This is a genomic window from Corynebacterium sp. HMSC056F09, assembly GCF_001815785.1.
GTDB lineage: Bacteria > Actinomycetota > Actinomycetes > Mycobacteriales > Mycobacteriaceae > Corynebacterium > Corynebacterium hiratae.
Window position 1 is genome coordinate 1 of the sequence record NZ_KV821940.1, and the last position, 57,671, is coordinate 57,671.

At 57.6% G+C, this 57,671-nt stretch carries 50 protein-coding genes and 1 tRNA gene (1 of these 51 running past the window's edge); 13 read left to right on the forward strand and 38 right to left on the reverse strand.

Annotated features, from left to right (window positions below):
- The first annotated feature begins 140 nt into the window (after nucleotides 1–140).
- A complete protein-coding gene (locus HMPREF3056_RS07175; protein WP_070754420.1) occupies nucleotides 141–719 on the forward strand; it encodes a hypothetical protein in 579 nt (192 codons plus the stop codon).
- Nucleotides 720–728: 9 nt separating this feature from the next.
- Here the strand turns inward: HMPREF3056_RS07175 and HMPREF3056_RS07180 are convergent, their stop codons facing one another.
- Nucleotides 729–2,126: an APC family permease gene (locus tag HMPREF3056_RS07180; RefSeq protein WP_246822479.1), complete on the reverse strand. Its 1,398-nt coding sequence runs from the start codon at nucleotides 2,124–2,126 to the stop codon at nucleotides 729–731.
- Nucleotides 2,127–2,474: 348 nt separating this feature from the next.
- On the opposite strand from HMPREF3056_RS07180, the gene HMPREF3056_RS07185 reads away from it, so the two are divergent.
- A complete protein-coding gene (locus HMPREF3056_RS07185) occupies nucleotides 2,475–3,845 on the forward strand; it encodes a hypothetical protein (RefSeq protein WP_070754422.1) in 1,371 nt (456 codons plus the stop codon).
- On the opposite strand, the gene HMPREF3056_RS07190 is transcribed toward HMPREF3056_RS07185, so the two are convergent.
- The 17 genes from HMPREF3056_RS07190 to wecC all read right to left on the reverse strand — a co-directional run bounded on the left by HMPREF3056_RS07190 (nucleotide 3,832) and on the right by wecC (nucleotide 28,449).
- Entirely contained in the window at nucleotides 3,832–5,505 is a 1,674-nt protein-coding gene (locus HMPREF3056_RS07190; RefSeq protein ID WP_141759853.1) for a heparinase II/III domain-containing protein, read from the reverse strand. The genes HMPREF3056_RS07185 and HMPREF3056_RS07190 overlap by 14 nt on opposite strands.
- A gap of 174 nt (nucleotides 5,506–5,679) precedes the next feature.
- Nucleotides 5,680–7,518, reverse strand: a complete 1,839-nt coding sequence (locus HMPREF3056_RS07195) for an asparagine synthetase B family protein (RefSeq protein WP_070754424.1) — start codon at nucleotides 7,516–7,518, stop codon at nucleotides 5,680–5,682.
- A 64-nt stretch (nucleotides 7,519–7,582) separates the two neighbouring features.
- Complete coding sequence (locus HMPREF3056_RS07200) at nucleotides 7,583–10,084, reverse strand: glycosyltransferase family 4 protein (protein WP_168167374.1); 2,502 nt, start codon at nucleotides 10,082–10,084, stop codon at nucleotides 7,583–7,585.
- 70 nt (nucleotides 10,085–10,154) lie between these two features.
- Entirely contained in the window at nucleotides 10,155–12,272 is a 2,118-nt protein-coding gene (locus HMPREF3056_RS07205) for a glycosyltransferase family 4 protein (protein WP_141759854.1), read from the reverse strand.
- A complete protein-coding gene (locus HMPREF3056_RS07210; RefSeq protein WP_070754427.1) occupies nucleotides 12,273–13,658 on the reverse strand; it encodes a glycosyltransferase family 4 protein in 1,386 nt (461 codons plus the stop codon).
- 39 nt (nucleotides 13,659–13,697) lie between these two features.
- Nucleotides 13,698–14,984, reverse strand: coding sequence for a nucleotide sugar dehydrogenase (locus tag HMPREF3056_RS07215; protein ID WP_070754428.1), 1,287 nt, complete (start codon nucleotides 14,982–14,984; stop codon nucleotides 13,698–13,700).
- A 9-nt stretch (nucleotides 14,985–14,993) separates the two neighbouring features.
- On the reverse strand, nucleotides 14,994–15,989 hold the full coding sequence (locus HMPREF3056_RS07220; protein ID WP_070754429.1) for a Gfo/Idh/MocA family protein: 996 nt from the start codon (nucleotides 15,987–15,989) through the stop codon (nucleotides 14,994–14,996).
- A complete protein-coding gene (locus tag HMPREF3056_RS07225) occupies nucleotides 15,989–17,089 on the reverse strand; it encodes a DegT/DnrJ/EryC1/StrS family aminotransferase (protein ID WP_070754430.1) in 1,101 nt (366 codons plus the stop codon). The genes HMPREF3056_RS07220 and HMPREF3056_RS07225 overlap by 1 nt, the downstream gene beginning before the upstream one ends.
- Nucleotides 17,082–17,684 (reverse strand): acyltransferase, encoded by a 603-nt coding sequence (locus HMPREF3056_RS07230; protein WP_070754431.1) that lies wholly within the window; start codon nucleotides 17,682–17,684, stop codon nucleotides 17,082–17,084. Before HMPREF3056_RS07230 ends, HMPREF3056_RS07225 begins: the two co-directional genes overlap by 8 nt.
- 128 nt (nucleotides 17,685–17,812) lie before the next feature.
- Entirely contained in the window at nucleotides 17,813–20,032 is a 2,220-nt protein-coding gene (locus tag HMPREF3056_RS07235; protein ID WP_070754432.1) for a glycosyltransferase, read from the reverse strand.
- Complete coding sequence (locus tag HMPREF3056_RS07240) at nucleotides 20,033–20,974, reverse strand: hypothetical protein (RefSeq protein ID WP_070754433.1); 942 nt, start codon at nucleotides 20,972–20,974, stop codon at nucleotides 20,033–20,035.
- A 96-nt stretch (nucleotides 20,975–21,070) separates the two neighbouring features.
- A complete protein-coding gene (locus tag HMPREF3056_RS07245; protein ID WP_070754434.1) occupies nucleotides 21,071–22,063 on the reverse strand; it encodes an ABC transporter ATP-binding protein in 993 nt (330 codons plus the stop codon).
- Nucleotides 22,047–23,027: an ABC transporter permease gene (locus tag HMPREF3056_RS07250; protein ID WP_141759855.1), complete on the reverse strand. Its 981-nt coding sequence runs from the start codon at nucleotides 23,025–23,027 to the stop codon at nucleotides 22,047–22,049. The genes HMPREF3056_RS07245 and HMPREF3056_RS07250 overlap by 17 nt, the downstream gene beginning before the upstream one ends.
- A gap of 71 nt (nucleotides 23,028–23,098) precedes the next feature.
- Nucleotides 23,099–25,216, reverse strand: coding sequence for a glycosyltransferase (locus tag HMPREF3056_RS07255; RefSeq protein ID WP_070754435.1), 2,118 nt, complete (start codon nucleotides 25,214–25,216; stop codon nucleotides 23,099–23,101).
- A complete protein-coding gene (locus tag HMPREF3056_RS07260) occupies nucleotides 25,213–25,791 on the reverse strand; it encodes a hypothetical protein (protein WP_070679401.1) in 579 nt (192 codons plus the stop codon). Before HMPREF3056_RS07260 ends, HMPREF3056_RS07255 begins: the two co-directional genes overlap by 4 nt.
- A gap of 20 nt (nucleotides 25,792–25,811) precedes the next feature.
- Nucleotides 25,812–27,125: a glycosyltransferase family 4 protein gene (locus tag HMPREF3056_RS07265; RefSeq protein WP_070754436.1), complete on the reverse strand. Its 1,314-nt coding sequence runs from the start codon at nucleotides 27,123–27,125 to the stop codon at nucleotides 25,812–25,814.
- A 58-nt stretch (nucleotides 27,126–27,183) separates the two neighbouring features.
- A complete protein-coding gene (gene wecC, locus HMPREF3056_RS07270) occupies nucleotides 27,184–28,449 on the reverse strand; it encodes a UDP-N-acetyl-D-mannosamine dehydrogenase (protein ID WP_070754437.1) in 1,266 nt (421 codons plus the stop codon).
- 167 nt (nucleotides 28,450–28,616) lie between these two features.
- On the opposite strand from wecC, the gene HMPREF3056_RS07275 reads away from it, so the two are divergent.
- Nucleotides 28,617–29,504, forward strand: coding sequence for a hypothetical protein (locus tag HMPREF3056_RS07275; RefSeq protein WP_070754438.1), 888 nt, complete (start codon nucleotides 28,617–28,619; stop codon nucleotides 29,502–29,504).
- A gap of 8 nt (nucleotides 29,505–29,512) precedes the next feature.
- On the opposite strand, the gene HMPREF3056_RS07280 is transcribed toward HMPREF3056_RS07275, so the two are convergent.
- Nucleotides 29,513–30,913 (reverse strand): glycosyltransferase, encoded by a 1,401-nt coding sequence (locus HMPREF3056_RS07280; RefSeq protein ID WP_070754439.1) that lies wholly within the window; start codon nucleotides 30,911–30,913, stop codon nucleotides 29,513–29,515.
- 197 nt (nucleotides 30,914–31,110) lie between these two features.
- On the opposite strand from HMPREF3056_RS07280, the gene HMPREF3056_RS07285 reads away from it, so the two are divergent.
- The 3 genes from HMPREF3056_RS07285 (at nucleotide 31,111) to HMPREF3056_RS07295 (ending at nucleotide 33,026) form a co-directional block, all read left to right on the forward strand.
- Nucleotides 31,111–31,183 (forward strand) — tRNA-Asn (locus tag HMPREF3056_RS07285).
- Between the two features lie 198 nt (nucleotides 31,184–31,381).
- Nucleotides 31,382–32,536 (forward strand): ImmA/IrrE family metallo-endopeptidase, encoded by a 1,155-nt coding sequence (locus HMPREF3056_RS07290; RefSeq protein ID WP_070754440.1) that lies wholly within the window; start codon nucleotides 31,382–31,384, stop codon nucleotides 32,534–32,536.
- Nucleotide 32,537: 1 nt separating this feature from the next.
- A complete protein-coding gene (locus HMPREF3056_RS07295; RefSeq protein ID WP_070754441.1) occupies nucleotides 32,538–33,026 on the forward strand; it encodes a DUF4411 family protein in 489 nt (162 codons plus the stop codon).
- Between the two features lie 7 nt (nucleotides 33,027–33,033).
- Here the strand turns inward: HMPREF3056_RS07295 and HMPREF3056_RS07300 are convergent, their stop codons facing one another.
- The 3 genes from HMPREF3056_RS07300 to HMPREF3056_RS13480 all read right to left on the reverse strand — a co-directional run bounded on the left by HMPREF3056_RS07300 (nucleotide 33,034) and on the right by HMPREF3056_RS13480 (nucleotide 35,305).
- Nucleotides 33,034–33,696, reverse strand: coding sequence for a DUF1707 SHOCT-like domain-containing protein (locus HMPREF3056_RS07300; RefSeq protein WP_070754442.1), 663 nt, complete (start codon nucleotides 33,694–33,696; stop codon nucleotides 33,034–33,036).
- Nucleotides 33,697–33,785: 89 nt separating this feature from the next.
- Complete coding sequence (wecB, locus tag HMPREF3056_RS07305; protein ID WP_070754443.1) at nucleotides 33,786–34,943, reverse strand: non-hydrolyzing UDP-N-acetylglucosamine 2-epimerase; 1,158 nt, start codon at nucleotides 34,941–34,943, stop codon at nucleotides 33,786–33,788.
- Between the two features lie 224 nt (nucleotides 34,944–35,167).
- A complete protein-coding gene (locus HMPREF3056_RS13480) occupies nucleotides 35,168–35,305 on the reverse strand; it encodes a hypothetical protein (protein WP_168167375.1) in 138 nt (45 codons plus the stop codon).
- 194 nt (nucleotides 35,306–35,499) lie between these two features.
- Between HMPREF3056_RS13480 and HMPREF3056_RS07310 the strand changes: the two genes are divergently transcribed.
- Entirely contained in the window at nucleotides 35,500–35,784 is a 285-nt protein-coding gene (locus HMPREF3056_RS07310; protein ID WP_070754444.1) for a hypothetical protein, read from the forward strand.
- Nucleotides 35,785–35,860: 76 nt separating this feature from the next.
- On the opposite strand, the gene dnaG is transcribed toward HMPREF3056_RS07310, so the two are convergent.
- A complete protein-coding gene (gene dnaG, locus HMPREF3056_RS07315; RefSeq protein WP_070754445.1) occupies nucleotides 35,861–37,789 on the reverse strand; it encodes a DNA primase in 1,929 nt (642 codons plus the stop codon).
- A 157-nt stretch (nucleotides 37,790–37,946) separates the two neighbouring features.
- On the opposite strand from dnaG, the gene HMPREF3056_RS07320 reads away from it, so the two are divergent.
- Both HMPREF3056_RS07320 and HMPREF3056_RS07325 read left to right on the forward strand, forming a co-directional pair.
- A complete protein-coding gene (locus tag HMPREF3056_RS07320) occupies nucleotides 37,947–38,447 on the forward strand; it encodes a guanyl-specific ribonuclease (RefSeq protein ID WP_070754446.1) in 501 nt (166 codons plus the stop codon).
- A 3-nt stretch (nucleotides 38,448–38,450) separates the two neighbouring features.
- On the forward strand, nucleotides 38,451–38,684 hold the full coding sequence (locus HMPREF3056_RS07325) for a barstar family protein (RefSeq protein WP_046649054.1): 234 nt from the start codon (nucleotides 38,451–38,453) through the stop codon (nucleotides 38,682–38,684).
- Here HMPREF3056_RS07325 and HMPREF3056_RS07330 read toward each other — a convergent pair.
- Both HMPREF3056_RS07330 and HMPREF3056_RS07335 read right to left on the reverse strand, forming a co-directional pair.
- Nucleotides 38,681–39,955 carry a deoxyguanosinetriphosphate triphosphohydrolase gene (locus HMPREF3056_RS07330; RefSeq protein ID WP_070754447.1) on the reverse strand — a complete coding sequence of 425 codons (1,275 nt, stop codon included), beginning with the start codon at nucleotides 39,953–39,955 and terminating at the stop codon, nucleotides 38,681–38,683. The two genes, HMPREF3056_RS07325 and HMPREF3056_RS07330, sit on opposite strands and share 4 nt — an antisense overlap.
- An 11-nt stretch (nucleotides 39,956–39,966) precedes the next feature.
- Nucleotides 39,967–40,551 carry a YdcF family protein gene (locus HMPREF3056_RS07335; protein ID WP_070754448.1) on the reverse strand — a complete coding sequence of 195 codons (585 nt, stop codon included), beginning with the start codon at nucleotides 40,549–40,551 and terminating at the stop codon, nucleotides 39,967–39,969.
- Nucleotides 40,552–40,594: 43 nt separating this feature from the next.
- Between HMPREF3056_RS07335 and HMPREF3056_RS07340 the strand changes: the two genes are divergently transcribed.
- The gene (locus HMPREF3056_RS07340; protein ID WP_070754449.1) at nucleotides 40,595–42,640 is read left to right on the forward strand and encodes a TPM domain-containing protein; all 2,046 of its coding nucleotides are present in this window, start codon (nucleotides 40,595–40,597) and stop codon (nucleotides 42,638–42,640) included.
- Nucleotides 42,641–43,609: 969 nt separating this feature from the next.
- Here the strand turns inward: HMPREF3056_RS07340 and HMPREF3056_RS07345 are convergent.
- The 3 genes from HMPREF3056_RS07345 to HMPREF3056_RS07355 are packed head-to-tail and all read right to left on the reverse strand — an operon-like array spanning nucleotide 43,610 to nucleotide 45,929.
- Complete coding sequence (locus HMPREF3056_RS07345; RefSeq protein WP_049157286.1) at nucleotides 43,610–44,032, reverse strand: hypothetical protein; 423 nt, start codon at nucleotides 44,030–44,032, stop codon at nucleotides 43,610–43,612.
- Nucleotides 44,032–44,550: a hypothetical protein gene (locus HMPREF3056_RS07350; protein ID WP_070754450.1), complete on the reverse strand. Its 519-nt coding sequence runs from the start codon at nucleotides 44,548–44,550 to the stop codon at nucleotides 44,032–44,034. The genes HMPREF3056_RS07345 and HMPREF3056_RS07350 overlap by 1 nt, the downstream gene beginning before the upstream one ends.
- Nucleotides 44,550–45,929 (reverse strand): glycine--tRNA ligase, encoded by a 1,380-nt coding sequence (locus HMPREF3056_RS07355; RefSeq protein WP_070754451.1) that lies wholly within the window; start codon nucleotides 45,927–45,929, stop codon nucleotides 44,550–44,552. The genes HMPREF3056_RS07350 and HMPREF3056_RS07355 overlap by 1 nt, the downstream gene beginning before the upstream one ends.
- Nucleotides 45,930–46,119: 190 nt before the next feature.
- On the opposite strand from HMPREF3056_RS07355, the gene HMPREF3056_RS07360 reads away from it, so the two are divergent.
- Together HMPREF3056_RS07360 and HMPREF3056_RS07365 are read left to right on the forward strand one after the other, a co-directional pair.
- Entirely contained in the window at nucleotides 46,120–46,419 is a 300-nt protein-coding gene (locus HMPREF3056_RS07360; RefSeq protein WP_070519606.1) for an ArsR/SmtB family transcription factor, read from the forward strand.
- A 27-nt stretch (nucleotides 46,420–46,446) separates the two neighbouring features.
- On the forward strand, nucleotides 46,447–46,866 hold the full coding sequence (locus HMPREF3056_RS07365) for a Fur family transcriptional regulator (protein WP_070754452.1): 420 nt from the start codon (nucleotides 46,447–46,449) through the stop codon (nucleotides 46,864–46,866).
- Nucleotides 46,867–46,906: 40 nt separating this feature from the next.
- Here HMPREF3056_RS07365 and HMPREF3056_RS07370 read toward each other — a convergent pair whose 3' ends face one another.
- The 10 genes from HMPREF3056_RS07370 to hemW all read right to left on the reverse strand — a co-directional run bounded on the left by HMPREF3056_RS07370 (nucleotide 46,907) and on the right by hemW (nucleotide 57,099).
- The gene (locus HMPREF3056_RS07370; RefSeq protein WP_070754453.1) at nucleotides 46,907–47,659 is read right to left on the reverse strand and encodes an isoprenyl transferase; all 753 of its coding nucleotides are present in this window, start codon (nucleotides 47,657–47,659) and stop codon (nucleotides 46,907–46,909) included.
- A gap of 10 nt (nucleotides 47,660–47,669) precedes the next feature.
- Nucleotides 47,670–48,386: a DNA repair protein RecO gene (gene recO / locus HMPREF3056_RS07375; RefSeq protein WP_046649039.1), complete on the reverse strand. Its 717-nt coding sequence runs from the start codon at nucleotides 48,384–48,386 to the stop codon at nucleotides 47,670–47,672.
- A gap of 18 nt (nucleotides 48,387–48,404) precedes the next feature.
- Complete coding sequence (gene era, locus HMPREF3056_RS07380; protein WP_046649038.1) at nucleotides 48,405–49,400, reverse strand: GTPase Era; 996 nt, start codon at nucleotides 49,398–49,400, stop codon at nucleotides 48,405–48,407.
- A gap of 786 nt (nucleotides 49,401–50,186) precedes the next feature.
- Nucleotides 50,187–51,035 (reverse strand): pyridoxal kinase PdxY, encoded by an 849-nt coding sequence (gene pdxY / locus HMPREF3056_RS07390; protein ID WP_070679350.1) that lies wholly within the window; start codon nucleotides 51,033–51,035, stop codon nucleotides 50,187–50,189.
- Nucleotides 51,036–51,151: 116 nt separating this feature from the next.
- A complete protein-coding gene (gene ybeY / locus HMPREF3056_RS07395; protein ID WP_070679347.1) occupies nucleotides 51,152–51,727 on the reverse strand; it encodes an rRNA maturation RNase YbeY in 576 nt (191 codons plus the stop codon).
- On the reverse strand, nucleotides 51,724–52,689 hold the full coding sequence (locus tag HMPREF3056_RS07400) for a PhoH family protein (RefSeq protein WP_046649036.1): 966 nt from the start codon (nucleotides 52,687–52,689) through the stop codon (nucleotides 51,724–51,726). Before HMPREF3056_RS07400 ends, ybeY begins: the two co-directional genes overlap by 4 nt.
- Nucleotides 52,690–52,699: 10 nt before the next feature.
- Nucleotides 52,700–53,440 carry a 16S rRNA (uracil(1498)-N(3))-methyltransferase gene (locus HMPREF3056_RS07405; protein ID WP_070679345.1) on the reverse strand — a complete coding sequence of 247 codons (741 nt, stop codon included), beginning with the start codon at nucleotides 53,438–53,440 and terminating at the stop codon, nucleotides 52,700–52,702.
- Complete coding sequence (dnaJ, locus tag HMPREF3056_RS07410; protein ID WP_070545439.1) at nucleotides 53,440–54,582, reverse strand: molecular chaperone DnaJ; 1,143 nt, start codon at nucleotides 54,580–54,582, stop codon at nucleotides 53,440–53,442. The genes HMPREF3056_RS07405 and dnaJ overlap by 1 nt, the downstream gene beginning before the upstream one ends.
- A gap of 54 nt (nucleotides 54,583–54,636) precedes the next feature.
- Nucleotides 54,637–55,671: a heat-inducible transcriptional repressor HrcA gene (hrcA, locus tag HMPREF3056_RS07415; protein ID WP_046649033.1), complete on the reverse strand. Its 1,035-nt coding sequence runs from the start codon at nucleotides 55,669–55,671 to the stop codon at nucleotides 54,637–54,639.
- Between the two features lie 291 nt (nucleotides 55,672–55,962).
- On the reverse strand, nucleotides 55,963–57,099 hold the full coding sequence (hemW, locus tag HMPREF3056_RS07420; RefSeq protein ID WP_070754454.1) for a radical SAM family heme chaperone HemW: 1,137 nt from the start codon (nucleotides 57,097–57,099) through the stop codon (nucleotides 55,963–55,965).
- A gap of 140 nt (nucleotides 57,100–57,239) precedes the next feature.
- Between hemW and HMPREF3056_RS07425 the strand changes: the two genes are divergently transcribed.
- Nucleotides 57,240–57,671, forward strand: partial view of a hemolysin family protein gene (locus tag HMPREF3056_RS07425; protein WP_070754455.1) — the start only. Its footprint extends 942 nt past the window's final position; the window shows 432 of its 1,374 coding nt (coding positions 1–432); the start codon lies at nucleotides 57,240–57,242; its stop codon lies off the right edge, out of view.

A 57,671-nucleotide genomic window follows, 5' to 3' on the forward strand; every position in this document is an offset into this window, starting at 1 on the left:
CCGTGTCCAAAAAGTCGCTAGACATCACAAGTCTAGTGCTAAAGCGTGCGGTCAGCGCCGTGCTTGCCGACGCTTCTTCCCACCAATCTGACCACATCAAACCCAGGACACAGCGTTTTTCTAGGACTACAGTTTCCGCTATGCACAAACTCTCTTCTCTCACCCTCGCCGTCGCAACGGCATTCGCTCTCTCCGCATGCAGCGACAATGACCCGATGACGTCCGAGACCCCAGACACCACCACCGAAGAAACAACAACGGCTGAAGAATCCACGACGCCAGAAAGCCCAGACAGCTCTTCAAGCACCAGCGAGGAAGACGAAGGCCCCTCCCCCACCCGAGCTGACGAGCAGCAGGAAGAAGAATCCGACGAGCAGACCATCAATGCCAGCCAAGTCGGCGGCGACTGCGGCGTGACATCAGAGGGCGACACAATCTTCGCCGGCAGCGCTACCTCTTGTGAGTTTGCCGCAGCCATGTTTGGACCTGCCAAGAATGCCAGCTACGCCCTCTACCAAGCAGACCCCACGGTCAATCCCCTCTACACCGCGAACATCACGGCAAAGAGCCCCGTTACCGGTGAGAGCTACCAGCTCACCTGTCAGATCGGTAGCGATCTAGCCGGCCTGAGTTGCCGCAAACCTGGTGATAACAGCGTGCTCGCCATCTTCACCTCGGATGCCCGCGACTGGCTGCAGCGACTCAACGCTACCGACTAACCACCCCAGCTATTCCAGAATCAACGACGCCGTCTCCTCCGGCGGCACATCTTTCAGCTGACGGCTCTTGATGGTCCACGATGCCAACCCCAATACAATCCAGACCACCAGCGCGATGAGCGGAGCCGTTCCCAGCATGCCAGGCGAGCCCGGAACGAAGAGCAGTGCCAAGAACCCGATGGAGAGGATGCAACCAGCCAGCGCGAAGTACTCGTAGAACTTGTTCGGCGCAATCGGCTTGGACATTCCGGAGACCTGCCCGGTGCGCGCAATCTTCCAGGCACAGAAGCAGGTATAGAAATACGCCACCGTAATGCCGGCACTGGACATGTCGACGACCCACGTCAACGCTGCGCGCCCGAACCACGGGGTCACCAAGCACACCGCACACACCAAGAGAATCGCATTGCGCGGGGCGTGCTGCTTGCCCTTGAGCTCACCCAGGCGGCGCGGGACCAAGTTCGCCCGCCCCAGCGTAAACAGCACACGACTTGCCGCCGTGTAGAAACCATTAAGGCCTGTCAGCACACCCGCGCTCACCGCGACGACCATGAGCACCAAACCTGCCGGCCCCATTACCTCACTGATGGCGGCTGCCGGTGGCCATGCCTCCCCTTCGAAAGCATCGTGACGGGTTCCCACAGCGATGGAGGTTGACAGCATCATCGCCATATAGATAACCGTCGCGACAGCAATCCCCCATAGCAGAAGACCCAGCGCCTTCCGCGGAGAGAAGTTAAACTCGCCCGCCAGCTGAGGAATGGAATCAAAGCCCACATAAGCCCACGGGGCAAAAGCGATGATGGTCGCCACCGCCGCAGCCGGCGGCACATCTACAGGAAAAGCGGGAGCAAGCTCCGGGCGCTCGGCGACGTAATAGATCACCATCGACGCCACGATAACCACCACCGCGAGGATCATGAGTACCACGGCAAAGAACTGGAACCGGCCCGAAAGCGCAGCACCCTTGGAGTTCAGCCACGCGAACCCAATGATAAACAGTGAGCAGATGGCTACTTCGGGCAGATAGATGGTCCACCCGGCGACGTCGTAAAGCGCGCCCCGCATGACCAATTCAGGGAAGGTGACGCGGAAGACGAGCGTGACCGCCGACGCATTCAACGCAACAACACACGAGTACCCTAGCGTCAGCGCCCACCCTGCGATAAACGCATGAGTCCGGCCGAGTGCGGCCATGGCAAACGCCACGCCACCACCGGTCAGCGGCAGCGCGCGAATGGTAAAGCCATAGCTCAAACCAATAATGGCAATCATCAGACCACCGATGACAAAGCCGATGACCGTTCCACCAAGCCCCGCCTTTTGCATCCAGTCGAACGGCAAGATATAAGCGCCCCAGCCAATCGCCGCACCCAACGCCATGGCAAAGACCCACGAGGGCTTCATCGTTTTCCGCAGTGTCGCATTCTCCGACATGTAGTTTCACTCCAGACAATTCACCTTGAGCGCCAGGACCTTGCGGACGATCCCAGCGCGCGTTTCTGGCAAGTTTAGAGATTCTTGATTAGGGGTGCTGCAGATCTAACTAAATTTCTAATCGAACGTGCTCCACTACTTGGCCCTCTGGTAGTACAGATCACCCAGACGCTGAACAGGACACGAGACTTTCACCTAGCCACGCAGAGCTTGCTTTACGACGCCTCCCCCTTCAGGTTTCCGGGTATTCGCCCCCTCCCAGCGTCAACACGCACTAGACTTCAAAGTCGTCTCATTCATATGCATTAAGGATCTCTCATGCGCCGACCATCCCGCACCGGCAAAGCCCTCGTGGCTCTTGTCCTCACTGCTTCGCTTACCACCGCGCAGGTTTCTGCACCCGCACCTGCACAAGCTCAACAGTTGCCTGCCTTCCAGCTGCCTACCCTGCCTCAGTTCAACGAGGAACAGGTGCGCCAAGCTATCACCGCTCTAGTGGCGCTTGCCGCAGGTATTGGTGGTTTGGCGCTCCTCGCAGGCATCCTTCCAGGAATCGGTTCTTCCCAAAGCCCTACGTCTGCTCCCACCCCGACGGCAAAGCCAACCCCTTCCTCGCAGCCGAGCACAACAGCCGCGCCAACGACCAGCGCGGAGCCCACCACCCCAGCTAAGTCGACCACGAGCGCTCCCGCGGCCCCGACAACGTCCGTGGAACCTTCCTCCGGCTATGCGCAACACGTTGCCGACATCAAGAATCGACTCGCTAACAGCGAGGATAAGGCACCACTCTGGGCTTGGGCAGCACCGCGCGGCCCGCAACTCAACCTCCCCACCCATGAAGGTAGCGGCCAAGCTACTCACCCCTCAGTCCTCTACTTTGAGGACGGGTGGAATGGCTGGAAGTACTGGATGGCTATGACACCGTATCCGGACAGCAATGAATCCGCCGAGGACCCCAACATCATCGTGTCCAACGATGGCTGGACCTGGCAGTCCCCCGAGGGCTTGCCCAAACCCATTGATGACCAGTTGGGCAAGCCCAACCCACACAACTCCGATACTCAGCTCGTCATGGCTCCCAGCGGCGAGATGTACCTGACATGGCGCATGGTGGACCGTCCTAACGGCAAAACCAACAGAATCTTCCTAGTCAAATCGACCGATGGCGTGCACTGGTCAGAAAAGGAAGAAATCTGGTCCGGTGAACCACAGTTCATGTCTCAAGCCCTCATCTGGACTGGCGAAAACTGGCGGCTGTACGGCGTCGACAACCGAATGGGAATCCCGAACAGAATCATCTACTTTGAAAGCGACGATTTGAAGACGTGGTCTGTTCCTCGGTACCCCAATATCGATCCCTACGTGTCCAATGGTGACCGTTGGTGGCACATTGATGTACAGAGGTACAACGGCGAGTACATTGGCCTTGTCCACATCATCCCGAGTGAGACTATCCAAAAGGGCAACCTGTACCTTCTACGCTCCCAAGATGGAATGAACTGGAAGCGCTCAGACACGCCGCTTATCTCTCACGAGGAGTCCGGCTACCCTAACCTTTACAAGTCCGCCCTCGTCCCGCACGGCAGTGGTGACGATCTCACCCTCGAGCTCTTCTACTCTGGATACCGCGAGCACCGCGCTAACTGGCGTATCAACCGCACCACAGCGGAACGCATCAGCGTGGAGTAAGCCCTCGATCTGCGTATCCCCTCTCTATGGGAGCGGATAACGCCCGCACTTTGTGAGATTGGATGTCGAAGTCGAAGAGAAACGTCTGGCTGCCGCGGACGATACGCAGGACACGTTTGCCGGGCCCGTTGTCCTTAAAAGTGTATTCCACCTTATCTTCCGGCTTAGCAACCACCACTGCGGTAAGAACGCAAAAATCTCTGCTGGCACGGCCAAACCCTAGAGTCCACGTATCGGTAGGTTGTTCGTTACGGAAGACGACTCCGCGCCGGCTTTCCCGGTCACCACGGGCCAAATTCACGTCCGTCGGTTCAAAGAAGCGAGAGTCTTCGATTCCGTAGCGGATGAATACCAGCTGTGTTCCATCAACAACGGAGCGGAATCGAACCACCTCATATAGCGAGCCTTCATACTCGAACTCCGGTGCCACGTTCCAACGCTGCTCCGCATAATTTGCAGCGCGTGTGTGCCCGAGACTGTCAGAGACCACGAAAGGGCCGCAGTCTGCGAAACACGTACTTCGTTTCCAGAGAAGGCCTTCCCAAGCGGTGTCCTCTAGGTCAAACGCAGACCACGTATCCTCAACTTGCTTATCCAGCAATCGTGAGGCTGCCTCAGCATTGTGCTCCTTCCCACGCACAGTAAGCACATTATGAGCTAGACGACTCTGGCCATAAAAACGCTGTGGCCCCTTGGTGTAGCCTGGGTGACCAGCGTCAACGATGATGTTTCGTCCGAAGTCCCAATAAGTCAGCGACAAGTGATCGAAATGCCCGTGAATCTGCCGCGGCGGCCCGAAGCGCAGGGTGTAATAGCTCTCCAATTCCTTGGGTCTGAGCTGACCAAACCCGGAGCGTCCAAAGACGTAGCCAGCATCATAAACCTTGACGCGCGGAATCTCAGTCCCAGTTGCACCATTCGAATGTACATATTCCAAGGCTCCACCACGGACAAAACTAGGACGCCGCGGCATCGAGTCGCCTACCTCCACAAAGGTTCCCGCCGGGGTCAAAGAGTGTGCGATGAATTCTTCCAGCGGCCTCTGCTTTGCTTTAAGTTTTTCCACTCCCGGCGCATCAAACATCTCGAGTGCATCCACAGCAGTGCTGCGCAGGCGCTCAATGTAATTCGAGTACTCGGGCGCTTGTTCGTTGATAGCGCCTTCCTCGTCAATCATGACCTCGAGGCAAGCAACGGCGCGCTTGGCGCCAGTCTCCAACATCTCCTCGTTGCTCAGCCTGCTCCCTACGATCATTAGCGCCAGCGCCTGGGACAGCCCATGGTTCCAATAACCATCAAAATGCTTCAACAACCACTGACCGTGGTACGTGATGGCTTCATAAAGCCATTCGTCCTCAGGGTAAAGCTCACTCAGCACGCTTAACGACGCCGCTCTAATCGCAACAGCATGCCCGCCCCAGACGTGTTCATCGTTTTTCCATTCGGGAGTTACGTTATTCGTCTCCCACCAGTGCCAAGCTACAGTGCAAGCAAATTCAACTCCCGAAGCAATAGCGTCGTTCCACTCCGCTTTGGGGCGGTCAACTGCACGATCCACTATGAAATCAATCCAGTTCAACGAGTGCACATAAAACCGTACAGTGGGGTGCAACTCCTGCGACTCAATTTGCGGCCAAAAAGGTTCTTCAGGATCAAACACCACTGCATCGTAAGTGTGAATCACTAGGACCCCACTCAGCAGCTGAGGAATCGAATTTAGACGACCTAGACCACCAGAAATTACAAGAGGACGGCCACGATTTGGTGCACTATAGAGCGACACGGGGCTCCTTTCGGCATGGACAAATGAAATGAAAGACTAGCGGCGCAAAATTCAGCTGACCAACCACTCTTTCGACAGCCAACGCTCCACAAGTAGAGTTCTCAACAAACGAATAGTTAGAATTTTTCGAGGTGCACGGGCCGGATGCATTGCCACCGCTTCCTCCTCACTACACGCGCTCAGCTTTACGATTTTGTCCACAAATTCCGAGTCCAGAATGGACGCGAGGACAGCCCAGCGGTCACTCGAAACCAAGAACTTTGCAGCTGAAGTGATAGGAGTCAAGAAGAAATTAATGAAATCAGGACCATCGTTGCTTAACTTGTGCACTTCATTGTGGAACGGCTTAGGGGCCTGCTTACGCAGCTCGTAGAATTGACCGGAGACACCCTCAAGAGGGGCAGAGGCCTCAAATTTAAAGGCCCCACCTCGCGCAGTGGGGACTTTGAGAGCGTCTTCCCAAATATTCGATACCGCAAGGAAAGCAGATACATTCTGCATCCGATTCAGCGCAGGAAGAACATCGGCGACCGCCACCACTTCTGAATCGCAAAACGGATACATTACCTGGGATTCTGCATCGGCTTGTACCACATGGGGCTGCAAGTAACGAGAAGAGCGGAGATCCCTTCCATGCATATAAAGCAGTTCTAGATTTGTAGTAGCCGATACCGATGCCAACCAGTTGTCGAACACTTCAAAGCTATATTGGTTCAACTCAGGGTTGAGAAGCTTGGCGTTCGTCTTACCAAAACGCCGGTACACGTATTCCAGGGAATTGGCATTAGTCTTGTCCAAGACACCTTTAAACAATGGCCACTGCCCCGCAACCAAGTTCTCACCGATTTCAATAGGTGAAGCATTTTCATACGGCGCAACCAATGCTTCAGAAGGTATGAAACCTTGGGAATCCGCAATCGACTTAAGCATTGAATCAACAAAACTACTAGGCACATTGGCCCCGGGGATTACTGCACGGTGCTTGACTCCAGCAACCTCTGCGAGTTGAGCAGCAACCATTACTTCTTCTGACGTAGCCTCACCCTGTGTTACCGCGGTGACTTCTACTTCTGGCCGATCCCTAAAAAGACCTAGGATTATACGGCTATCAAGTCCTCCCGAAAGACGCAGCTGAACATGATCAGTCCCTCGTCTATCTAATGCACGCTCAGTGGCGTTCAAGAAGGCTTGCGAAAGCTCATCAGCTCCGGTAAACCAGCGATTATCCTTCTCTTCCAAACAGATCTCCGCCTGTTGCGGAGCTGCTCCGATTCGAATCGCACCCCCCACAACACGGAGGGAAGACCTCGGTGCGAGAGTTTTAACACCGCGAAAGGGCGTAACCCCCGATACTGAGTAGCCAAAATTCAAATATTCATAGGCGTAGTTCTCATCAAGCTGTACACGAGAAGAATCTCCATCACTCATCGCCAACGCGATGAATAATGGGCGATTGGAAATATACGTGAAATGTGCATCTTGACCATAGTGGATGGCTTCTAATGCTGGGACCGTATTCCAAGCGAATACACGGTTGGTATTTTTGTCTCCCATAATCGCCGCGTAGCTTCCCCACACAGGCTGCGCAAAGCGAAGGTCACCGGCACGCGTAGAAACTGCTTCAATGAGAGATGCCGAATGCAGAGGGCTTGTCGCAAATGCCCAGCGCCCCTTTTTTAAGGCAAAACACGGTTTTTTAGCCTGCGATTGCGATTGCCAAATTACGGAGGTCGTCCCGCCCATGCCCAAATTGCGTACAGCCTGTGCCTTCGCCAAGTATCTCTTTCCGAGATATTTCGATATCTCAGGCAGCACTGTATCGAGTTTGTGCTCGATCTCTTCGGAGTTGTCGTTCTGCCAGTTTCGAGGGATAATCGTTAGATTTAACATGAGCGAGCACCTTTGAGGACGTATTTTTCCAATCGCTTAATTCAATAAGAGTCAGTTTCAGACTTTAATTGTGGGAAGCAAATGGTTTTTCAAGCTTAGCGAGATATTCGAGGTATTCCGAAAGTTGTTCTTGGCTGGTCCCACAAGCATCACCGGCGTCGTTGCCGTTCTGTGAAACAAGCGCGCTTGCCACGCTACGAATCTGAGCATCGATTGAGGCTGGAGATATCGGTAAGTACGGCGGCAAGGATTCTAGCTGACCGAGAATACCAGGATCATACGATGCCAAAACGGGAATCCCCTTCTGCATGGCAAGCAGGGCCGCCGACGTATGGAATCCGCTACCAATCCGATCAATCAGAATTGAGATGCTCTGACTGCATCCTCCATTTTCATTGACCTCAACAAATTCGAAAAAGCTGTTATTCTCGCGTAGCTGTTTGAGAGCCGACATCACCGGTTCCGGCCTCTTATCAGATAAGATTCCGATACGAATTGGTTCAACCGACTGAAGATCCTGCCGCACCATCGAGGTTTGGTCGAGATTGAAATTCGGAAGCCAGACTGATGGAAGTCCGAGCTTCAAAACTCCCGGCGAGGTAGAAATCAGCTTTGCATCGCGGTCTCTAAGAATTTTACGCGCGGTTTCGCGGTTAGCTGCGAGACGAACCAGAATCGATTTGTCGAGGGACTCCCAGTGGCTCCCAGGGATTAGCGCCATTTCTTCATATGGATCAGCTAGCTGATCGTCCGACACGAAAGCATAAAGGCCGATTCCTGAACGCCCCAATTGGTGTCTTAGGTTGGTGCCAGTCCCCAATGTTTCTTCGAAGAGCGGTTCATAGTCTAGGGTCACCAGGTAATCCGCTGTTTTTAGGAGGAGATTCCATGTACGCAATTGTTCCTCGACAGCGCCATAAGCTTTACCCAAAAGATGCCATTCGAGCGGACTCTGTTGTAAGTAAATCTTTCCTTTCCAAGCTAACGCAACGTTTTCATCAATAGTGGTCAGTAGACGGCGTAAGGGGTACGTCTGGTTAAGCATTCCTCGTCGGAAAGGAGGGACCTCAACTGACAAGTCCAAGTTTGTCCCGTCCTTGTCCGGCGTTGAAGCAAACTGCTGCCATATTTTCCCGAGGACAACCTCCTGGGACTCCCAAGAATGGTCCTTCCGAATCAGCTCAACTCGCTCTTTAAAACGTGGGAGATCGTGGAGGACTTCTCCAACAGCCTTAGCAAAGGAGTACGGGTTTCGCTCCTCATGAACCCAGCCAACGTTCGTTTCCCGGATAAAGGAGCCTTGGGCCTGCAGATCCGTGCCTACTATAGGCAGACCAGCCTGAATATATTCACGAATTTTTGTCGCCAACGCCTGATGATGCGCCTTAGTTCCGTACAAGGGACTCAGGCCAATATCTGCGCTGGAAACGTAGCTCGTAACGTGCTTGGAAGGAACATAATCCACAATATGGACCCTGTCAGAGACTTTATGTTTCTTTGCTAGCTTCTCAATTTCCGCGCGCGGCGCCTTGTCCTTTGACCCTACGAAAGCAAGATGCACGTTAGGCAGCAAAGGCATCGCCTCTACAGCCGTAAAAATACCGCGACGCTCGGCCAGTTTGCCTACGTAAACCAGCAAGGGTTCATCTCCGAGACCGAGTTCCTCACGCAAGGATTGGCGGTCTAAGTCAGGATTCAAAATTCTGGCACTGCTAGGCGCATTAACTACGACGCTTGGCGTTTGCTCTAGATGATGGCGTGCCTGTAGTTTATCTGCGAGTTGAGCTGAGACCGTAATGACATGATTTGCATATTGAATCATCTCTGATTCGAGAGCCAGCCAACCATAGCGGTGCCCCGCCGGTCCACTAAATCTCTGACCAGGCAAATACTCATGGGCATCATAGATCCATGGAACAAAGACACCGTCTCTCAGCCTCTCCTCCTGGTATAGCTTCGCAGCCGACATTGGGTGTCTATCGTGCACATGGATGATGTCTGGTTGTAGTTCCCGGAACGCGCGAAGGAACAACTCTTCAAATCCGCCGATTTGAGGCCAGAGTTCGATGGCTTGCCCTGGCTGACCACTGCGAAGCCACTGGCCCAAGTTCTGCTTATTCAACTTTGCGCGAACCCAGCTTTCACGGACATCAATGACTTTCTGAAATACTGGAGCCAGTTTTTCATTAACGTCAACGGTTTTCTCGAGACGCTGACCAAAGCGGCTTGGCGCAACTAGACGGGGCAAATTTCGTATCGAGAGGACAAAGCCAACTTTTTCCTCGGTCTTTGACTTTAAGTTAGCAACTTCATTCCTAATCCTCTCGTTTTCTTGGTCGATATAGTCCTCGGCCCCCATTTCCTCCTTCGGCTGACGACGGCGCCATTCAAGGTACTGACTCCAATCCGGAACGAGCCGATAAATGGGAATACGCTCGTAGGAGCCAAGCATGCTAACATCTCGCTGTTTCATGCCTACAATGACAACTTCATAGCCTTGGTCACGAGCGCTCACGGCCATCTTTTCAACGCGCGAATCGCCTTCAACGGTGTTTCCAACAGCCATAACCATTAGGGGCTTCAACTTAACTCCCATGACTTAAATATCTCGTTCAACGTATCCATGCAAAATAGGGTTAGCGCAGTTCTCGTTCTGCAGTCACCGCTAGTGCTTGTATCTTTTTGAGCCTCTCAGCCCAGCTGTGTTTTTGCCAGATTTCCTGCCAAGAAACATGGTTATCTTCTGCAGCGACCCGTGCCATTGTCGCTGTAACCTCGCCGCTCTCATATCCAGTTGCAAAAGTTACCCCTAACGGGCCAAACAACCTGTTAACGGGAGAATCCCTAAAGCAAAGGATGGTAAAGCCCTTTTCCAGATAAGAAACAGACTTGTACGGAAAAGCACCTTTTCCGTAATCCGACTCCAGAAGGAGAACTCCGCAAGCTCTCTCTGTCAACGGTCGATACCCATTGAAATCGCCATTTAACACTCGGACGAAAGGTGACTCTGAGATCCCTAGCTCTTCCAACTGACCAATGAGCGCCTGTTGTTCCTGAGGGCGAACAATAAAATCAAAATACACTCGACCGAAACCACTCGATGACGAATTCTCATCTAAAAGGATCGAAGCTACAGCTGTTAGGTACGCGTCCATCCGGTACGCACTTCCAATTCCGCCCGAGTAGACGAATGTCGTTCCTTCCTGCGGACCGCGAGACAGGGCGCAAGCTGACTCGGTTACCCCGGGAGGAAGCTCATCATCTACGAATGAAACTTCACAATTCGATTCAAGAAGTGTTTCAAACATCCTCTTGCTTTCAAGAGAAGGCGCTACGAACGAACCGAAAGAATCGCCCAATCGAGTCAGCTCAAAGATGCCGGAAGCCAGCACAGCTGCGGACGGGCCATCCGGGAACATGCTTGAATCCAGCCAATGGAGATCTCGCACAAACCATAGACTCGGAGTCCGAGATATTGAAGAGGCTAGGTCGACCAATCTATAGGCCTGGATGATAACATCTCGGTTTTGTACTGGGTTTGTTGAATTCTCGCCGTATATCAGTACGCAGCGCTTACCCGAATTGAGCCAATCCTCGACGAGTCTAAAACGCCGCTCGAGGAACTTAGTTGTCATCCCTATTTGGAGCGTCAGCCAATTATCCGCCATTTCTAAATAGAGATTACGAATTCTTTGGGGCCGAGCACCATTAGAGCGGTTTTCAACCGCGGCTACGGAGAAAAACAGGCTGAATTCTTCGAAATCACCGTAGTCCTCCCAATAGCGGGGAAGATCCTTTTCCATTATCTGGTCAATTATCGCGAACAGACTTCGCCCATGACTCTGGCTCCCCATAGATGAACTACGACCCGCGTCACTTGGTTGGCCGTACTCGTGAACAAGCTTGTCAACGCCACATACGGAAAGAAAGCTTTGGCTTCTCGCTAGGAGCCTCATTTCAATACGTTCTGCAGCGTAGCAACGTCCCATGCCCCCGTTATGAGAAGCGGCTACTGCAAGAGAGTCTGCGTCACCGCCGACGAAGAATAGGCTAGAAAATTCTCTTCCACGTAAACGCAGAACGTTACGGAAAGACCTTCCCATGGTAAAGTCCTTATACCAGAAGAAGGAATTCGACGAAATGACCCGTACTTTCTTCCCCTCAACCTCAAGTGCCTCACCGAGTTTGCTAACCGCATACTCGATATCCAAAACCGAGGCGTAGTTCTCATCCGTGTCGACAACGACACCAACTACGTCGGAGCTTTCGTCGAGCATTTCTGTACCGCACGAGGAATCTGCTAGGTTCCACAAGAAGTGGGGTGCGGTTGAGCCGAGACTAACCGCTTTGCTCATCTCCCACTCATTTAGGAACACTAACCCAGCAGCAGAGTCGGCGAGCTGTTCAAACGCGACCAACTTAGCCTTATTTCTCCTCGCGCTAAAGTCAAGCTCACCAGGCTGAAGTACCGAAACAACTGTTCGCCGGTCAAGGTTCTTTGCTGCAAACAGGCTTGGCCAAATTCCTATGCCGATAACATAGCCAATGCCGAATGCAGTTAGCATGTCCTCGAACCACTTGGCAGAAGGCAAGTCTCCGTCTGCATTTAGCCATGCCGGAACTGGATTTGTAGCTCCATATAATTTACGTTCTTTTACGTTAAGAACGATCGGAGTGTATCCGGAGGCTTCTATCTCTCCCAGCACTAAGCCAATTAGCGGGCCAATTCTGTTTACAACGACTAAAACATTCACTTAGAGCCCCATCGAGTCTTTTCCTAGTAGTATTTCCATCTCTTTTGTCACAGTGTTTGACGGGCCGCTTTGTGCGCGAACACGTTGCGCTGCATTTCTCGACATTGCGAGAAAGCGCTCTGGCGATTCAAACAAGGCAACAATTTTTTCTATGGCACCTGGAATGTTCGATTCTTCGAACTGAATAGCACAAGAGTCATCGACAAACTCCGGTATAGCCGTCACTGGGTTGGTTATTGGAACTAGTCCCGAGCTCATTGCCTCGTCGCGGGAAACCCCTTGGGTGTCGAAGCGTGAAGGAACTAGGAACAATCCATGTTCCTTGTGTAAATCTGCGATTTCTTGTTGAGAAATGAACCCGCGTTGAACACGCACATTCGGCTGCTTTTGTAATTCATCAAACTCGCTAAAGTGCTGCCCATCTCCGATAATTGTTATCTGCAGCTTATCCCAGTAGATGGTGTCTTTCAGCGAACGCAAGACTGCTGCCGCAATGTCAGCACCATAGTTAAATGCGTGAGCACTGCGCACCCAAAGAATCTTAAATCTTTGGTCAGCGTCCTTCTCTTCGTAGGAAAATATTTTGCCATCAATTACGTTATGAACAATTGCACTACGAGATTGGTTAAATCGTATTCCTAAGTCTTCCCCAGCTGCGGTGCGCCACCAATCGGAAACAAAGAAGAACTTGTCTACTTTAGAATTTGAAGCAGTTAATTCTTTCCAAAGATCTTCGTTCCGAAGCGACTTCTCAATACGACCATTCAACACCTTTGGGTCTCGGATGCCGTACGGTAAACGGCTCCAATTTCGTACTTCATACCCATGAACGAAAACCGCCAGTGGGATATCTTCAGGAATCACTTTTTTGATGACCTGCCACATTTCCGAATTCATAAAATGAACGCTTACGGAGGCGTATTCATAGATAGACAGCAGTCCGATGAGTTCATTTACATAACCTGAAAGGACAGGAACACCATCGTAAATGTAAACGTCTGGCTTTACTCTTTTCCCGAAAGCAACGACGTCAACATCAAAACCGGATTCTTGATAGAGCTTAACGCGCCTATGAACAAATCCGTTCGCATACTGTTTGTCGGCGGAAGGATACTCGTTGGCCAGAACAAGGTGTCGACGTCGAGGGAGCTCGCCCTCCAAGTTCTCTCTCGAAAACTGTCTGACGAAACAGTACTCTTCCCTATTCCGTAGATCGGTCAGCGATACGCGATCCATGCCCTCCCCTACGCTGAAGCTCGGTCGCTGCTTCTTCAAAAATGCATTCTCATTGAGCAATCGAGTTATCAGCTCTTGTGCCCCAATAGTACGCGGCATTGGGCGTTCTACGAACGATTGTTCATAGTATTTATCGCTGGTTCCGATCATGATGCTTTGACTCTTGCTTTGATTTCGTGACAGAGAGAATTACCCGATAGTTAAACGCGGAGTTCCATTCCACTTTTCAGCGTCCGTTATCCTACGACCATCGAAAATTGCTCGGATTCCAGGAAAGTCCTCGGGTGAAATAGATTTGTACTCGTCATGGTCGGCCTGCACGATGACAGCGTCGACCGATTCGCCAAGCTGATAGGCATTCCATCCAAAATCGTTAAGTTCTGCCGCGTTGTACATCGGATCATGCACGACGACATCCGCGTTTCGCTCACGGAGTGCCTCCACTGTCGCGAATACACCGGAAAAAGCGGTTTCCTTTACCCCACCTCGGTAAGATGCGCCCAGAACAGCCACCTTCAGCCCGCTGAGATCTCCAAGTAGGTTGGCGAGCTGATTAACACAGTATTCAGGCATAGTTGCGTTAAACTTACGAGCTTCTCGCACTACTGAGGCATCCTTGTCGGTCGACAAATACAGGCGCGGATAAACCGGAATACAGTGCCCACCGACGGCAATACCCGGGCGATGAATATGGCTGAAAGGCTGCGAATTACACGCATCAATCACCTTGTAAACGTCAATACCAGCCGCATCTGCGTACACCGCGAACTGATTAGCCAATCCAATATTCACGTCGCGATAGGTGGTTTCGGCAAGCTTAGCCATCTCGGCAGCTTCGGCTGTCCCCATATCCCAGACCCCGTTGTCACGGGGTAGATCAGGACGCTCATCGAACTGAAGGACTTCTTCGTAGAATTCCATTCCCTTGCGCGTTCCCTCATCGGAAAGGCCGCCGACGAGTTTCGGATACCGCCGCAGATCCTCGAATACACGACCTGTGAGTACTCGCTCTGGGCTAAAAACAAGGTCAAAGTCCTTGCCTTCTTGCAATCCAGAGATTTCTTCGATCATTGGCTTCCAACGATTGCGTGTGGTACCAACAGGCAAAGTTGTCTCGTAAGAAATTAGAGTATCGGGGGTCAGGTGTTCGGCAAGTGACTTGGTAGCTTGATCCATCCAATTGAAGTCGGGCTCCCACGTCTCATCGTTAACGAACAATGGCACGACGAGAACGATGGCGTCTGCTTGCGGGATCGCTTCAGAGTATTCAGTAGTTGCACGCAGCTTTCCTGCTGGCACAAGTTCCTTTAGATACTCGTCAAGGTGCTTTTCCCCAGGAAAAGGCTCCCGAGCTTGGTTGATGGTGTCTACCAGTTCTTTGTTTATATCCACGCCAACGACATTGTGGCCGGATTTCGCAAATTGGACGGCGAGTGGCAACCCGATCTTGCCAAGTGCTACGACTGCGATATTCATCTTTTTCTCCTACAGGTTCATTTCCAAGAGACGGTGTGTGCTTGCGGATTCCAAGACGCTTTCAACGACCTTCATCGTGTTCAAAGCTTCTGCCATCGTTACGATTTTCCCGCTCTCACCGAGAATCGCATCACGGAAATTCTCGTGTTCCACGGCAAGCGGCTCTCGTTTATTCAAGGCATAGCGTGTAACGGTTCCCTCGGACACTCCGCGGAAATTGCTCACTTGGTCCCACTCAATCGGGTCAACCCCGTTTTCATAGTAGGTCAGGTCACCCATAACCGTTTCAGCTACCAAAGCACCGTTTTCACCCACAACAACAGTCTGACGGTCCTTGAATGGAGTAAGCCAATTGACCAGGTGATTAACGATAACCCCGTTCTCCAGCTCCCCTGCTACAGATACCATGTCTTCGAATTCGCGGCCTGCGCGATGTGCGGTAGTCGCAGAAATGCGTGCGTAATTTGAATCAGCGACCCAAGCAGTAAGGTCAATATCGTGCGTTGCGAGGTCTTTTACGACGCCTACGTCGGAGATGCGAGCAGGAAAGGGAGACTGCCGACGGGTAGATACTTGGTAGACCTCACCCAAAAGTCCTTCGGCGATCTTTTTCCGCATCTCAAGCAGAGCCGGATTACAACGTTCCACGTAACCTACAGCACCCACCAAACCTTTTTCCGAAAACGTCTTGACCATCGTTTCAGCCTCTCCGAGCGTATTGGCCAGAGGCTTCTCAACCAGCGTATGCACGCCAGCATCGGCAAGAGCCATAGCAACGTGGTAATGGTGAGCCGTAGGTACAGCAACTACTGCTGCATCGATGTCGTGCGCAAGAAGCTGCTCAACGTTTTCATAAACTGGCAGTCCCTCGGCGACTCCGAACTTATCTCCAAATGGATCAGCAAGAGCCACGAGGTCGACTCCATCCAAGGACCGAACGTTTCGGACATGGTGGCGTCCCATTGAACCTAGTCCGATAACCGCATACCGCAAGATATCGCTCATTAGGCACCAGCCTTTGCTAGCTCGTTTACGGCATTCACGATGCGTTCAAGGTCGTTTTCCGACAGAGTCGGGTGCACTGGCAGAGACAAGCACTCCTTTGCTGCGGCTGCAGTTTCTGGTAGTGCCAAACCTTCAGCGAAATGCTTGAGCGACTCGAGCTCGTGGTTAGGAATCGGATAATATACACCCGAACCAATCTGATACTCGTCACGGAGGGCTCGCATGAAGCCATCCCTGTCTTCAGCTATTCGAATCGTGTATTGATGGTAGACGTGAGTAGCCTTCTCATGGACCTTCGGAACCTCCACACCTGTAATGTTGGTGCTTAGAAATTCTGCATTCTTCTGCCGGGTAGCAGTCCAACCCGGCAACTTTTTGAGCTGGACACGGCCAATTGCTGCATGAACATCGGTCATTCGGTTGTTGTATCCAACCACTTCGTTCCGGTAGCGTTCTTCCATTCCTTGATTTCGGTAAAGCCGTACCCTGCGGAGGAATTCTTCATCCTTGGAAGAGACAAAACCGCCTTCAGCGGAAGTCATGTTCTTGGTCGGGTAAAAGCTGAATGCACCAAACAGGCCCATCGTTCCGACGAACTTACCGTCCCAAGTTGCCATGTGGGCCTGAGCACAGTCTTCTAGGAGGAGAACATCGTGCTTTTGAGCTAGTCCAAGGAGCCCCGCCATATTCGCAGGATGGCCATAAAGGTGTACTGGCATGATCGCCTTCGTACGGTCGGTAATCCTTGTCTCCACGTCTTTAGGGTCAAGGGTGAAGTACTCATCAATGTCGGCGAACACAGGCTTCGCGCCCGTTGCTGCGACAGAGTTAGCAGTCGCTGCAAAGGTGAAAGACGGCACAATAACTTCATCCCCTGGGCCAATTCCCGCGGCCAACAAACCGAGGTGCAGGGCCGACGTACCAGAATTCACCGTTACGCCAGGAACTCCATTTAATGCATCTTGAGAGAACTCTTCCTCGAATCGGGCAGTCTCGGGCCCTTGGGCAATCATACCGCTAAGCAGAACCTTGTCGACCGCCTCGCGCTCTTCATCGCCAATAATGGGTTTTGCCGCAGGAATAAAACTCTTATCAGTCATTTTTAACTTTCAACTCTCCGTCTAGCTCAATGTATTTTTGCCCAGTCTTGGGGCACGTAAAAGTACTCTCTTTGCCTTCAACAGGTACCAGCTTGTGGCCAGCCTTCCCCACCCAACCAATCTGTTTGGCCGGAGTTCCAGCGACCAAGGCAAACGCTGGTACGTCTTTGACCACAGTTGAACCCGCAGCAACCAGCGACCAAGGGCCAATTTCAACTGGAGCCACCAAAACGCTTCTGGCTCCGATAGCTGCACCCTCACGTACCGTCACGCCAACTGGTTCCCAATCGCTCGCGCTCTTCAATGACCCGTCTTCATTAATCGCACGAGGATATTGATCATTGGTTAGAACTACTGCCGGCCCGATAAACACACCATTTTCCAGCTTTGCCGGCTCATAAACAAGTGCTAGATTCTGAATCTTGCAATTGTCACCTATTTCGACGCCTTCGCCAATATAGGCGGCCCGCCCGACAATACAGTTTTTTCCGATCTTGGCGTTTTCTCTCACCTGCACTAGGTGCCAAATTGAAGTTCCGTCGCCGATTTGCGCATCAACCGAAACCTCAGCCGATTCAACGATACGTGGAGCCACAGTTCTCCCTACTTTTCATCTTGCCTTCATCCCACAGCAACACCAATTACGCCTAGGCGTTGGGATTACACCATAGTAGTACATGGAAGCATTCGATTCTTCACGAGCCACCACTTCACTTGCGAAGTTCATAATTTAGGAACGTTTCCTTTCGGGCCCGGGACTAGACTAGCGGTCTGGTTCCCTGCCAAGAGATTCTCCCACTGGGGTATGACTGCCTTAATGTCCCACTTCTTTGCAAAATCCCTTGCTGATCTGCCGTTTGTTTCGAAGTTTTTGCGGTCACAATTTTGGAGGATTCTCTCTATGCGAGTCTCTTGAGTCCAACCTGCCGCGTGCTCACCGAAAACTTCGGAGACTCCCTCCCGCTCCCACAAAACAGGTATGGTTCGTGCCGCCATGCCCTCGGCAGGTGCAAGGTGAAAGCTCTCTATTTCGCTTGGAGACAATATATATCCAATTCCGCGATACCAAGAAGCAATATCCGCGCTGAAAGGGTCGAAAGCTACGTGTGCTTGGAGCACTTCACTTCGTGCGATGCGTTCAAAGAAATCTAGGTAGAGCTGCTTTTCGACTGGATCATTCCACACGTGCGGATACTCCCAGGGCATGCGCCCTTTAATCCGCAACGTATATCGCTTGTCAATGGATGCCAATTCGTCGATAAGGTCGAGTGCTCGGTCAGGACGCTTAAGAAACGGAACCATTCCTACAAGTCCCAATGTGAATTGAGCGTTCGCGTTCTTTGACCGATCAAAGTCGAGCGTGTCTACGGTGTTGGGCAGAACCATTGTTTTTTCTCTCGGCAGGCCGAAACGCTCAATAGCTTGGGTGCGGACCCAATCTGAGACGAACACCAGCGTCTCGACGTTTTCCCAGTTGACCTCTTGCATCCAAGGACCATTAAGCTCAAACCTATGCAACCTAGAAATCAGACGTGTTCCGCTTGGGAGGTTGTTCGAGTACCACGCGAGAGAAGGACCAGCCCACTCACAAAAGACCACATCAGCCCATTCAGCAAGCTCTTGGCTCACTTCGGCATCATGGGTATGTAGTGTCGCCCATTCATCTTGGCGAACTTCAAACAGTGGATTGCGAACTAGAAAATCCATTAGCTCTCCCATGAACTTCAGGTCATGAGAGGCCACCACTAGACGGCACGGCCTTGTCCCCTGACGTTTCACGGCCTCGGAAAGCGCACCCGTTCGCTCAAAGTATTGTTTAAAACGGGCTCGGGCTTGTCCCATAGAAAAGTACTCACTGGCTTGCTTTGCGCTTCGCCGAGCTGCATCCATGTTGGGGAGGCCCTGGGATATCTTGGCAGCAACCACGTCGATGGAGTCATCAGCGCGTACGAAAAACGGGTAATCTTCACCCCAGAGCTGTTGATGGTCCTCAGTTTCATTGATGATTGGCACTGCACCCGCCGCGCTGTATTCCAGTGCTTTTGTTGACACCTCAAGGCTTGAATCAAGTTCTGCTGAGCGCCACCCAAATCCTAGATCCGCCTTTTTGATTTTTTCAATGGACTCGGTACGTGGAAGAGCACCGTGCCATGTCACTCCGCTCTCAGGATCCGAGGTTGCTTCCTCCAGCGCACTGCGCATCATTCCAGCCCACTGAGGGTCATCCTTTGCCTTGTTAAACTTTGCACCGACTACGTCAATATGAGCATCAATACCGAGTTCCTTGAGCGCTCTCGGCAGCTTTAACATCTCAAGCGTCCGCCACTCGCGCGCTAGCTTCCCTGCGTAAACTATTCTCAGAGTTTCTGAATCGGCTCTTTGAATGCTGCTTTCTTCGACGAAGGCATAATCCGGAATCATTGGAGGAATCAATAAGACTTTGCCCGCTGCTTCCGGAACTAGTGCTTCCCAATAAGAGCGAGCTGCCTCTGTCTGTGCAAAAATCCTGTGCGAATGCTCTGCGATGTACTTCAGACGTTGGACTTTCGTAGGAGATAGCTTGCTTGGGGGAAATGGAAGATCGGTTACATACGCCCACAGTTTAGAAGATATCTTTTCATACGAGCAGAAATCATAGACAGCCTGAAAACCTCTGACGACAACGGCCGAAGCGTGTGTCTGTTCGATGAGTTCTTCAACTAGATGGGCTGCTTCCTGTGTGCTCAGCGCAGCATCGCGTGCGATGCCCTCTGGTTCATGCACATGAATGTTGTCGAGACCATCAACCGATTCCAACAAAGTGCGGTTCTGGGGATAGTTTTTTAACTGTAGGTGAACCTCATCGAAAACACCGGCCAGCACCTCAGAGACAGACATCAGCCAGATGGAAGAGCCATCAATAACGTTGGGGCTTACATCACCGTAGACAACGACTGAGCTCATTTATGACTCTCCTTTATCCGTAAGGTTGAGGCCGTTTTCTTTAACAAACGGTGCTTCATTGTGGCGCAATGCTTGGATTACCGGCGAATGGATATCGCCTTCCCAGTCCCATGCAGCAGAGTCACCACGCACTACTACCGTGGCTTGGCTACGAAGCTCATCGGTAAAGTGGTTTGAGGTGTCGCTAGCTTGAACAACCACTACCGCTCCGTTCTCTTTTGCCTTTGCTACGTGCTCGAGCAGATCTAAGAATGCAATGGTCTTTTGCGTGGACAAAAGTCCTGACCACAAGCCACGTTCAAGCTGGTTTTCGTCCACGATAAGGTGGCTGGCATCTGGATCTGGTTTTCCCAAAAGGTGTGGGGCGCGGATTCGACTTACTTCCGCAACTTCGCGCAGACATTCCTCCACGCAGGGGGATCCGATAATTTCGACCTTTCGCGTCCATGCGTCGGACGGCGCATTCATGAGGGTATGCAGCACATCGGCGCTATCCTCATTCATCTCCTGATCGGCTGCAATACGTCCAGCAGTGTGCGCAGTCGGGCGCGCGATGATGCGTGACGCCGGGATGGTGGCCGGCGCAAAAACACTGTGAGGATGCCGTCCTTGGTTCTCTTCCTTATCAGTAAAGCCTGCGGTGAGTGTATTCAATGGTTGCCGTTCAGCCAGTCGATTCTGTTCTTGGGCAGCGTCAGATAGGCTCTTGAGCTGCTTCTGAAGGCGAACGCTACGGCGAAGAGATTCCTTGATTAATCCCTCCGCATGCTTCCGCGCTGAAATCGACATGGCAGCAAAAAAGACACCCAATAGTGCTGCACCAACAAGCAATACACGACTAGCAAGCCCCTCCCCCACCACAATGGCAGCGATAAGCAGCACACCGGTACCAGCAGCTAAGAGAGTCAGTCCCCGTCCTCGGCGAAAGAAATCAAGCCCCATGAAAGTCAATCCTTTGTGTGTATGAAAGTTGCTAAATACATGCTGCACACGACGTTCAGATGGTTTTCACCGGCACGACTTTGAACGCTTCGCACCCTACTGTTCACCGCCGAGTGGCTTCTCTAGGAGCACCATAGGTGGCCGGTAAGCAGCCGTGACTTCTGCGAGAAAGTCGTGCGCAGGCTGCTTATCTTCCCTGCCCATGAGTTTTGCCCATTCGTGATACTGTCCCGCCACTGTATCCGTTGAGCCATCAGCGATGATGCGCCCCTTTGAGATCCAGATTGCCCGGTTGCAGTTGTTCTCGATTTCCTTGATGGCGTGCGAAACCAAGAACAGGTTTCCGGCGCGCTCAAGGAGCTCGCGCATTCGGGCGCTAGCCTTTGCACCGAAGGCGGCATCACCAGTGGACAGGGCTTCATCAATCATGAGGATGTCTGGCCTCACTGCTGTCGAAATTGCAAAAGACAAGCGTGCTGACATACCGGACGAGTATGTTTTCATCGGTCGCTTAATCGCATCACCGAGTTCGGTCCACTCCGCGATCTCAGGGATTTGCGCCCTCGCGTCGGCAGGACTCATTCCCAGAGCCAAGCAGCCCAGGTAAATATTGTGCTCCCCGGACAGATCAGGCTGAAGAGCCGGGGACACGCCCATGAGCGTGGGTTGGGAGCGCGTCAGTATCCGTCCCGATGTTGGGGCTAGACCACCGGCAATCATGCTCAATAGCGTCGATTTTCCTGAGCCGTTAAGTCCAATAATGCCGATCGATTCACCAGGTAGCGCGATGAGCGAAGCATTAACGATTGCATCAACGACAGTTTTTCCGCGGCTGACACGCGTCATGCTCGCATCTGAGGAGCGGCCCTGACTAATCACGTAGCGTTTGGACACGTTGTCTACGACAACATTCGCCCGCTCCACGTAATTGATATCGAGGTCAGATTGCAACTGCGCCGGTGGTTCAGCGCCAGATGGTTCTTCTAAATAGCTTTCCCGCGATTGGTCCTCGCTTTTCTCATCCGTGACCTTCTTTTTCGTTTCGAGGTACTCACCAGGTGCTGCAGGCAACTTAGACGAGTCGAACATACTTATCCTCTGCCCTCCAGAAGAAGATAAAACCAAGCACAAAGGCTCCTACGCTCCAGGCCACAAGCTCTCCCCAGGTCGCGAGACTAGGCGCGGTGCGATAAATCGAAGCATCACGCACTGCAGTAAGGAAGATGTAGCACGGATTGGTTGACATGACTTGGTGAACAGCTGAGTGCTCGGCGAACCTATCGATGGAAAACATCACACCGGATAAGAAGAATAGGCCGCGAGTCACAAGCCCCAGAATGGTTTTTGCTTCAGGAACCTGGGCTGTAAGGCGCGCTGTGATCATCATGAGCCCGCATCCAAAGATATGGATCAATATGAAAAGCGGCACTACCAGTATCAATGTCCATGAGGGCCACGTTCCCCACTGAAAAAGGAAAGCCGCTAACAGCGCCACGATGGCGGGTAAGACGTTATCGATCATCGACCGTAGAGTCGTCGAAAAAGGGATAGATGCACGTGGAAACTGGAATGCGCGGATCATGGAGCGCGAAGACTGCATGAGACTGATACCAGAATTCATCAGCCCCGTCATCATCGACATAAAGATAATGCCGATAAAGAGAAAGCCGATGAAGTTCTCAATGCCCCTGGAGGTTTTCAAGAGCATGCCGAAAAGGAACCCGTACAGAGCTACATCAAAGAGCGGGTTGAGAACGAGCCATAACTGCCACAGACGGTAATCACGAGTGGTTCGCAGTGCCTTTGCCCGAGCATCCGCAGTAATGAAGAAACGGCGTGCCCACAGCTGCGAAATGTACTCACGCAGCGTCGGGCGGGTAGCCAAGGGGTGCAGCCCCTCTGGGTTTACTATCTGCACCCGGCCCTCATGCCGGGCAACCTGGGCATTGAGCTCTTCAACTCCGCGTTGTGCAGTTTTGGAGCTTCGCCATTTATGGCGTGCCACATGCATCAGCCCTTCCATTCCTTCATCGGTTTTCGAGTGATATGACACTAGTGTGTCCACTCTCGGCCTATCAAAGGAAGCGCCTACTTCACGCAGACCGAGTTTTACTAACGAGTATTCTACTCAGACTTCCCAAGAAGTTCGTCTAGCACCTTGCCTGCCTGTGCAGAATCACCCGAAGCCATGCGATACGTCAAAGGCAGCTTGGATAGCGGCGAGTCTTCGACCACGATGCCCCACACGGCTGTTCCGCTCCCGACGTAATCGGCGTATTTCGAAGGCAAGAATGGATTGACACTGAATGCTGTTCCCACCGTGTCGGTGTCGTTGACCACCAAGGCGTCAAAATTCGTGGAAACGTTAAGAAACTCCAGGTAGGGAACGTAACCGTTGATCCGGACATTGCCAGCCGCTGGGTTCCCCCACAACTGTCGTCTCAGCTTTTCCGGACTCGAGGTGAAGATGTGCAGGACAAACTTCTCGCGCCGTGGATGCTCCGCAAGCGCGGTCAAGACATCTCCTATGCCGCGGTTGGCGTAGAAATTTCCGAAGTAAGCAATGTTGATGCGTTCTGGGTCGGCGATATAGTCCGACATCACCAAGTGGTACATTTCCGCCGTCGGGACAGCATGGTGGCGGATGGTCGATTTTTCCCGAATGAAAGATTGGAAATCCTCCGAATAGCGCTCCAGCATCACCTGCTGCTGATTGGCATTGGTAAAAATCACCTCATCTGCATAAAGAAGGGTGACAAGCTCGGTGAGCTCGAAGTGAGTTATGTACGAGAGTCCCGACCAGTCAGAGTGCTCGACCATCTTCCGCAGTTGATGAGTTGTGATACCCCTCGTTAGCTCGCCCGGACGGGGCGTGCCATCCACACCGACGCTCAAAGGATCGGAGAATTCTGCTTCCCATCGCGTCCCCGGGTGCTTGTCTTTGAACAGCGCAGCGGCGACGTGCGAGCCAGACCATAGGGCGCGGGAGTACATCGACTCATAGCCGCCCTGTTTTCTAGCCCGTTTGCTTGCTTTGCGTGCGGCCTGGCGTGCGTAGGAGCAAATCGCGCCCCAATGCGCGAAGGAGGACACGACATCGATCTCCTCGGCATGGATCAGGTAGGGATCGACAATCAACCTGGTTGAATCGTCACGTCCTCGAACGCGCTGCATGTTGGCATAGAAGACGTCAACAAGCTCTGCATCATTCCTGATCACCTTCGCCGTGACATTGGCTGAGGTGTCAGCGTAGGGAGGAAAGCAATATGAAAACACCAGGCGGCTAGCCCTTTCCTGGCGGAGGTTCTCCCAATTCAAACCCGGAACGCCGACATCTACGGCGGTGTCAATTGCGCGCTGCACCTCGCCCGGGTGTGCTGTGAGATAGTTCTCCACGAAACCGAACTGGGCTTGCTCAAGCTTTTCTAGTGCGCGCTGCTTGCGGTTTGCTTCCTCGATGTCTCGGAGCTTGGCAATGCATTCCAGACGCTGCACCACGTTGAAATCAAAACTCTCACGTTGGCGTGAAACCGAGTCGGGGCGAATTGAGCGCACGTAGGCAGTCTCCTCCCTCGCCTGCGGGGTGTGAAGAAGCAGCCCCGGCGTTCTGAGGAAATTCGCGAAATACGCCACATCCTCGCCGGAGCGGAGTGACTCATCGTAGCGATAGCGCTGGGCTAGTGCTGTCGGAATGATTTTGCTGGCATTGAAGCCAAGCGCCCACGGCGCGGTGGCAACTGGGACCGCCGTACCGCGCAACGTCGCGATGCGGGCGTTGAGGGAGTTGTCCTGGGTAGACGCTCCGTCGGTGGTGTCGACGATGGGCAAGAGAGTGATAGCGCCGTCGTCGGCATTCTCAAGGCCAGTTTCGAGATAGTTTGGCTGAAGGGTGTCATCGTCATCGAGGAACGTGATGAAACGTCGGCGTGCGGATGCTATGCCAAGGTTACGAGCACGACCGGCCCCTGGGGTAAGACTGCGCAGTATTCGTATGTTCAACTCGGGAAACTGGCTAGTGAGTCCTTGGTCAAATTCGCGCGAAGTGCTTGCTTGTGTTGAAGAAACTCCGTCGCCGTTGAGTATGAGGAGGACTTCGACGAGATCTTTCCTAATGCTCTGCTTTGCAAGCGAAGCGAGAGCAGAATAGAGGTTCATCTCTACAAGATTCGTTCCGTCTGTGTCCACGCCACCAGAGACGAAGGACGGGATGACAACTGAAATACCAGGATCATAGAAGCTCATCGAATTCTCTCCAGAACCTTATACATCAGAATTACTATTGAACTCGGCAAGTACTTTTTGAAAGGCTTAGCCAGAGGCGTGACTCGCGAAATGAGTAAGCTTCGCAATGTCACGGCGGTTGCGGCAGGAGTGACCGGCTCTTGAGGAGCCGTGGACGGAGTCGCAGCAACCGTAAGCCCTTCAAGCCAATCCTCACTAGAGCGGTCCCCATTTTTCGCCTGCTCAATACGCACTTGAACCCAGCCATCACTGAGGTTGACCCCGGCAACGGACATGTGCTCGCCGGTGTAATCTGCGACGAGCTGGCGAAGATTCGACGAATCCGTTCGTGGAGACCAATACTCGATGCGGCGGCCCGTATCCACATAGCTCCGAAGGATATCCATAGCCATATCCGGTTGAATGTCTAACAGCACTACTGGAAGAGGATCGACATCTGCGAGTTGGTCCCTAGTGAAGCAGAAAGTTACCGAGCCTGCAGCCGGGGGCAAAACGTGGGGAATTTCAGAGGATTCCAACAGCACAGCGTAGTCGGAGTCCACGGGAGGAAAACTCTTAAGAGACGAAATACGCACTGGTGTTCCTTCTTCCCACGCTACGCCTTGGCCTGCTGTCCGGTCACGGTGGTGACGATTCCCAGTAGGGCTTCGGGTACTACCTCATCGCGCTGGCTGGCGACCCACTTGCGCCCAGACTGGGAAACGGTGAGCTTCGAGCGATCGTCGATAAGCGTTGTCCATGCCTCCGCAAGCGCCTCGGGATTCTCTGGTGGCACCACGATTCCTGCACCGAGATCCTCAACGATTCGGGCCACTTCCCCCTGCACCACTGCAGTGGTGTGGACACCTAAGGACATCAACTCATAGGTCTTGGACGGCACCGTGCGGTTGAGTGGCTCCCAATCGGTCAGGTGGACTAGAGCCGTATCCGCCCATTCGTAGATAATCTGCAGTTCGTCAGCAGGCACTCGATGCTCGATAGTCGCGTTAATGCCGAGAGCTTCCATCGTAGCTTTTGTGGCATGCCACGTGGCACCGTCGCCGACGATGCGCAGATTGATAGTGTAACCGCGGTCTTGTGCGATCTTCACGGCCTTCACCGCATTATCGATTTTCTGTGCACGCCCCACAGTTCCGGCGTACAGAACATTAAGCTCTGAAGAGGAACGCTGCGACTTGTCACTAGCGATGAATTCGGTCTTGGGGGGAAATACATTACGCACCGTCCGGATGTGGCGCTTGCCTTCCGCTCCCCTATCCGCATCGTCTTTCTCCATATACTCAGTAAGATCCTGCGAAGTCGTCATGATGCCATCCGCGCGGTGGAGTGCGCGGTTCATAGCACGCTCAGTCAACGCTGTCAGCAGCTGGAACGGACCCTTGGTAAGAACGATCTCCCGCACAGAGCGCTTACCGGTACCGGAATTCCAATCACCCTTTTCTTTCAGCAATTCCGGCCAGGCATCACGCAAATCAATGATGTAGGGCGCTCGGAGCGTGGAAGCAACGATATGGGTAACCATAGCAGTGGGAAGCGCTGGGACGGTGCCGATGACGAGGTCAGGTTTGAATTCCCGGAAGTGCCTGCGTTTGGTCACCAGCATTAAGAGCATTGATGCAGCAACAGAGGCTTGGTTAAGGATTCGGTGAGTAAGCGAAGGTCCCGCGGGAAAAAAGCCCGAACGCAAAATCTTCTCCCCTGAATTTCCTTCTTCAAGGTCGTTAGCGCCTAGGACGTTTCTGCGAGAGAACCACTGTTTCAAACCGAGACGGCGTTGATAGTGCGGCGGTGGCGCGATGACGAGTATCTCATGGCCCGCCTGCACCAGAATCTTGGACAACCACGACCAGCGGCGCTGCGGAACTCCATTCTCGGGAGCCCAGTATTGAGAGAGAACGAGAATCCTCACGCTTCGTGCTGCCTCCTGGCTTTCAAGTGATGGTGAGTGGCTAGTCTAACCGCTTAATTTAGCGCCAAATGCCCTTGGTATCGATGACAGTCTTGCCCTCGAGCAGAGATTGATCAAGACCGACGAACTGTCGGTGGTTGACTAGGAGAAGGACGACGTCGGCAGCCGCAATGGCTTCCTCCGTGTCCTGCTTCGTCAGATTCGAAAGGTTGCTCAGCACCGGTGGCAATGCCTCCACGTTGGGCTCGACAACGCGGATGTCTAGCTGCGGGTTATCCACAGCGAGGCGTTTGACGATCTCGAGGGACGGCGATTCACGCAGGTCATCGATATCGTTCTTGAAGGCGATGCCGAGGGCAGCAACGACGGGATTATCTTTTCCTTCAAGGGCCTTGAGAACCTGGTCAATGACCCACTGCGGCTTTCCATCGTTGACGTTGCGTGCCGTTTGGATGAGCTTTGCCTCTTCGGGTGCAGCGGAGACGATGAACCACGGGTCGACGGCGATGCAGTGTCCGCCCACGCCCGGCCCAGGCTGCAGGATGTTGACGCGCGGGTGGTGGTTGGCCAGCTCAATGAGCTCCCAGACATCAATTCCGAGGCGGTCACAAATAAGGGATAGCTCGTTGGCAAAGGCGATGTTGACATCGCGGAAGGAGTTTTCCGTCAGCTTTGCCATCTCAGCGGTCGTGGCATTAGTGACAAGCAGGTCTGCGGTGCAGAAGGTGGCATAGAGGTCCCGGGCAAGCTGGGCGCCCCTCGGGGTCAGGCCGCCAATGACGCGGTCATTGTTCTCCATCTCCTCCATGATCTTGCCGGGAAGAACGCGCTCCGGGCAGTGGGCTACAAAGATGGCGTTCTCATCCTCGTCATCGAGGGACAGGTCAGGGCGCAGCTCAATGAGATGCTTGGCCATATCCTCTGTGGTTCCAGGAGGTGAGGTGGACTCGAGCACTACAAGTGCACCGGGTTTCAGGTAAGGAGCAAGCGCTTCGGATGCCGCACGAATGTACTTGATGTCTACGCTGTGGTCCTCACGAAATGGAGTGGGAACACAGACAATGTAGGCATCGGCATCGATCTGTTCCGTCTGGGCCGATAGAGTTCCATCCTCGACGACTCTTGCAAGCAGCTCCCCGAAGCCTGGTTCGAAGAAAGGCACCGTGCCGGCGTTGATGCTGTCCACGGCATCCTGATTCACGTCGATGCCGACTACGGGGATTCCCTTGGAAGCTATGAACGCCGCGGTAGGAAGACCGATGTAGCCAAGACCAACGACGCTGACCTTGCCAAAGGCACGGGAATCGGTTTTGTTCGGAACCATGTCCGCCTTTCTATAAGTTCGCTGCCAATTACGGTAGCACGGTGATGGTTACCGGCTTGCGGTCGAATGGGCCGATGTCGGTGTTTTGTCTCAGTCCATATTTCTTTCCTGCACCCCTTGAGTGAGCATTCCCAGGTGTGCTGCGTGTGCGACTACAGTAGGCGGCTATGGCACTGAGGAGAAACTATGCGCGCTACGGCGCTTCAACGACTTTTTTCGACTCTGTCGAGGAGTTTCTCAGCTCCCCCGTGCCCGCCAGCTCTTCCGAGGAAGCCGAGGCCATTTCGATTCGCTATGGTGCCGCATTCATGGATGTGCTCGTTGAGGATCGCGGCGCGGATGTCACTATCGTGTTGTTTCACGCGGCCATCGACCCGACGAAGACCACTCTCCCTGTCTTCATTGGGAGGCAGATGGTTGAAGGCGTTGATGCGAACGTGGTGTACATCTCCGATCCATCGCTCGACCGGGGCGCAAGTATTGGGTGGTTCACAGGGGATGAGACGCGACCATTTCAGGATGATCTCACTTCCTGCCTGACTCATGTTTTCGCTAGTTTCCATCCCGATGCACCTGTCGAGGATCTGGGGAAGAAGACAATTTTTTTCGGGGCATCAGCCGGTGGGTTTGCCGCGCTGTATTTCTCGCGCCGCTTCCCCGGTTCATTGGCCGTGGTGTCGAACCCCCAAACCCATATTGGGCGCTACCTTGAGCCGCAGGTAAAGGCGTATCGCAAGAAGTGCTGGAGCAGCCGGAAGCTTTCCGAGACCACCATGACCTTCGACCTGGTTACTGAATACGGCAAGGGTTTCGAGAACTACGTGGCTTACCTTCAAAACGAAGATGACGAGCTGCACTACACCCAGCATTATCTGCCGTGGTCCCAGGCAGTAGCCGAGCGCCCGCAGCAGTGGAGGCTCCTCCTCGGAGATTGGGGCGAAGGTCATGCACCTGCTCCACAGATGCTTCTCACTGGCATTCTCGGCTACGCAGCATCACTAGCTGGCGATTGGGAGCAGCTTTTCGAGGACGAGATGTTTGCCAACTCAGACTAGGGTCACCCCTAGTTGCGTAGCTTCTTGTTCAGCTGATCTAAGCGCGCGATGACTTTGTTAGCACGGTTCTCCCCGAGAACGCTGCGCACGTTAGCCACGATGCTCGTTCGGTTCTGGTAAACGCTGTCGATGGCTTGATCAACTAGGCCGCGTACGCCTTGACTCCGAGCTGATTCCCAATCTTCAGCGCTGACGAAGCGTGCCTTACCGCCTCGCTGCTGCATGACGATCTTTGCGACCCAAACCTCCTTGGCGCGCTCACTCTGCGCCAGAATACGATAGCCGCGAAGGACGTAGCCGTGCTCCAAATGAAGGCTCACCAGGGTCCGAAAGGTTCCGCTCTCCGTGGGAACGTACGCGAAATGTCCGATGCTGGGGTTATTGGAGGCAGCAAACCCCTCGACTGTCTTATAGGAGGGAACGCGTCGCCCACGGGAATCCTCGATCCACAGGCTCACAAGGAGCTCATTATCAAGTTCCCCCTCTGATTCTCCGTGGATGACAAAGCTGACATCCCCGCTGGCGGGCTGCAGAAGATAGTGCTGACCACCGCCAACGGTGTCGTCAATGCTCAGCGGCGTGCTTGTGCTCTGCATCTGCTTGGCCACCGTGGGAAAGGCCGCTTCAAGGGCAGCGACATCCGTAAATGGGGGGAACGCCGCCATGTTCTCCATGAGGCGTGCCATGACCACGCCTGGATCATGGCGCATGGCGTTGTCCTGGCCCGCGTGGATCGCGCGCAAGTAGCCCACCTGGGCGGCGTCCAAAATCACTGGCGCATATCGGTCTGATTTATCGTGCGGCCCGCTTTGGGGTTCCACGACGGTGCCGTCTTCCTTCACGGAGCAGATAGACATTAAACCCATCGAATTCATCGGTGTGTGGGCCTCACGCAGGTGGAAGAACTGACCATCCGCATAGACCGCTTCAATGCCGAGCGGCATGCTGACGAGCATGCCTTCAAACTCCGGCTTGATATAGGGCGCAGTGGTTTGGAAATAGTGAGCGGACAAGACGTCATCGTCGTCTAGCCGGTAGCGCCCAAACGTTCCCTTAAACCCAATTTCTTGAACGTAGCGACGCACCGCTGTCCACCCGCTATCACCATCAGGAAGCTCATCGAGGTGCACTATGTCGAAGCTGTCCGCTGCCTCCTGCAGCTGCTCCTTGAACTTCTGCGGTAAGGACTCAGAGAAGGAGACAACGTGCTTCACGTCGAAACCTTCGGCGGCTTTCGCAAGTGTTGGCACGGTGTGGTTGAGAAAAATGTCCGTGCGCAACGACAGGCGTGCATCGTCGTAGAGGTAATCGCGGTACTCGTCTTCCGAGAACCCGGACTCCTCGTTGCTCGCACGCCACGACGCCGAATCGGGAACGAAGAGACTAAAGCGAGTGTGTCCAACGAACATGAAGAAACCTCTACCTCTTCCCTGCGAGTGATATCTGACGGACAGTCTAGCTTTGCTTGGGTGAAGACTTGAAAGATGCCACATTGGACCGCTTAAAAAAGCGGGTTGCGCTGGCGATTTGTATTGAACACGGCAGACCTTATATAGTTACATCTCGTTGCAGCGAGCAAGCCTTTGTTCAAGCAACCCACACATATTCCTCCATAGCTCAGTTGGCAGAGCATTCGACTGTTAATCGAAGGGTCACTGGTTCGAGCCCAGTTGGAGGAGCACATAAATCACCCCCACTGACCTGCTTTTATGCTAACTAGTGGGGGTGCTCTCGTTTTCAAATGTCCCCCGGTTGGCCCCAACGGCCTCGCAAACCCGTGCTTGCCCTCCAAGCTTCCACTAAGCTGTACCCATCACAACGAAGTGCCCCATCCACAACGTAACAAGCTTTCAAGCAGCAGAAACCTAAGAGGGACAATGACGACAGTACGAGTGACCATTGAGCCGGCTGTGCTCGATTGGGCAATTGAACGGACTGGTCTGAGTCTCGACGAGCTGGTGAAGGATTTTCCGCGGATTAGGGAATGGGTTGAAAATACTTCGCAGCCAACTTTGAATCAGGCGCAGGACCTCGCCAAGAAAGCTAAGATTCCTTTCGGCCGTCTTCTCCTGCAATCCCCGAGCGAGTCTAGGATTTCCGTTCCGGATTTTCGGACGGTTCGAAACCTCTCCCTTGAGACTTTCAGCCCGAACCTTGAGGAAACCTTGGCTACTTCGGAATCCCGCCTTGATTGGTACGCCGATTTCGCCGAGGAAGAGGGCATCGATGGTCCTCCCTTCCTTGGATGCGCTGATGCGAGTAACAGCCCAGAGGCTATAGCCGCTCGAACGAAAGAAGTCCTCGGGCTCGCCGTAGACGCTTTTCTACACGGCCCTGACAAAGTGAAAACTCTCTGTTCCGCTCTTGAGGACTCAGGTGTTTTGGTGTCTCGCAATTCAATTGTCGAAAGCAGCACCACCCGTCCGCTGAGCATCGATGAGTTTCGTGGGTTCACGCTTATCCAAGCACCCTATGCTCTGATATTTATCAACACCCGTGACAGTAAGACCGCCCAGCTTTTCAGCCTTTCGCACGAACTAGGACACGTGGTTCTAGGCCAGCCGGGAATCTCAGATCACGGGGAAAGCCGCGATATTGAGCGTTGGTGTAATCGCTTTGCCGCAAGTTTCCTTGCCCCAGCTCAGGTCGTCTTGAGCACGGTTTCGCCAAGTGATTCCTCATTCGAAAGCGTCAAAACTCTTTCCCGCAAGTCAGGGATGAGCCAAGAAGCCGCCCTGTGGAGACTGGTGCACCTCAACGTCATTGATAGGAGTGAGGCTTCCACACTCCTTCCTCTCGTTTCATCACAACCGGTCCAAGCCACGGATTCCTCGTCAAATAAAGGCGGCCCGGCGCGGCACCGTGTGGTAAAAGCTCGCGTGGGAAATCGATTCTTCGATGCCGTAACCTACGCGGCTGTTGCAGGGAAAATTCCGCAGAAAGAAGCTGCTCAACTCCTTGGAGCTGCAACTGCTGACAGCCTAAGCAAACTTATTGCGCACTCCCCCTCTGCTGAATGGAGGGCCAGTTAGCGTGTATTTAATCGACACGAACTTTATCGGGACAGTGGCATCTGTCTATCCACGCGATGTGTTTCCCTCTTTGTGGGTTCAGCTTGAAGAACCGATTTTCAGGGGTGATTCCTATTTCCACAAGACCGTCGATAAGGAAATGAAAGAGTGGAAGGATCCAACTCTCGGTTGGTATCTGAAACACATAGATCCGCAATGCATCGTGAGCACTGATGCCAATGAGCTTGCGCTATATACGGATGTGGTCCGCTGGGTCGCGGACGAACGTCAACCACGCTACAAGGACAGAGCTGTCAACGTGTTCATGGACGCAGCGGATTCGTGGCTGATAGCTTCCGCTCTCAGGCACGACGCAACGATTGTGACTAATGAGGTGCGCGCAGCCCCTGATTCACGGAAACACGTCAAGATCCCTGATGTGGCCGATCATTTTGGGGTGCGCTGCATCGACCTTCTTGCTTTTCTAAGAGAAGTGGAAATCAGCATTTAGCTGATTCCTACCGCTTCACCACGTGCACATCTACCCCACCAAACAAGCTGAAGCAGTTGACGACTACCTCAGGGGCGCTGGAAGACAGGTCTGCGGGGTCGATGGCGCCACGTTCGACCTTGATGTCATGGCCGCCAAAGAGGCCGACTCCGTTGACACGAACGCGGAATCCTTCTGGGACCCACACATCGACGCCGCCGAATACCCCGACCGCTTGGATTGTCGTGACGTGTTCTTTGAGGGAAGCACCGCGAAGGTCTACATCGGTGCCGCCGAAGATTCCCATCGTGGTGTGATGAGCGGCGATGGGAATGCCGCGCACAGTGCTGCCGCCAAAGATGCCGAGGGAGAGCCCCTGCGCACCCTGCGCAGAGGGTTCCACTTGGGCTAAAGCCTGGTCAACAGCGGTGACTGCTCCTTGATTAGCGGTCTTGACCTCTTTTGACCGTTGACGTGCTACCTGATGACTGCCAAAGAGGACTGTTTCTGGGGCCTCGATAAGGTCGGCGACAAGGTCAACCAATTCGCCGCGAGTCGTGGCATCGGCGCAGCGGCTAGAGCGCTCCTCGAATTCAGTGACGCTGAGCTGGCCTACCGACATCGCATCCGCCAACACCTGTGAAGCGGTGGTGCGCTCAGAGTTCGTGCATTTGATGTCTCGTGATTCCATGTCTTGATTTTACGTGGAAGCACTCTTTTAAGCGCGACGAAAAGTGCTGAGCGCTTCGCCGCGCTTATTCGTTGGTTCCTGGGGTCTTGTTAGGACTCGATCTCGGGAGAGAAATCGGGCAGGCGCTCCCCTACTCCAAGGAGCTCAGCGATAGCTGCCACAGCTCGCTCGGCAGCCTTGCCGTCGCCGTAGGGGTTGACGGCGTTGGCCATGGCCTCGTAGGCAGCATCATCATCAAGGAGCAGCTTAGCCTCCGCCACGATGAGGCTGCGGTTGGTGCCCACAAGCTTCACGGTGCCGGCCACAACGGCTTCGGGGCGCTCGGTGTTTTGGCGCATGACCAAGACCGGCTTGCCCAGAGCCGGGGCTTCTTCCTGAACTCCACCGGAGTCTGTCAAGATGATGGTCGCGCGGTCCAGAAGCTTGGTGAACTGGTCATATGGTAGCGGATCCGTGATGATGACATTGCGCAAGGACTCAACCTCCGGCAGCACGGCGCCACGGACCTTCGGGTTGAGGTGCAGGGGCAAAACAAAGTTGATGTCCGGATAGCTCTCTGCCAAATCTTTGACCGCTCGGCCGATTTCCTTCATGGCCTCAAGGTTTTCGCGGCGGTGCGTGGTGACGACGACAAGGCGCTTGGCTGACTGAGCCGCTTCCTGGACGGCGGGGTCTTCGAACTCGGTATCCCAGCTTGCAGCTTCCAGCAAGGCGTCGATGACGGTATTGCCGGTGACCGCGATGTCCTTGGAGCGCACGTTCTCGCGGCGCAGGTTCTCCATCGACCCTGCTGTCGGCGCGAGGTGCAGTTCCGTGACCTGGCCGATGAGCTTGCGGTTGGCCTCTTCCGGAAAGGGCGAATGAATGTCCCCGGTGCGCAGGCCCGCCTCCAAGTGCACGATTTTCACACCGCGGTGGAAACCCGCCAGTGCTGCGGTCATGGCCGTGGAGGTATCGCCCTGGGAAATGATGAGGTCGGGCTGTTCGGCATCGATAATCTCATCCAGCCCCATGAGCGCGCGGGAGACAATCTCATTCAGGCTCTGCCCGGGCTTCATCAGGTGAAGGTCCAACTTCGGCTTGATACCAAACATGGTGTTGACCTGCTCCAGCATTTCGCGGTGCTGGCCGGTGGAGACAGCAACCGATTCGAAGCGCTCGTCCTTCTCCAAGGCTGTGATGACGGGAGCTACCTTGATTGCCTCCGGACGGGTTCCGTAGACAGTCATGATTTTCGGTAGGGGCATTGCTCTCCTTGGATTTAGAGAAGTAAAGACACGTCAATTCTTCCATACGAAGGGGACTGACCGGATCCCATTCTCTGAGAAAAAGGGAAGGAAGGGGAATGTGCTTCCGTTGACCTAGTTCAAAACTACATGCACCTTATCATCTTCCCCGACACCCGCCTGTGCACGCAGTGTTCTCGCGAAATCCCAGGAGAACGTGGATAGTTTCGTGCTGCTGGCTTCCGCTAGTCCTCGCTGACGGTGACTTCCCGTGGCTCTTCGAAAGCAGCCACGCGCGGCTCAGTTGCCGCCACGCTGGCTGTTAATAGCGCTGACATCGCCACGGCTGCCGAGACCGCGTGCGTACGCTTCGAACTCTCCACAGAACTTAAGTTAACCGAAGCGAATGGTCTTTGGGAAGAGTTCGCACAATATCTATTCGCCCCACGGCTGCACTGCCACCCGCACCGGTGGGCTTGGGCAGGTAGGCTGATCGTGAGAATTGCACGTTGCCCGTACGTTGTACGCAAACGCTGGCCGCTGCGCCGGCTTGAAGTAAGGGGATGACTAGTTTCCAATGATCCAATTTGTTGTGGGTGCTGCCGCCGGATACGTCTTTGGAACCAAGGCTGGGCGCAAGCGCTACCACCAAATTAAGGGCGCTTATGAAAAGGCCGTGAACTCCCCCGCCACCAAGGCCGCGGTGCGCTCCGCGCGCAAGGCCGTGGCCAACCGCTTGGATCCGGAGCCGCGCATGCGCGAGCTCAAGGACTACAACAAGGGGCGCCGCGGCAAGCGGGGCACCAGTGGTGCCACGGATGGGGTGCAGCCGGATCGGATTTACGAACCGGACAAAGATTAACGCGCGACACAGCGCGCGTTAATGTGATGCACCGATGATGCGCGTGCGCGTGGCTGCGGATTAGCGTGGGCGTCGGTTAGCGCACGCCGCGGAAGGCACGGTCGTTAAGCTCGCGGCGGGCTTGCTCGAGGGCGACGAGGTCGGCGAAGAGTGAGTTGTAGGACTCCTCGTCGTCGGAGGGGCGCATGCGGCCAAGCTGTGCTTTGAGTTGGGCGACTTGGTCGCCCACGCGGGCTTCCTGGAGGCGGGAGAGCACGGAATCGGCGTAGGCCTCAAGGTCGGTATCGGGGTTGCCGGTCTCCCCCAGCTTGATGGGTTCCACGGCGAGCTCAGAGACGAAATTGCGGGCCATGAGATCCGGCATCTCGCCGGCCACGGCGGCCAGCCATTCCACGCCAGGTTGCTCAGCGCCGGCGGTGACGCCGCCGAGGGTGGAGATGGCGCGGCGGACGGTGCGGTAGGCCTCGTTGGAGTAGGCATCCTCCGTAATGCCGTCGAAGTAGCTGCCGGCGATCTGCGGGTATTGCAGTGCCAGCTTGAGGGCCTCGCGCTGCGGCCATAGGTGCGGCTCGCGGGGACCGGGGATGTGTATGACTGGGGCGTTGGTTTGCGCGGGCGCAGAGGCGGTCTCCTCCAAGGAGGCAAAGCGCGGGCGCTGTTCTTTCTTGGGCTTGCGGGCCTCTTGGCGGACCTGCTGGAGTACTTCCTCCGGGTTGGGCCAGCCCACCCAGCCGGCTAGGCGGCGGGCGTATTCGCGCTGCAGGGGTTGATCCCGGATTTGGGCCACGACGGGCACGGCGCGGCGCAGGGCCTGGAGGCGGCCCTCGGCAGAGTCGATGCTGAAATCTGAGATGACGGAGCGGATGACGAACTCGAACATGGGGATGCGGTCCGCCACCAAGTCGCGCACGGCGGCATCGCCGCGCGCAAGGCGCAGGTCGCAGGGATCCATGCCGTCGGGGGCCACGGAGACGAAGGACTGGCCGGTGAATTTCTGCTCGCCCTCGAAGGCGCGCATGGCGGCTTTCTGGCCGGCCTCGTCGCCGTCGAAGGTGTAGATGAGCTCGCCGTGGAAGTAGGAATCATCCAGCATCAGGCGGCGCAGGACTTGCAGGTGGTCCGCGCCGAAGGCGGTGCCGCAGGAGGCCACGGCGGTCTTCACACCCGCGGCGTACATGGCCATGACGTCCGTGTAGCCTTCCACCACCACGGCTTGGTGTTGCTCCGCGATGTTGTGCTTGGCCAAATCCAGGCCGAAGAGCACCTTGGACTTGTGATAGAGCATGGTCTCGGGCGTGTTCATGTACTTGCCCAGCTTGTCATCGTCGTAAAGCTTGCGTGCGCCAAAGCCGATGACGTTGCCGGATAAGTCCTTGATGGGCCACAGCAGGCGCCGGTGGAAGCGGTCGATGGGACCGCGCTTGCCCATCTTGGAAATGCCGGCGGCTTCCAGCTCCTCAAAGGAAAAGCCCATGCGCAGCAGGTGCTTGGTGGCGGTATCCCAGCCCTCCGGGGCATAGCCGCACTCGAACTCGTAGATGATCTCCTTGGAGAAGCCGCGGTCGAGGAGGAACTCGCGCCCGGCGGCGGCCTGCGGGGTTTCTAGCTGCTGGCGGTAGAACTCGTGCGCGGCCTTGTTGGCGGCGATGAGCCGACGGCGCGTTCCGGGTTTTTCATCGCGCGCACCGGTGGAGCCACCTTGGTAGTTGATGTGGTAGCCAATCTTTTGGGCCACAGCTTCGACCGCCTCCGGGAAGGAGACCTGCTCCATCTCCATGAGGAAGCTGAAGACATCCCCGCCCTTGCCGGTGGAGAAACAGTGGTAGTAGCCGCGCTGCGGGCGCACGTGGAAGGATGGGGTCTTCTCATCTTTGAAGGGGCTCAGGCCCTTCAAAGAGTCATAGCCAGCGGGCTTGAGCTGGACGTATTCGCCCACGATCTCATCAATAGGCGCGCGTTCGCGGATAGCTTGGATGTCGCTGTCCGGAATTCTGCCTCGTGCCATGCGTACAGACTACCCCGCCCACGCAAGGTACAGGTACCCACGGCTGGGTGGGCAAGAGCCGCGAGTCCCACATCCTGGAAGAACCCATATGTGGGAATCGGAAAAGTGCGCGTTCTTGATTTCTTTTTCGGCCCCCGCACCTGCAATGATGGGGGCCATGGCCCAATCCTCCCCCTCCAAAAAATCGCTGCCGGCTCTCATCGGTGGTGCGGTTCTCGTCCTCGTCGCGGGCTACTTCGGCATCGACCTCGGTGGCTCCAGCGATGGCGCGGACCAGAAGGCAGCACCGTCTTCCGCTGCCGCTGGTGCGTCTGGTGGGGATGAGGGGGACGTCGCCAAGCAGGGCGGCTCCGACCTGCCCACCTGTTCCATGGATTCCTTGCCCCAGGAGGCGCATGACACGGCCAGCGATATCCTGGCGGGCGGCCCCTATGACTACCCGGATAATGACAACGTGCGCTTTGGCAACTATGAGGGCGTGCTGCCGCAGCAGGACAGGAATTACTACCGCGAATACACGGTGGAAACGCCGGGGATTGGGCACCGCGGGGCCAAGCGGATTGTCACCGGTGGCGGGAGCGAGACCGACCCGGATGTCTGGTACTACACCGATGACCACTACGAGAGCTTCTGCAGCATCCCGGACGCGGAGGACTAAGACATGCAGCGCATCCTGATTACTGAACCCATCCGTACGCGCGAGGACTTCTATGGCGCGCTTGGGCGCCTGCGCGGCTGCCAGTCCGGTGCGCCGCGCAACCTCGATGCTTTGGCCGATTTCCTGCGGGAGCAGCATATCGTGGCGATTATCGCCGCGGATTTCGACATGGTCGAGGAAGATCTGGCCCCGATCAGCATGGTGCTGAAGGACCAGGGCGTCGCACTCGTGCGCTAGCTCAGGAAGCCGAAGAGATCGGCGCTGCGCTGGGCCAGGCGCTCTAGGCGGGATTCGGTCATGGAGGCGATCTGGTCGATGATGGCGCGGTCACGCTCCAGATCTGTGTCGGCTTGCTTCCACCACAGGGCGAAGGTGGCATCCAGCGAGCCCGGCGCGCCGGCCACCAGGTAGTCGTAGACGCGGTAGATACGCTCGCGCTGGCGGTCTTGGCGGGCCAGATGGGCGGGCTCATCCATGACGTAGAGGACGGCGATGGTCTTGAGCAGGGTCACCTCCGCCACCGCGCCCTGTGGGACGGCGAGGTCGCCGTACATGCGGCCAAGCGGGCCGTCGTTGGCCGCCAGCGTGGCGGAGACGGTGGCGCCGACGTAGCGGCCAACGAGCTCGGAGGTCATCTTCTTCAAATTGGCATAAGAGCGCAGGGAGTAATCAAAGTTACCGATGGCATTGATGACGTCCAGCTGGCGCAGGCGGTCGGCGGCTTCCAGGAGCTCGTCGGCAGTACCGCCGAAGGCTTTGGCGCCCTTGTCCGCGAGGTTGGCCAGCTCCACCAGGTCCCAGAGCACGCCGAGCGAGATGCGGCGGGAGATGATGCCGTCTTCGACGTCGTGGACGGAATAAGCGATGTCATCCGACCAGTCCATCACCTGGGCCTCCATGGACTTGCGCTGGTCGGAGTGGCCTTGGCGCAGCCACTCCAGGACGTCGTTGTCCTCGTCGTAAGCGCCGTACTTGCGGTTGGTCGTGCCATCCGGGTTGGTCTTGGTCCAGGGGTATTTGCAGGCGGCATCAAGTGAGGCGCGGGTGAGGTTGAGGCCATAGCTGCGCAGGCCCGCCGGGGTATCCAGGACCACCTTGGGCTCCAGCTTGGTCAGGATACGCAGGGTCTGGGCGTTGCCCTCGAAGCCGCCGAGGGCCACCTCGTTGAGGGCATTCTCGCCGTTGTGGCCGTAGGGCGGGTGGCCGATGTCATGCGTCAGCCCCGCCATATCGCACAGGTCCGGGTCGAGGCCTAGCCCGGCGCCGATGCTGCGGGCAATCTGGCTGACCTCCAGGGAGTGAGTGAGCCGGGTGCGCGGGGTATCGCCGTCGCGCGGGCCGACGACCTGGGTCTTGTCCGCCAGGCGGCGCAGGGCCGCAGAATGCAGCACACGGGCGCGGTCCCTGGAGAAGGCGCCGCGGTGTTCCTCGCTTTTGAGCAGGGCCGAACCTTTGGGCGACTCGGAGGCGAGGCGGGCGACGTCTTCTACGCGGTAGGTATAGCTCACGGGTTTTAAGCTTAGGCGGAGTCCCGGCCGTCCTGGGTCTGCCTCGCGCCAATGACGCGGTGGCGCAGGGCCTGGTTAGGGCGGATGAGGCGCTCGATGCGATAGAAGGCCGCGCGCACGCCCTCGGTGCGCTCCTCCCCCAGCAAGGTGCGCAGGCCCAGGTAAGCCAGACCACCGGTTTCGTGGGCCAGGTAGCGCCACCACGGGATGGAAAAACGCGGCGAAGGATAATAGGGCGTGCCCAGCACGGTGGCGCGGATGCCTTCCTGGCGGGCGATGAGGAAGGTGCGCAGGCGGTGGAGCGGGTCGGTGACGATGACGGCCTCGCTCACACCAAGTTTTTCGCGTGCGGCGGCCAGTTCGCTGCGTGTGTCGAGGCCTTCTTCGAGGGCGGTGACGGTGAGGGGTTCGTCGTCAAGCAAGGCCCGTGCCACCCCGGCTTCGGTGAACCTATCGCCGGGCAAGTTCCCGCCCACCGTGATGATGGGCAGGTTGTGCGCGGTGGCGTATTCGGCGGCGAAGCGCACGCGGCCGCGAAGGATGCGGGAGGGGCGCCCGTCGTATTGCGCGGCGCCGAGGACAATAACGTACTTCACTGCCTGTCCACTTTAGCGTTGGGTGGCAGGTATCGTGGTGCGCATGACTACTGCTGCTCGTATTGGACGCGCCGCCCTCGCCGCCCTGGTGCTGGGGTTGGCCACTGCTAGCCCGGCCTTGGCTGCGGACTTCGTTGTTGCCGCGCCGGAGGCGGCCTCGCTCACGGATAAGGTGACGGATGAGGCGGGGGTGCTCTCGGACTCGGAGAAGGCCGAGTTGGAGGAGAAGATTAGCGCGCTGCAGCAGGAAAACCACGTGGTGATTTTCGTGGTCTTTGCGTCCTCGCTGCCGGAGGGCGCGGAGGCTTATGCCGGTGAGATTGTGCAGGCCAAGGGCCCGAATTCCGCGGCTTATGTGGTGGGCGTGGATGACTCCACCGTGGGCGTGCAGACGGGTAAAGAGTGGCCGCGCGGGCGCCTGGATGTGATGTATGAGGCGGCCTACGCCAAGCTTGCCGACGGCCGCCAGTTCGGTGCTTCCGCACTCGCGCTTGTCGACGCTGCCGCTTCCGGTTCTGCGGGGTCTTCTTCTGGCGCTTCTGCTGCTTCTGATTCCGATGGCTCGGGAGGCCTGTGGCTAGCTGGCGGCGCGGGCGCGCTGGCTTTGGCGGGTGGCGGAATCGCGGTGGCCAACAGGCGCAGGACAAAGAAGGACTCGGCGGCCACGTTGGAGTCGGCGCGCCAGATTGAGCCGAGCAATACCGCGCAGCTCGACCGCTTGGACATGGCGACCTTGGAGAAGCTGGCCCAGGAGGAGCTGGTCTCCACCGATGAGTCGATCCGCCGCGGCAAGGAGGAGCTCGATATTGCGGTGGCCGAGTTCGGTCCCGAGCGCACCCGCCCGTTCACGCGCGCGATGAACCATTCCACGCTGACCCTGCAGAAGGCCTTCCAACTGCAGCAGAAGCTGCAAGATAACCTGCCGGAATCGACGGCGGAGCGCCGCCAGATGCTGGTGGAGATCATCTCCTCCTGCGGGCAGGCCGATGATGCCTTAGATGAGAAGGCGGCTGACTTTGCCAAGATGCGTGACTTGCTTATTAACGCCAGCTCCAAGCTGGATGAGCTGACGCGCCGGGTGGTGGACCTGCGCGGGCGTCTGCCGCAGGCGCGCGCTACTTTGTCTGCTCTCACCGGTTCTTATACCGAGGAGGCCTTGTCCTCCATCGCGGATAACCCGGAGATGGCGGAGGTCTCGCTCAATGAGGCAGAGAAGCTGCTGGAGCGTGGCCGTTCACTGCAGTCCCAGCCCGCTGGCCAGCAGGGCCCCTTGGTGGGCTATATCCGCGATGCCGAGCACGCCTTGGAAGTCTCCGACCGCCTGCTGAATGGCGTGGAGAATGCGGAGAACTCGATTACGGCGGCGCGCGATAACTTACCTGCGCTCATCGATGAGGTCGAGGAAGAAATCGCTGAAGCACAGCACCTCGAGCAGCGCGGCAAGGCCCAGGGCTCGACTGCAGATTGGGCCGCCTTGGAGGAGTTGCTGGCCCGTGCCCGGGAGGCTCTGCGCGCGGCCCGCGAGCAGGGTCAGGGCGATCCGCTGGGTCAGTACACGGCTCTGACAGCTATCGATGGTGAGCTCGACCAGCAGCTGGATACCGTCCGCGAGACCAACGCCACCCGCGAGCGCCAGATTGCGCTTTACCGCCAGCAGATGGCCGCGGCCGAATCCGCTATCCAGGCAGCTGAGGACTTGCTCTCCTCGCGTGGTCGCGTGGTGGGACCCGATGCGCGTGTGGCTCTTGCCGATGCCACCCGCCTCTTCGCCCAAGCCCAAAACTCCGCCTCCAAGGATCTACGCGCAGCCCTCAACTACTCTCGTGATGCCGCTTCTGCCGCGCAGACTTCTCTCAACCGCGCGAAGCAAGACCTGGAGGCTTATCGCCGCCAGGAACAGCGCCGCCAGGCCACCGATGCCGCGGGCAACATCTTGACCGGCATGGTGTTGGGCCAGATCCTCGGCGGTGGCAGCTCCCGCGGCCACGGCGGTGGTTTCGGTGGTGGATTCTCCGGCGGAGGCGGTTTCGGCGGAGGTGGCTTCTCGGGCGGCGGCGGTGGTGGCGGCTTCCGCGGCGGCTCCTTCTAGCGGTCCTCTCCCCCCTTCCCCACATCAGCTCCTCCCAGCCGGCTTCACCCACTTCTCCGTCCTCTCTCCCCGCACCAGCTCTTCCCAGCCCCCTCTTCCCCTTCCCGCGCCTAGGCCTCGAAGCCCGCGGCCCGCACCCGATATCTCCCAACCGGGACGGTCCCACATGGCATCTCGCACAAGGCGCCTTGCAAAAGGCATCTTCTAGAAGGCGTTTTCACAGCTAAAAACGCCTTTTGCTCCCTCTACATGGCGTTTTCAGACCCAAAGACGCCTTTTGACAGACGCCATTTGCCAGATGCCTTCTGCCGGACTGTCGGTTGCCGTTTGCGAGATGCCTTCTGCCGGATGCCCTTGCACACACCGGGCCGCTGGGCGCCGACTCGGTTGTCGGCCAAGTAGATCCACGGATACGGGATTGGTGCACGTACATGATTGGTGTAAACCGGTCATGCACATGGTTCTGGTCAAACGGTTCGCCTCAGATGGTTCGCTTGGGGGCAAGTAAACCTTCTGCAATGCGCTAGATGGTTCGTTTGGGGGCAAGCAAACCTTATGACTGCAACCATCTGACTCGAACCCTCTACCGGCATACCAAGCCGAGCAAACACACTCGGAGAGCTCCTCTTCGAAGACAAACTCCACTACTCGCATGTCGGTGCAGGTTATATCGCGAAAGGTCCCTTTAGTTTGGTGCCTTTATTCTGGTCCCTTTGCCTAGTAAAGGAACCATCTATCAGGCGAAAAGCTGCGCCACATGGTCCCTTTGCACTCATAAGGGACCAGAGTGGAGGGACCAAACCAGAAGGACCATCTGTGAGAGAGCGGAAAGCACGGCCTAGCAGGCAGGAAGCAAGAAGGGGACGTGCGCCGAGCAGGCAGGCAGCAAGAAAGCGAAGTGGGCTTTGACGGGCAGCAGTGCGAAGTAGGGGTTCGGTGCACAAATGGGCGGCACCGCGGAAGGTGGGCTTAGGTGCGGAAGGGGCGGATGGAGCCGTCGAGAAGCAGGCAACAGTAGCTGGTGAAGGCGGCGTCCGTGAGGGGGAGCTCGCCCACCGCAACTTCGAGGTCGCGGCCCCGCGGGGTGGTGCGGGCAACCTCGGCAGCGGGGCCAGACAGAGCGAGAATGCGGCGCTCGCGGCGGAATGGATTCGTGCGCTCAAGCAGGTACTCGCGGCCCTGACAGACCGCGCGCAGCTTGTTCACCGTGAAGCTGGCCTGCTCCGCGGAAAAGTCAGCACCGCGCACCGCGAAACGGCGCGCGCCCGGGATGTGCTCGAAGGCGATGGTGGTGCCCGTCCCGGGCAGCACTAGGCCCGTCGGGGCCACGCGGGCGATGACCTCGCCCGCGTCATCCACCAGCGCCCCGTCGCGCCACACCCAACGCTGCATCAGAGAAGCACCGCGATGATGGCGACGATGGTCATGAGCAGCAGCGTCGCGATGATCGGGATCGCGGTCTTCTGCGTCCGGGCCTCCAAAATGACGCGCGTAAACCAGCTCAACGCAGCAATTTCCGAATGGCTGAGATCATCGGAATCATCGCTCTCCTCGCCCTCAAATTCGAGAATGGCCTTGCGCACACCAGAGTTCTTGGAGGAGAACTGGGCGATTTTCAGCCCCTCGTGGTCCTCCACAATCCAGTCCCCGCCGGCCTCGTTGATGAAGGCAAAGGTGCGCCCATCCAGCGAGGCCTCCAAACGCTTATCGCGCTTGGGGTTGCCCGCCAGGCGGTAGACGCGGTCATCTTCCAAGGTCACCGACGCGCCCAGGTCATCGAGGCCTAAGCGCCAGTGCTCGCCTTCCACATCTGCCGAGCGTTCCTGGAACATGCCCAACGACGCCGGCCCCTCCCCCACGAGGAGGACCGGGTTCTGGCGGTCACTGCGGTCCCAGCTGGTGTAATGCATTAGCAGCCAACCAGGCGAGCGGCCAGGTAAGCCTCAAGCTCGTCGAGCTTGACGCGCTCCTGCTCCATGGAGTCACGCTCACGCACGGTGACCGCGTTGTCCTCGAGGGTGTCGAAGTCATAGGTCACGCAGAACGGCGTACCAATCTCGTCCTGGCGGCGGTAGCGGCGGCCGATGGCGCCAGAGACATCGAACTCCACGTTCCAGTTGGCGCGCAGCTTGTTGGCCAGCTCGCGGGCCGGGGTGGACAGCTCTTCCTTCTTCGACAGCGGCAGCACGGCCACCTTGACCGGCGCCAGACGGCGGTCCAGGCGCAGCACCACCCGCTTATCGGTGCCGCCCTTGGCGTTCGGGGCTTCCTCTTCGTCGTAGGCGTCGATAAGGAAGGCCATCATGGCGCGACCCAGGCCGGCAGCCGGCTCAATGACGTACGGGGTCCAGCGCTCGCCGGCCTCCTGGTCAAAGTAGGACAGGTCCTCGCCCGAGCCCTTGGTGTGCACGGAAAGGTCGTAGTCCGTACGGTTGGCCACGCCTTCCAGCTCGCCCCACTTGGAGCCCTTGAAGTTATAGGCGTATTCCACGTCCACGGTGCGCTTGGAGTAGTGGGAGAGCTTCTCCTGCGGGTGCTCGTAGAGGCGCAGGTTCTCTTCCTTGATACCGAGGTCGATGTACCAGTTGAAGCGGTCATCGATCCAGTACTGGTGCCACTCTTCGTCCTCGCCCGGCTTGACGAAGAACTCCATCTCCATCTGCTCGAACTCGCGGGTACGGAAGATGAAGTTACCCGGGGTGATCTCGTTGCGGAAGGACTTACCGATGTTCGCGATACCGAATGGCGGCTTCATACGCGCCGAGGTCATCACGTTCTTGAAGTTCACAAAGATGCCCTGCGCGGTCTCCGGGCGCAAGTAGTGCAGACCCTGCTCGTCGTCGACCGGGCCCAGGAAGGTCTTAAGCAAACCGGAGAAGGCCTTCGGCTCGGTCCAGTCACCCGGCTGGCCAGTCTCCGGATCGTTGATGTCAGCCAGGCCGTTGGCCGGCTCGTGGCCGTGCTTTTCCTCGTAGGCCTCGATCAGGTGGTCCGCGCGGTAGCGCTTACCGGTGTGCTTGGACTCCACCAGCGGGTCGGTGAAAACCTCAACGTGGCCGGAGGACACCCACACCTGGCGTGGCTGGATCACGGACGTATCGACGCCCACGACGTCATCGCGGGACTGCACCATGTGGCGCCACCACTGGCGCTTGATGTTTTCCTTGAGCTCGACGCCAAGCGGGCCGTAGTCCCACGCAGAGCGGGAACCGCCATAAATTTCACCTGCCTGGTAGACCAAGCCGCGGCGCTTACACAGGCTGACGACGGTATCAATGACGGATGCCATAGCTAATGGGACTCCTCTGGTAGGGGACAGTCTTTATACAGTGCGGCCTAGTCTAGCGTGCCCCTCATCGCCGCGTGCCTTCACCCCAAAAGTGTGGTGCATTTTATACACATTTCCGCATTCTTCGGCTATAGTACCGATAGCTCTCTTTTTAACTCTCCATCAATAGATATGACTGAAGGTGAATGGCGTGACCAACACCCAGACTGACACCCTTTCCTTTGATCTGGCGGCGGCTGCCACCGTGATTAGCGCTTTGGATTCACCATTGCGCATCGATATCATTCAGCGCCTCTCCGAGCGCGACCACTACGTCCACGAGCTGGTCGCCGCGACCGGCAAATCGCAGCCGCTTATCAGCCAGCACCTGCGGGTTCTCAAGCGCGCGAACATCGTCGACAGTGAACGCACCGGCCGTGAAGTCCGTTACTCTTTGGTGGCCCCTAAGGTGCTGCCTTTGCTTCGCGACGCCTCACTGGCCACCTCTTAATGGAAGTGTGTTGATAAACTAAGCCCCATGGCCATCCACGACAGTATTCCCAAACTCGGCGCTCGCAATACCCGCCAGCGCACCGCCGTCGTTGAGGTCCTGCGCAGTCTCGACAAGTTCGTCTCCGCCAAGGACATTCACCAGGCGCTTATCGACGGTAACCAGAAAGTCGGCCTCACCACCGTCTACCGCACGCTCCAATCACTTTCGGAGATTGAAGCCGTCGACGCGCTCCACATGCCCTCCGGCGAGACCCTCTACCGCCATTGCGAGAGCGATGCGCACCACCACCACTTGGTGTGCACCAAATGCGGCCGCACCGAAGAAATCGATGGCGGCCCGATTGAAGAGTGGGCCTCCTCGGTAGCCAAGAAGCACGACTTCGAGCTGACCGGCCACGATGCCGAAATCTTCGGCATCTGCGCCGAGTGCCGCGCCCGAAACTAAGGCCCGAAATCAGGGTTTCGGGCGTTAGAAACGATGCTGGCTACTTGACGCCGCCGAAGCGGCGGTCGCGCCGCGCGTACTCCTCCACCGCGGCAAACAAGTCTTCCGGAGTGAAATCCGGGAAGAGCTTGTCCTGGTAAATCATCTCTGCATAAGCCGACTGCCAGAGCAGGAAGTTGGAGGTGCGCTTCTCACCGGAGGGGCGCAAGAACAGATCCACGTCCGGCATATCGGGGTCATACATCACCGAGCTCACCGTCTTCTCGTTGATGGAGCGCGGGTCCAGGTAGCCGCGGGAGACTTGCTCGGCGAGTTCCCGGATGCCGTCGACAAGCTCGGCGCGCCCACCGTAATTCACGCACATCACCAGGGTCATCGTGGTGTTGTCCTTGGTGAGCTCCTCGGCGGCCTCGAGCTCCTTGATCACGGAGCGCCACAGGCGCGGGCGGCGGCCGGCCCACACCACGCGCACTCCCCTCTCGTTGAGCCAGTGGCGCTGGCGGCGCAGCACGTCGCGGTTAAAGCCCATGAGGAAGCGGACTTCCTCCGCGCTGCGGCGCCAATTCTCGGTGGAGAAAGCATAGGCGGAAAGATAAGGAACACCGAGGGAAAGGCAGGCATCGACGACGTCGAGAAGCACGGCTTCCCCGCGCCGGTGGCCTTCGGTGCGCTTCATGCCGCGCTCCTCCGCCCAGCGGCCGTTTCCGTCCATGACCAGCGCGATGTGGCGCGGCAGGAACTCCTGCGGGATAGCGGGCGGATGCAGAACTCGGTTCGGGTCAGGCGTAATCACGGATTACAGTCTACTGTTCCATGATGCCCAGCGCGCCAACGCTTCGCTCAAGGTGCCATTGCAGGTGCGCGCGGGTGAGGCGATGGGCCTCTTGGGCTTGGGCGTTCGTCGGCTGGCTGGGGTGATCGTGAGCGATAAGCCACATGTGGTGCAGGGTTTCCGGGTCCACCTCGGCGGCTCCCGGCGGGCGGCATTGGTGGCAGGCAGCTCCGCCCACGGCCGGGTGGAAGGCGTGGTGGGGGCCGGGCCTTTGGCACTGGGCGCAATCGAAAAGGCTGGGTGCCCAGCCGGCGTGGGACATGGCTTTGAGGAGGAATGCGTCGAGAAGCATGAGCGGATCTCCGTGCTGGAGTTGGTTGAGGATATCGACGCAGGCATCGTAGAGGTAGGGGTCCCCGGGGGCATCGGCGGCGGCGAGGCGCTCGGCGGATTCGAGCGCAGCACACGCGGCGGTGTAGCGCTCGTAGTCCTCGATGATGCGCGCGCCGAAGTAATCAACGGTATCGGCCTGGGAAATGGTGTAGAGGTTGCGGCCGGGATAAAGCTGCACGTCGAGGTTGACGAAGAGCTGCAGGCGCGAGCCGAAGCGCGACTTGGCGCGGCGAACCCCCTTGGCCACCCCGCGCACGAGGCCGTGGTAGCGGGTCAAGAGCACGATGATGCGATCTGCCTCGCCGAAATCATAGGTGCGGATGACGAGGGCGCGGTCGCGGAAATTCTCGCGCATGTAGAAGCTCGCCAGCTCTTAGAAGCCCAGGCGGCCCAGCGCCTTCGGGTCCGATTGCCAGTTCTTCAAAACCTTAATGCGCAGGTCAAGGTAGACGTTCTGGCCCAGCAGCTGGATGATTTCCTTGCGGGCGGTGCCCACGATGCGGCGGAAGCGGCGGCCATCTTTGCCCTCGATGATGCGCTTTTGGCCAGGGCGCTCCAGGTAGAGGATGGCGTGGACGTTGAGGACGTCGGGGCGTTCCTGGCTGGGCAGGATTTCGTCGACCTCGACGGCGACCGAGTGCGGCAGCTCGTATTTCAGGCCGGAGAGCGCGGACTCGCGGATCAGCTCGGCGATGCGCTTGGACTGGTCTTCGTCGGTGACATGGTCATCGGGGTAGAACTTGGGGCCTTCGGGCAGGTGGTCCACGATGACCTGGGTCAGCTCATCCAGCTGCACGCGCTCGGTGGCGGAAACGGGGATGACCACGGCATCGGGGTTCTCTTCGGCGAGCAGCTCATGCAGGGCCAGCAGCTGGGCGCCGACTTGGTCCTTGGATGCCTTGTCCAGCTTGGTGACGATACCAATGATGGGGGTCTTCGGCGCGACCTTGCGGACGTTCTCGAGGATCCAGCGGTCACCGGGGCCAATCTTCTCATCCGCGGGGATGGTCAGGCCGATGACGTCGACGTCGGCATAGGTGTCTTTGACGACCTCGTTGAGGCGCTCGCCGAGCAGAGTGCGCGGGCGGTGCAGGCCGGGCGTGTCGACGAGGACGATCTGCGCGTCCTCGCGGTGGACCAGGCCGCGGATGGGGTGGCGGGTGGTCTCGGGTTGGTCAGCCGTGATGGCGATCTTCTGCCCCACCAGCGCGTTGGTCAGGGTGGACTTGCCGGTGTTGGGGCGGCCGACGAAAGACACGAAACCGGAGCGGAAGCCCTCAGGCGTGTCGGTGTATTGCGAATAGTCGGCGGCGTTGGCTTCGCCCTCGGCTGGCAGGTCGGCGAAGGCGGCATCGAAATCAGTGCTCATATTGCCTCATATCATAACGCACGAGCTGTCGAGTCCCGTTCTTGTTGTAAAGCGCTGTTCTGACTCTCGCCGGGCCGCACGGCGAGCTTCCTGCCGATGCGCCGGCAGATGGTCCTTGTAGTTTGGTCCTTCTACTCTGGTCCCTTCTCTGTGCAAAGGGACCATCTGGTGCCGGTTTTCGCGTGCTAAATGGTCCCTTTAGTGTGCGAAGGGAGCAGACTAAAGGGACCTTCTGTGCTCCTCCGGGGGTCATCCGCCCTGCAGATGGTTCCAGTCAGGCGGTTCTAGTCATAAGGTTTCTTTGCCCCCAAACGAACCATCTAGCGACCTCCAGAAGGTTTGTTTGCCCCCAAGAGAACCTTCTGACCCGAACCATGTGAGTAGCACCTTATGGCTGGAAACCACATCGTTAAAGGGAGGGCCGCGGAAGCAGCGGTGAGGTGAGGGTGAAAGTTGCTGGCGCGAGCGTATCCGCCGCATGTCGACTGCGAAAAAGCTTGCGCCACATGGCATCTTGCAAACGGCATCTTCCGAAAGGCGTCTTTGGTAGCAAAAACGCCATCTGGACGCAGCAAAAGGCGTTTTCAGGAGTGAAAACGCCTTCTGACAGATGCCTTCTGCGGGATGCCATTTGTCGGACGCCTTTTGCGGGCCAAGGATCAGACTGGCGCGCGAGACCAAGCAAGACCAAGGCAAGACCAAGGCTCAGGCTGATGCGCGAGGCCAAGAAAACCAGGCAGAGCCCAAGGCCACGAAGGCGCGCGGGCAGCGAAAGAGGCGTGAAAGCTAGAGCTCCGTGACCTGGAACTGCAGCTGCGGGTGAGCGAAGACGTCCTGCGACTCGATGAGCAGCAGCTCCTGGGAATCTGCCTCGTAGGTGTTCTGCAGCAAGTCGAAGACGGAAGACGCGGTGCGCTTGAGCGCTTCCTTCGCATCATGCGTCTCCACGTAGTGGCCGGTGAAAAGCGAGGCCGTGACATCGCCCGAACCATTGCGCTTGAACGGCAACTTGGGGGTGGTCACCAGGAAGGCGCGCTCGCCATCAACGGCGAGCATCTCAATCTCGTCCTCACCGGTTTCTGGGCGCTGCACCGAGGTCACCAGCACAGTCTTCGGTCCGATCTCCTGAGCGCGCTTCACCGCGGCGAGGGTCTGCTCCAAGGTGCCCACCTCGGAGTCCGTCAAGTAGCCCAGCTCGAACTGATTCGGGGTGATGATGTCCGCGACCGGAACGACCTTATCGCGCAGCAGCGGCGGGATTTCGTCGGAGACGAAGCAGCCGGACTTGGCGTTGCCCATGACCGGGTCGCAGGCATAGAGGGCACGCGGGTTGACCGCCTTGATGCGGTTCACGGCATCCACGATGGCGCCGGCGATGTCCGGGCCGCCCTGGTAGCCAGACAGGATCGCATCGATACGCGGGAAGGCGCCGCGCTTTTCGATGCCATCCACAATCGCCGTGACCTCTTCCGCCGGGATCATCGGCCCGCCCCAATCGCCATAACCGGTGTGGTTGGAGAAGTTCACCGTGTGAATGGGCCACACCTCATGGCCGGCGCGCTGAAGGGGAAAGACTGCTGCGGAGTTGCCCACGTGGCCGAAGGTGACATGGGACTGAATGGAGAGGATGTTCATAACTCTCCATTGTGCTACGCCCCACGTAGCACCTCAACGATTGGCCTCATTTAAGCAAACGAACTGCCTGTGTTTGGCCGCAACTGACACAGGCGGTGGGCCCACCCGCATCCGGATTACAGACCGCCGCCGGGGACTTCCCCATCGAGCTTCGCGCGCTCGGCGGCATCCGGGAAGGCCTTCGGGCCAGAAGGCTTGGGCTGGTAGCTCACGCCACGCGCCGCCAAGTCCTCATACCAGTCCGCCAGCAGCTCGTTCTGCAGGCCGAACATTTCCTTCTCCTCCGCCGCAGTGGTGTGGTCATAGCCCAGCAGGTGCAGGCAACCATGCACGGTGAGCAGAGCCAGCTCGTGGCCCAGTGAGTGGCCGGCGGCCGTGGCCTGGCGCTGAGCAAACTCCGGGCAGAGCACAATATCGCCCAGCATCGCAGGTCCGGCCTCCACCGCGTCGGGGCGGCCAGCGGTAGCACCCGGGGTGAGCTCATCCATGGGGAAGCTCATCACATCGGTCGGGCCCTCTAGGTCCATCCAGCGCACGTGCAGCTCCGCGATGGTATCCAGATCCACCGCAGTAATCGTGCACTCGGCATCCGGATTCACGTCGAGGCGGCCGAGGGCGTAGGAGCAGACGTCGATCAGCATCTCCTCGTTGACGCCGTCATAACCGGACTCGTTAATAAACTCGATGCTCATTTCTTCTCCTCCTGCTCAGCAAAGTTATCGTAGGCCTCGACAATGCGCCCGACCAGCTGGTGGCGCACCACATCAGCAGAGCCCAGCTCCGCGAAGTGGATATCCGGCACGCCCTTCAGAATGCGGCGCACCAGGCGCAGACCGGAGACCTGGCCACCGGGCAAGTCCACCTGGGAAATATCGCCGGTCACCACGATGGTGGAGCCAAAGCCCAGGCGCGTCAGGAACATCTTCATCTGCGCCGGGGTGGTGTTTTGGGCCTCGTCGAGGATGACGAAGGCATCGTTGAGCGTGCGGCCACGCATATAGGCCAGGGGTGCGACCTCAATGATGCCGGCCTCCATGAGCTTTGGAATCATCTCCGGATCGATCATGTCCCGCAAAGCGTCGTACAGCGGGCGCAGGTAAGGGTCGATCTTGTCGTTGAGGGTGCCGGGCAGAAAGCCCAGCTTCTCCCCCGCTTCAACTGCCGGGCGGGTCAAGATAATGCGGCTGACCTGCTTGGCGCGCAGGGCCTGCACCGCTTTCGCCACCGCCAAGTAGGTCTTACCGGTACCGGCCGGACCGATACCGAAGACAATCGTGTTCTCATCGATGGCCTGCACATAGCGCGATTGGCCAAGAGTTTTCGGGCGCACGGCCTTGCCGCGGCGCGAGACGATATCCGCCGCGAGCGTCTCAGACACAGAGGCTGGGGCATCCACCGTGACCAGGTCCAGGGTGTGCTTCACGGTATCGGTGCTCACCGGATGCCCACGGCGGGCAATCGCCTCGAGCTCTTCGAGGACCTTGCGCGCGCGGGCCACCTCATAGTCCGGGCCGGCGGCGGTGACTGTGGTCCCGCGAGCGAAGAGGTCCACGCCCACGAGGTTGCCCAAAACGCGCAGGTTATCGTCCGCCGGACCGAGCACCGTGGCGAGGTAGGCGGAATCGAGATCAAACTTGGTGGTGATAATAGGCACGCCCAAAAGGCTACCAGCGCGCGGTCAGGGTGCCGATGCTGGCCAAGGCCACCATGCTTGCCGACGCCGTCCGCAACACCTCCGGCCCCAACTTGATCGCCGTCGCCCCGGCCTCCCGCAGGCGGGCTAGTTCCTCCGCGCCGATGCCGCCCTCCGGGCCCACCAGCAGGTAGATGGTCTCGGCGGAGTCGAGGTCAGCAAGATCCTTGAGCCGAGCCTCGGCGTCCTCGTGGAGGACCAGCGCGCGAGCACCGGAGATTTCCTGGCACAGCTGGCGGGTGGTCAGCGGGCCGCGCACGGCGGGCACGCGCGCGCGGCGCGATTGCTTAGCGGCCGCCACGGCCGCGGATTCCCACTTGGCTAGCGCCTTCGGGGCCTTCTTGGCATCCCACTTGGACACGCAGCGATCCGCCTGCCAGGCGATGATCTCATCCGCCCCGGCCTGGGTGGCCAGGTCGACGGCGAGCTCGGAGCGCTCCGACTTCGGGATGGCCTGGACCACGATGACGCGCGGGGAGGGTTCGGGGATGATCGCGAGGTCGTCGACAAGCGCGGCCAGCGTGTCCTTGCCCTGCGTATCGGTGATGGTCGCGGTGGCGCGGCGCCCGGACCCATCGATCAGGACCAGGTGCTCCCCTGGGCCCATGCGCTTGACGGTGACCGCGTGGCGGCCCTCCGCACCCTCGAGGCCCACCGGCTGGCCAACCTCAGCGAGGGAGAGATCCGGGTGGAGGAAGACGGGCAGAGACATTAGCGGCGGAACTTATCGCGGAAGCGGCTAAAGAGGGATTCGCCCTGGCCATCCCCGGCGTGGTGGACCTCGGTGCCGCCGTGGCCGGCGGCGCGGACCTTCTCCAGTGCCTCGCGGGTCTTCTTATCCAGGTCAGTCGGGACAACAACATCCACGTGGGCGTGGAGGTTGCCAAAGCCGTCGGTGCGCAGGCGCGGCATGCCCTTTCCTTGGAGGGTGATGGACTCGCCCGGCTGGGTGCCCGGCGCGATATCGATGGTGAGCTCCTCGCCGTCGAGCTGCTCGACGGTGCACGAAGCACCCAGCGCGGCATCCACCATGGGCACGCGCACGGTCAGGTGCAGGTCATCGGCGTTGCGCTCGAAGACGGGGTGCGGCTCGGTGTGCACCTCAACGTACAGGTCGCCAGCGGGGCCGCCGCCGTGGCCGACCTCGCCTTGGGACGCCATGCGGATGCGCATGCCATCACCAATGCCGGCGGGGATATTCACCGTAATATCGCGACGCTTGCGCACGCGGCCATCACCGCCGCAGTGGCCACAAGGATCGGTGACTACTTCGCCGAAGCCGTAGCACTTCGGGCAATCGCGGGTGGTCATCATGTTGCCCAACATGCTGCGCTGGACCTCTTGGACCTGGCCCATGCCGCCGCAGTGATCACAGGTCACCGGCTTGGACTTGGACTCGGAACCGGTTCCCTCACAGCGGTCACAGATCACAGCGGTATCGACCTTAACCTGCTGCTTCACGCCGCTATAGGCCTCCTCGAGGGTAATGGTGGTGCGCAGGAGCGCATCATCGCCCGGCTGCACGCGGGAACGCGGACCGCGGGAGGCAGCTCCCCCGCCGAAGAACTCGGCGAAGATATCCCCGAGGCCGCCGCCACCGAAACCACCAAAGCCGCCGCCCTGGGCTGCGCGCTCCTCCATGGGGTCACCACCCATGTCCACAACCCGGCGCTTCTGCGGATCCAGCAGAACCTCCTGCGCAAGGGAAGCCTCGCGGAACTTCTCCGCGGCCTCGTCATCGCCCGGGTTCACGTCCGGGTGGTACTTGCGCGCCAGCTTGCGGTAGGCCTTCTTAATCTCGGCATCCGACGCCGACTTTTCTACACCAAGAATGCCGTAGTAGTCACGAGCCACGTACTGTCATCCTTCTATATCTCGTTGATGCTAAATCTAATCCGACGGGCCAGCTTACTCGCCCGCCAGAATTTCACTCACATAGCGTGCAACGGCAGAGACCTTGGAGATTGTTCCCGAGTAGTCCATATACGTCGGACCCACCACACCGAGCCCGCCGAGTGCTGCGGCCTCCGAGCCGGTGCCGAATCCATAGCGCGTGGCCACGACGGAGGTTTGGCGCAGCTCATCGGCCTCGTTTTCCTCGCCGATGGAGACCGAAACATTGCCCAGGTCTGGCACGCGCGCCAGCAATTTCAGCACCACGACCTGCTCTTCCAGGGCCTCGATGATCGACGGCAGGCCCTCGGGCAGGGCCACGCGGGTGAGGTTAGAGGTGCCCGCCATAATCAGGCGATCGGAGGGCTGTTCGACGAGGGTCTCAATCAGCGTGGTGGCTGCTTTGAGGAGGTGGGGGCGGATGTCGGCTGGGGAGTCGTCGACAAGCGCGGCCAACTCCGCCGAGGCATCGGTGAGCGTCTTACCCTCCAGGGCGGTGTTGAGGATATCGCGCAGGCGGTGGGTCTGCTCGGGGTCGATGACGTCATCGAGCTCCACATTGCGCTGATCGACGCGCCCATTATCCGTAATCAGCACCAGCAGCAGGCGCACCGGTGACAAAGCTACGACCTCGCAGTGCTTGACGCGGGAGACTTTGAGGTTGGGCATCTGCACCACGGCAGCTTGCTTGGTCACCTGGGCCAGCAGCTGGACCGAACGGCGCAGGACGTCTTCCAAATCGACGCCGCCTTCGAGGAAGGTGAGCATGGCGCGGCGCTCGGCCTTGGAGAGCGGCTTGACGTCGTGGAGCGTGTCGACGAACTGGCGGTAGCCCTTCTGCGTGGGCACGCGCCCGGAGCTGGCGTGTTCTTGGGCGATGAGGCCTTCGGCTTCGAGCACGGCCATGTCATTGCGAATCGTCGCCGAGGACACGCCCAGCTGGTAGCGCTCGAGCAGGGCCTTGGAGCCGACCGGCGATTGCGAGGCGATGTAGTCCGCGACGATGGCGCGCAGGACTTCTTGGCGGCGGGCATCGGTGGAGCTAGACATGTCTTTAAGGCTATCCGTTCTGGCGGTCAGGGGTGGAAAAGCTGTGGAAATCAACGACTACGGGCAGGTAGTTCACCGCCGCTTCCAAGTGGTTCTACTCAAATGGTTCGGGTCATACGGTTTACCTGTGCCCAAACGAACCTTCTTGCAGCCCAAGGAAGGTTTGTTTGCCCCCCAAACAAACCTTCTGACTGGAGCCTTTTCACTGGAACCATCTACGAGGGTCGAAGCCAGCCGCTAGTGGGCCAGCTGATGCGGACTTGGAGGCCGGCCCGCAGGTGGGGCAAGCCGCTAACGAGCGGTGTCTTCAGCCACAAGGAGGTCGGTGATGATCCCGTCCGCGAGCAGGCGGCCCGCCTTGGTCACGCGGAGGCGCTCACCGGCACGCTCGAGCAGGCCGCGCTCGATGAAACGCGCGGCCACGGGCTCGGCGGCCGGCGCGAGCCAGGACGCCGGGATGCCCTCGCGCAGGCGCAGGCCCAGCATGATGCGCTCGGTGTGGCGGTCGGCGGCGCTGAGCTGCTCGCGCTCCTTGATGGGCAGCTCCCCCTCGCCCACGGCCTTAATGTAAGTCCGCGGGTTTTTCACGTTGAAGAAGCGCTCGTTGCCCAGGTGCGAATGCGCGCCCGGGCCCGCGCCCCACCAATTGCCGTCCACCCAGTAGATGCGGTTGTGCTGGCACTCCCCGCCCGGCTTGGCCCAGTTGGACACCTCATACCACTCGAAACCTTCGGCCTCGAGCGTGGAAGAGATCATCCCATAGCGCCGGGCCAGCACGTCCTCATCCGGTGCTGGCAGCAGGCCCTTCGATACCTTGCGGGCCATACGCGTGCCATCCTCCACGATGAGCGAATACGCGCTGATGTGATCCACCCCGGTCTCCAGGGCACGCTCCAGCGTCAGGGCAACGTCGGCATCTTCTTCTGTCGGCGTGCCATAAATCATGTCCAAGTTGACGTGCTCGAAGCCCGCATCGATGGCTTCGCGCGCCGCATCGAAGGCCCGGCCCGGCGTGTGGGCTCGCTCCAACACGGCGAGCACCCCCGGGGAGGCGGATTGCATGCCCAGGGAAAGGCGGGTGAAGCCGGCGTCGAGAAGCCCAGCGAAGTACTCCGGCGAGGTGGATTCCGGGTTGGATTCCGTGGTGACCTCCGCGTCCGGGGCGAGGCCGAAGGTGTCGCGAACCTTCGACAAGACACGGCCCAGGCCGTCGGCGCCCAGCAGGCTCGGCGTGCCACCGCCAATAAAAACCGTCTCGGCCTCGCGCCCCACCTGGGCCGCCGCCATCTCCAGTTCCTTCTCCAGAGCAGCCAGATAATCGCTGGTCAGGTCCCCTCCCAGCTCACCCGGGGTATAGGTGTTGAAGTCGCAGTAGCCGCAACGGGAGGCGCAGAAAGGAACGTGAATGTAGAGACCAAAGGGATCCATGGGAACAAAGTATCCGACAGCGCCGTTAAAGCGGTAGTCTATAGTGCAGATTTGCAACCCCGATAGTGAAGAAAGGCCTCTTTTAAGTGGAACCTCCGAGTCGATGTCCCCGCCGCCTCCTTAAGGCGGTGGGGTAAGCCGTGTTATCTGCCATCCTGATGATTGTGGCGGGTTTCGCCGTCATCGCTCTCATTATCGTGGCCAACGCCTACTTCGTGGCGCAGGAATTCGCCTTCATGTCGGTGGACCGCACGCAGCTGCGCCAGCGCGCAGCGACTGGGGATAAGCCCGCGGAGCGCGCCTTAAAGATCACGCAAAAGACATCCTTCATGCTCTCCGGCGCGCAGCTGGGTATCACGATTACCGGCCTGCTCATCGGTTATGTGGCCGAGCCCCTCGTGGGCCAAGGCCTGGGCCAGCTGCTGGGCGGCGTGGGCGTGCCCACGGGTGTATCCGTCGCGGTAGGCACCGTGGCGGCGCTTGCTATTTCGACGGTTCTCACCATGCTCTTCGCCGAGCTCTTCCCGAAGAACTACACCATCGCAGCCCCCATGAAGTCAGCGCTGTGGCTG

Excerpts from the sequence above, each read along its gene's own strand:
- HMPREF3056_RS07320 (WP_070754446.1), top strand. The coding sequence starts at position 37,947 with ATGGCCCAATCCTCCCCCTCCAAAAAATCGCTGCCGGCTCTCATCGGT.
- HMPREF3056_RS07405 (WP_070679345.1), bottom strand. The coding sequence starts at position 53,440 with ATGTCTCTGCCCGTCTTCCTCCACCCGGATCTCTCCCTCGCTGAGGTT.
- hemW (WP_070754454.1), bottom strand. The coding sequence starts at position 57,099 with ATGGATCCCTTTGGTCTCTACATTCACGTTCCTTTCTGCGCCTCCCGT.
- HMPREF3056_RS07240 (WP_070754433.1), bottom strand. The coding sequence starts at position 20,974 with ATGGGGCTTGATTTCTTTCGCCGAGGACGGGGACTGACTCTCTTAGCT.
- HMPREF3056_RS07225 (WP_070754430.1), bottom strand. The coding sequence starts at position 17,089 with ATGACTGATAAGAGTTTTATTCCTGCGGCAAAACCCATTATTGGCGAT.
- HMPREF3056_RS07345 (WP_049157286.1), bottom strand. The coding sequence starts at position 44,032 with ATGCAGCGTTGGGTGTGGCGCGACGGGGCGCTGGTGGATGACGCGGGC.
- recO (WP_046649039.1), bottom strand. The coding sequence starts at position 48,386 with ATGCGCGAGAATTTCCGCGACCGCGCCCTCGTCATCCGCACCTATGAT.
- HMPREF3056_RS07200 (WP_168167374.1), bottom strand. The coding sequence starts at position 10,084 with ATGGCTGTTGGAAACACCGTTGAAGGCGATTCGCGCGTTGAAAAGATG.
- HMPREF3056_RS07290 (WP_070754440.1), top strand. The coding sequence starts at position 31,382 with ATGACGACAGTACGAGTGACCATTGAGCCGGCTGTGCTCGATTGGGCA.
- HMPREF3056_RS07310 (WP_070754444.1), top strand. The coding sequence starts at position 35,500 with ATGATCCAATTTGTTGTGGGTGCTGCCGCCGGATACGTCTTTGGAACC.
- pdxY (WP_070679350.1), bottom strand. The coding sequence starts at position 51,035 with ATGAACATCCTCTCCATTCAGTCCCATGTCACCTTCGGCCACGTGGGC.
- HMPREF3056_RS07300 (WP_070754442.1), bottom strand. The coding sequence starts at position 33,696 with ATGGAATCACGAGACATCAAATGCACGAACTCTGAGCGCACCACCGCT.
- HMPREF3056_RS07325 (WP_046649054.1), top strand. The coding sequence starts at position 38,451 with ATGCAGCGCATCCTGATTACTGAACCCATCCGTACGCGCGAGGACTTC.
- HMPREF3056_RS07235 (WP_070754432.1), bottom strand. The coding sequence starts at position 20,032 with ATGAGCTCAGTCGTTGTCTACGGTGATGTAAGCCCCAACGTTATTGAT.
- HMPREF3056_RS07355 (WP_070754451.1), bottom strand. The coding sequence starts at position 45,929 with ATGGCATCCGTCATTGATACCGTCGTCAGCCTGTGTAAGCGCCGCGGC.
- dnaG (WP_070754445.1), bottom strand. The coding sequence starts at position 37,789 with ATGGCACGAGGCAGAATTCCGGACAGCGACATCCAAGCTATCCGCGAA.
- wecB (WP_070754443.1), bottom strand. The coding sequence starts at position 34,943 with ATGCCCCTACCGAAAATCATGACTGTCTACGGAACCCGTCCGGAGGCA.
- HMPREF3056_RS07280 (WP_070754439.1), bottom strand. The coding sequence starts at position 30,913 with ATGTTCGTTGGACACACTCGCTTTAGTCTCTTCGTTCCCGATTCGGCG.
- HMPREF3056_RS07215 (WP_070754428.1), bottom strand. The coding sequence starts at position 14,984 with ATGAATATCGCAGTCGTAGCACTTGGCAAGATCGGGTTGCCACTCGCC.
- ybeY (WP_070679347.1), bottom strand. The coding sequence starts at position 51,727 with ATGAGCATCGAGTTTATTAACGAGTCCGGTTATGACGGCGTCAACGAG.
- HMPREF3056_RS07195 (WP_070754424.1), bottom strand. The coding sequence starts at position 7,518 with ATGTTAAATCTAACGATTATCCCTCGAAACTGGCAGAACGACAACTCC.
- HMPREF3056_RS07175 (WP_070754420.1), top strand. The coding sequence starts at position 141 with ATGCACAAACTCTCTTCTCTCACCCTCGCCGTCGCAACGGCATTCGCT.
- HMPREF3056_RS07210 (WP_070754427.1), bottom strand. The coding sequence starts at position 13,658 with ATGATCGGAACCAGCGATAAATACTATGAACAATCGTTCGTAGAACGC.
- HMPREF3056_RS07275 (WP_070754438.1), top strand. The coding sequence starts at position 28,617 with ATGGCACTGAGGAGAAACTATGCGCGCTACGGCGCTTCAACGACTTTT.
- hrcA (WP_046649033.1), bottom strand. The coding sequence starts at position 55,671 with ATGTCTAGCTCCACCGATGCCCGCCGCCAAGAAGTCCTGCGCGCCATC.
- HMPREF3056_RS07180 (WP_246822479.1), bottom strand. The coding sequence starts at position 2,126 with ATGAAGCCCTCGTGGGTCTTTGCCATGGCGTTGGGTGCGGCGATTGGC.
- HMPREF3056_RS07245 (WP_070754434.1), bottom strand. The coding sequence starts at position 22,063 with ATGTTCGACTCGTCTAAGTTGCCTGCAGCACCTGGTGAGTACCTCGAA.
- HMPREF3056_RS07340 (WP_070754449.1), top strand. The coding sequence starts at position 40,595 with ATGACTACTGCTGCTCGTATTGGACGCGCCGCCCTCGCCGCCCTGGTG.
- era (WP_046649038.1), bottom strand. The coding sequence starts at position 49,400 with ATGAGCACTGATTTCGATGCCGCCTTCGCCGACCTGCCAGCCGAGGGC.
- wecC (WP_070754437.1), bottom strand. The coding sequence starts at position 28,449 with ATGGTTCCGAACAAAACCGATTCCCGTGCCTTTGGCAAGGTCAGCGTC.
- HMPREF3056_RS07185 (WP_070754422.1), top strand. The coding sequence starts at position 2,475 with ATGCGCCGACCATCCCGCACCGGCAAAGCCCTCGTGGCTCTTGTCCTC.
- HMPREF3056_RS07365 (WP_070754452.1), top strand. The coding sequence starts at position 46,447 with ATGGCCATCCACGACAGTATTCCCAAACTCGGCGCTCGCAATACCCGC.
- HMPREF3056_RS07220 (WP_070754429.1), bottom strand. The coding sequence starts at position 15,989 with ATGAGCGATATCTTGCGGTATGCGGTTATCGGACTAGGTTCAATGGGA.
- HMPREF3056_RS07350 (WP_070754450.1), bottom strand. The coding sequence starts at position 44,550 with ATGCATTACACCAGCTGGGACCGCAGTGACCGCCAGAACCCGGTCCTC.
- HMPREF3056_RS07255 (WP_070754435.1), bottom strand. The coding sequence starts at position 25,216 with ATGAGCTTCTATGATCCTGGTATTTCAGTTGTCATCCCGTCCTTCGTC.